The sequence below is a fragment of the Streptomyces sp. NPDC058469 genome (genome assembly GCF_042721125.1).
Taxonomy (GTDB): Bacteria; Actinomycetota; Actinomycetes; order Streptomycetales; family Streptomycetaceae; genus Streptomyces.
The window spans coordinates 1-56,931 of the sequence record NZ_JBHXME010000058.1 but is presented as its reverse complement, the minus strand read 5'-3'; the positions used below and the strand labels follow the sequence as shown (position 1 = coordinate 56,931).

At 69.8% G+C, this 56,931-nt stretch carries 49 protein-coding genes and 1 pseudogene; 28 read left to right on the top strand and 22 right to left on the bottom strand.

All coding sequences use genetic code 11. The features are described 5' to 3' along the window. Positions 1–140: 140 nt before the first annotated feature. The 6 genes from ACFWP5_RS24470 to ACFWP5_RS24445 form a co-directional block, all read right to left on the bottom strand. Positions 141–959 (bottom strand): M20/M25/M40 family metallo-hydrolase, encoded by an 819-nt coding sequence (locus ACFWP5_RS24470; RefSeq protein WP_384160299.1) that lies wholly within the window; start codon positions 957–959, stop codon positions 141–143. 1 nt (position 960) lies between these two features. Further along, positions 961–1,254: a hypothetical protein gene (locus ACFWP5_RS24465; RefSeq protein ID WP_384160296.1), complete on the bottom strand. Its 294-nt coding sequence runs from the start codon at positions 1,252–1,254 to the stop codon at positions 961–963. A 221-nt stretch (positions 1,255–1,475) separates the two neighbouring features. Further along, positions 1,476–2,870 carry a hypothetical protein gene (locus ACFWP5_RS24460; RefSeq protein WP_384160293.1) on the bottom strand — a complete coding sequence of 465 codons (1,395 nt, stop codon included), beginning with the start codon at positions 2,868–2,870 and terminating at the stop codon, positions 1,476–1,478. Between the two features lie 223 nt (positions 2,871–3,093). Further along, complete coding sequence (locus tag ACFWP5_RS24455; protein WP_384160290.1) at positions 3,094–3,549, bottom strand: RpiB/LacA/LacB family sugar-phosphate isomerase; 456 nt, start codon at positions 3,547–3,549, stop codon at positions 3,094–3,096. A gap of 124 nt (positions 3,550–3,673) precedes the next feature. Next, complete coding sequence (locus tag ACFWP5_RS24450) at positions 3,674–6,409, bottom strand: ricin-type beta-trefoil lectin domain protein (protein WP_384160287.1); 2,736 nt, start codon at positions 6,407–6,409, stop codon at positions 3,674–3,676. 299 nt (positions 6,410–6,708) lie between these two features. Next, complete coding sequence (locus tag ACFWP5_RS24445) at positions 6,709–7,281, bottom strand: dihydrofolate reductase family protein (protein ID WP_384160284.1); 573 nt, start codon at positions 7,279–7,281, stop codon at positions 6,709–6,711. A gap of 179 nt (positions 7,282–7,460) precedes the next feature. Here ACFWP5_RS24445 and ACFWP5_RS24440 point away from each other — a divergent pair, with 179 nt between their 5' ends. The 4 genes from ACFWP5_RS24440 to ACFWP5_RS24425 all read left to right on the top strand — a co-directional run bounded on the left by ACFWP5_RS24440 (position 7,461) and on the right by ACFWP5_RS24425 (position 11,295). Continuing rightward, positions 7,461–8,192 (top strand): MgtC/SapB family protein, encoded by a 732-nt coding sequence (locus tag ACFWP5_RS24440; protein ID WP_384160281.1) that lies wholly within the window; start codon positions 7,461–7,463, stop codon positions 8,190–8,192. A gap of 314 nt (positions 8,193–8,506) precedes the next feature. Then, entirely contained in the window at positions 8,507–9,229 is a 723-nt protein-coding gene (locus ACFWP5_RS24435) for a dienelactone hydrolase family protein (protein ID WP_384160278.1), read from the top strand. A 125-nt stretch (positions 9,230–9,354) separates the two neighbouring features. Next, complete coding sequence (locus ACFWP5_RS24430) at positions 9,355–9,618, top strand: hypothetical protein (RefSeq protein ID WP_384160275.1); 264 nt, start codon at positions 9,355–9,357, stop codon at positions 9,616–9,618. A gap of 120 nt (positions 9,619–9,738) precedes the next feature. After that, positions 9,739–11,295 carry an oxidoreductase gene (locus ACFWP5_RS24425; RefSeq protein WP_384160272.1) on the top strand — a complete coding sequence of 519 codons (1,557 nt, stop codon included), beginning with the start codon at positions 9,739–9,741 and terminating at the stop codon, positions 11,293–11,295. Positions 11,296–11,469: 174 nt separating this feature from the next. On the opposite strand, the gene ACFWP5_RS24420 is transcribed toward ACFWP5_RS24425, so the two are convergent. Next, complete coding sequence (locus ACFWP5_RS24420) at positions 11,470–12,129, bottom strand: MSMEG_1061 family FMN-dependent PPOX-type flavoprotein (RefSeq protein ID WP_384160269.1); 660 nt, start codon at positions 12,127–12,129, stop codon at positions 11,470–11,472. 332 nt (positions 12,130–12,461) lie between these two features. Beyond that, the gene (locus ACFWP5_RS24415) at positions 12,462–13,313 is read right to left on the bottom strand and encodes an alpha/beta hydrolase (RefSeq protein WP_384160266.1); all 852 of its coding nucleotides are present in this window, start codon (positions 13,311–13,313) and stop codon (positions 12,462–12,464) included. A 764-nt stretch (positions 13,314–14,077) separates the two neighbouring features. Between ACFWP5_RS24415 and ACFWP5_RS24410 the strand changes: the two genes are divergently transcribed. After that, entirely contained in the window at positions 14,078–14,530 is a 453-nt protein-coding gene (locus ACFWP5_RS24410; RefSeq protein ID WP_384160263.1) for a hypothetical protein, read from the top strand. A 92-nt stretch (positions 14,531–14,622) separates the two neighbouring features. On the opposite strand, the gene ACFWP5_RS24405 is transcribed toward ACFWP5_RS24410, so the two are convergent. The 4 genes from ACFWP5_RS24405 to ACFWP5_RS24390 form a co-directional block, all read right to left on the bottom strand. Beyond that, complete coding sequence (locus ACFWP5_RS24405; protein ID WP_384160261.1) at positions 14,623–14,757, bottom strand: hypothetical protein; 135 nt, start codon at positions 14,755–14,757, stop codon at positions 14,623–14,625. 202 nt (positions 14,758–14,959) lie between these two features. Continuing rightward, a complete protein-coding gene (locus ACFWP5_RS24400; RefSeq protein WP_384160258.1) occupies positions 14,960–15,529 on the bottom strand; it encodes a hypothetical protein in 570 nt (189 codons plus the stop codon). Beyond that, positions 15,526–17,055, bottom strand: a complete 1,530-nt coding sequence (locus ACFWP5_RS24395; protein ID WP_384160255.1) for an ATP-binding protein — start codon at positions 17,053–17,055, stop codon at positions 15,526–15,528. The genes ACFWP5_RS24400 and ACFWP5_RS24395 overlap by 4 nt, the downstream gene beginning before the upstream one ends. A gap of 5 nt (positions 17,056–17,060) precedes the next feature. Beyond that, on the bottom strand, positions 17,061–17,741 hold the full coding sequence (locus tag ACFWP5_RS24390; protein WP_384160252.1) for a response regulator transcription factor: 681 nt from the start codon (positions 17,739–17,741) through the stop codon (positions 17,061–17,063). Positions 17,742–17,881: 140 nt separating this feature from the next. Between ACFWP5_RS24390 and ACFWP5_RS24385 the strand changes: the two genes are divergently transcribed. Further along, entirely contained in the window at positions 17,882–18,772 is an 891-nt protein-coding gene (locus ACFWP5_RS24385) for a DUF3152 domain-containing protein (RefSeq protein WP_384160249.1), read from the top strand. On the opposite strand, the gene ACFWP5_RS24380 is transcribed toward ACFWP5_RS24385, so the two are convergent. Together ACFWP5_RS24380 and ppk2 are read right to left on the bottom strand one after the other, a co-directional pair. After that, on the bottom strand, positions 18,745–20,493 hold the full coding sequence (locus ACFWP5_RS24380) for a SulP family inorganic anion transporter (protein ID WP_384160246.1): 1,749 nt from the start codon (positions 20,491–20,493) through the stop codon (positions 18,745–18,747). The genes ACFWP5_RS24385 and ACFWP5_RS24380 overlap by 28 nt on opposite strands. A 22-nt stretch (positions 20,494–20,515) precedes the next feature. Beyond that, positions 20,516–21,319 carry a polyphosphate kinase 2 gene (ppk2, locus tag ACFWP5_RS24375; RefSeq protein WP_384160243.1) on the bottom strand — a complete coding sequence of 268 codons (804 nt, stop codon included), beginning with the start codon at positions 21,317–21,319 and terminating at the stop codon, positions 20,516–20,518. A 155-nt stretch (positions 21,320–21,474) separates the two neighbouring features. Between ppk2 and ACFWP5_RS24370 the strand changes: the two genes are divergently transcribed. Next, positions 21,475–21,840 carry a ferredoxin gene (locus ACFWP5_RS24370; protein ID WP_384160308.1) on the top strand — a complete coding sequence of 122 codons (366 nt, stop codon included), beginning with the start codon at positions 21,475–21,477 and terminating at the stop codon, positions 21,838–21,840. A 130-nt stretch (positions 21,841–21,970) separates the two neighbouring features. Then, positions 21,971–23,149, top strand: a complete 1,179-nt coding sequence (locus tag ACFWP5_RS24365; RefSeq protein ID WP_384160240.1) for an acyl-CoA dehydrogenase family protein — start codon at positions 21,971–21,973, stop codon at positions 23,147–23,149. Between the two features lie 579 nt (positions 23,150–23,728). Here ACFWP5_RS24365 and ACFWP5_RS24360 read toward each other — a convergent pair. Continuing rightward, positions 23,729–24,598 carry a bacteriocin fulvocin C-related protein gene (locus tag ACFWP5_RS24360; protein ID WP_384160237.1) on the bottom strand — a complete coding sequence of 290 codons (870 nt, stop codon included), beginning with the start codon at positions 24,596–24,598 and terminating at the stop codon, positions 23,729–23,731. 321 nt (positions 24,599–24,919) lie between these two features. Next, positions 24,920–25,057, bottom strand: a pseudogene (locus tag ACFWP5_RS24355) (IS1380 family transposase); the annotation flags it as partial. A 440-nt stretch (positions 25,058–25,497) separates the two neighbouring features. Here ACFWP5_RS24355 and ACFWP5_RS24350 point away from each other — a divergent pair. The 6 genes from ACFWP5_RS24350 to ACFWP5_RS24325 all read left to right on the top strand — a co-directional run bounded on the left by ACFWP5_RS24350 (position 25,498) and on the right by ACFWP5_RS24325 (position 34,916). Then, entirely contained in the window at positions 25,498–27,759 is a 2,262-nt protein-coding gene (locus tag ACFWP5_RS24350; RefSeq protein WP_384160234.1) for a tetratricopeptide repeat protein, read from the top strand. A gap of 169 nt (positions 27,760–27,928) precedes the next feature. Next, positions 27,929–29,503, top strand: coding sequence for a phytoene desaturase family protein (locus ACFWP5_RS24345; RefSeq protein ID WP_384160232.1), 1,575 nt, complete (start codon positions 27,929–27,931; stop codon positions 29,501–29,503). Positions 29,504–29,599: 96 nt separating this feature from the next. Beyond that, positions 29,600–30,376 carry a class I SAM-dependent methyltransferase gene (locus ACFWP5_RS24340; protein WP_384160230.1) on the top strand — a complete coding sequence of 259 codons (777 nt, stop codon included), beginning with the start codon at positions 29,600–29,602 and terminating at the stop codon, positions 30,374–30,376. Positions 30,377–30,454: 78 nt separating this feature from the next. Next, positions 30,455–31,567, top strand: a complete 1,113-nt coding sequence (locus ACFWP5_RS24335) for a nitronate monooxygenase (protein WP_384160227.1) — start codon at positions 30,455–30,457, stop codon at positions 31,565–31,567. 101 nt (positions 31,568–31,668) lie between these two features. Then, entirely contained in the window at positions 31,669–33,219 is a 1,551-nt protein-coding gene (locus ACFWP5_RS24330) for an acyl-CoA synthetase (RefSeq protein WP_384160225.1), read from the top strand. Positions 33,220–33,419: 200 nt separating this feature from the next. Next, positions 33,420–34,916: an acyl-CoA synthetase gene (locus ACFWP5_RS24325; protein WP_384160222.1), complete on the top strand. Its 1,497-nt coding sequence runs from the start codon at positions 33,420–33,422 to the stop codon at positions 34,914–34,916. A gap of 28 nt (positions 34,917–34,944) precedes the next feature. Here ACFWP5_RS24325 and ACFWP5_RS24320 read toward each other — a convergent pair whose 3' ends face one another. Next, positions 34,945–35,325, bottom strand: coding sequence for a MerR family transcriptional regulator (locus ACFWP5_RS24320; protein ID WP_384160219.1), 381 nt, complete (start codon positions 35,323–35,325; stop codon positions 34,945–34,947). 100 nt (positions 35,326–35,425) lie between these two features. Here ACFWP5_RS24320 and ACFWP5_RS24315 point away from each other — a divergent pair, with 100 nt between their 5' ends. Then, the gene (locus ACFWP5_RS24315; RefSeq protein WP_384160218.1) at positions 35,426–36,211 is read left to right on the top strand and encodes an amidohydrolase family protein; all 786 of its coding nucleotides are present in this window, start codon (positions 35,426–35,428) and stop codon (positions 36,209–36,211) included. 40 nt (positions 36,212–36,251) lie between these two features. Here the strand turns inward: ACFWP5_RS24315 and paaK are convergent, their stop codons facing one another. Continuing rightward, positions 36,252–37,550, bottom strand: a complete 1,299-nt coding sequence (gene paaK, locus ACFWP5_RS24310; RefSeq protein ID WP_384160215.1) for a phenylacetate--CoA ligase PaaK — start codon at positions 37,548–37,550, stop codon at positions 36,252–36,254. A 388-nt stretch (positions 37,551–37,938) separates the two neighbouring features. Here paaK and ACFWP5_RS24305 point away from each other — a divergent pair, with 388 nt between their 5' ends. From ACFWP5_RS24305 to ACFWP5_RS24290, 4 genes are all read left to right on the top strand, one after another. Further along, entirely contained in the window at positions 37,939–38,184 is a 246-nt protein-coding gene (locus tag ACFWP5_RS24305) for a hypothetical protein (RefSeq protein ID WP_384160212.1), read from the top strand. A 42-nt stretch (positions 38,185–38,226) separates the two neighbouring features. Then, entirely contained in the window at positions 38,227–39,114 is an 888-nt protein-coding gene (locus ACFWP5_RS24300) for an alpha/beta hydrolase (RefSeq protein ID WP_384160209.1), read from the top strand. Between the two features lie 145 nt (positions 39,115–39,259). Continuing rightward, positions 39,260–40,123 carry an alpha/beta fold hydrolase gene (locus ACFWP5_RS24295; RefSeq protein WP_384160206.1) on the top strand — a complete coding sequence of 288 codons (864 nt, stop codon included), beginning with the start codon at positions 39,260–39,262 and terminating at the stop codon, positions 40,121–40,123. A gap of 37 nt (positions 40,124–40,160) precedes the next feature. Continuing rightward, the gene (locus tag ACFWP5_RS24290; protein WP_384160202.1) at positions 40,161–40,913 is read left to right on the top strand and encodes an alpha/beta fold hydrolase; all 753 of its coding nucleotides are present in this window, start codon (positions 40,161–40,163) and stop codon (positions 40,911–40,913) included. On the opposite strand, the gene ACFWP5_RS24285 is transcribed toward ACFWP5_RS24290, so the two are convergent. Beyond that, the gene (locus tag ACFWP5_RS24285) at positions 40,891–42,012 is read right to left on the bottom strand and encodes a sulfatase (protein WP_384160199.1); all 1,122 of its coding nucleotides are present in this window, start codon (positions 42,010–42,012) and stop codon (positions 40,891–40,893) included. The genes ACFWP5_RS24290 and ACFWP5_RS24285 overlap by 23 nt on opposite strands. Between ACFWP5_RS24285 and ACFWP5_RS24280 the strand changes: the two genes are divergently transcribed. Next, a complete protein-coding gene (locus ACFWP5_RS24280; RefSeq protein ID WP_384160196.1) occupies positions 42,011–42,256 on the top strand; it encodes a hypothetical protein in 246 nt (81 codons plus the stop codon). The genes ACFWP5_RS24285 and ACFWP5_RS24280 overlap by 2 nt on opposite strands. 683 nt (positions 42,257–42,939) lie before the next feature. Here ACFWP5_RS24280 and ACFWP5_RS24275 read toward each other — a convergent pair. After that, complete coding sequence (locus tag ACFWP5_RS24275; RefSeq protein WP_384160193.1) at positions 42,940–44,559, bottom strand: acyl-CoA synthetase; 1,620 nt, start codon at positions 44,557–44,559, stop codon at positions 42,940–42,942. Positions 44,560–44,726: 167 nt separating this feature from the next. Between ACFWP5_RS24275 and ACFWP5_RS24270 the strand changes: the two genes are divergently transcribed. From ACFWP5_RS24270 to ACFWP5_RS24245, 6 genes are all read left to right on the top strand, one after another. Further along, positions 44,727–45,527 carry a crotonase/enoyl-CoA hydratase family protein gene (locus ACFWP5_RS24270; RefSeq protein WP_384160190.1) on the top strand — a complete coding sequence of 267 codons (801 nt, stop codon included), beginning with the start codon at positions 44,727–44,729 and terminating at the stop codon, positions 45,525–45,527. A gap of 116 nt (positions 45,528–45,643) precedes the next feature. Continuing rightward, complete coding sequence (locus tag ACFWP5_RS24265) at positions 45,644–46,600, top strand: Zn-ribbon domain-containing OB-fold protein (RefSeq protein ID WP_384160187.1); 957 nt, start codon at positions 45,644–45,646, stop codon at positions 46,598–46,600. Further along, positions 46,597–47,646 (top strand): thiolase domain-containing protein, encoded by a 1,050-nt coding sequence (locus ACFWP5_RS24260; protein ID WP_384160184.1) that lies wholly within the window; start codon positions 46,597–46,599, stop codon positions 47,644–47,646. The genes ACFWP5_RS24265 and ACFWP5_RS24260 overlap by 4 nt, the downstream gene beginning before the upstream one ends. Next, positions 47,643–48,809 (top strand): thiolase domain-containing protein, encoded by a 1,167-nt coding sequence (locus ACFWP5_RS24255; protein WP_384160181.1) that lies wholly within the window; start codon positions 47,643–47,645, stop codon positions 48,807–48,809. Before ACFWP5_RS24260 ends, ACFWP5_RS24255 begins: the two co-directional genes overlap by 4 nt. An 82-nt stretch (positions 48,810–48,891) precedes the next feature. Beyond that, the gene (locus tag ACFWP5_RS24250; RefSeq protein WP_329243513.1) at positions 48,892–49,134 is read left to right on the top strand and encodes a DUF397 domain-containing protein; all 243 of its coding nucleotides are present in this window, start codon (positions 48,892–48,894) and stop codon (positions 49,132–49,134) included. A gap of 138 nt (positions 49,135–49,272) precedes the next feature. Further along, on the top strand, positions 49,273–50,184 hold the full coding sequence (locus ACFWP5_RS24245; protein WP_384160178.1) for a universal stress protein: 912 nt from the start codon (positions 49,273–49,275) through the stop codon (positions 50,182–50,184). 67 nt (positions 50,185–50,251) lie between these two features. Here the strand turns inward: ACFWP5_RS24245 and ACFWP5_RS24240 are convergent, their stop codons facing one another. Next, complete coding sequence (locus ACFWP5_RS24240) at positions 50,252–50,905, bottom strand: pyridoxal 5'-phosphate synthase (RefSeq protein WP_384160175.1); 654 nt, start codon at positions 50,903–50,905, stop codon at positions 50,252–50,254. Between the two features lie 167 nt (positions 50,906–51,072). Here ACFWP5_RS24240 and ACFWP5_RS24235 point away from each other — a divergent pair, with 167 nt between their 5' ends. Both ACFWP5_RS24235 and ACFWP5_RS24230 read left to right on the top strand, forming a co-directional pair. Next, a complete protein-coding gene (locus ACFWP5_RS24235; protein ID WP_384160172.1) occupies positions 51,073–53,985 on the top strand; it encodes an ATP-binding protein in 2,913 nt (970 codons plus the stop codon). Positions 53,986–54,094: 109 nt separating this feature from the next. Next, positions 54,095–54,592, top strand: coding sequence for a hypothetical protein (locus ACFWP5_RS24230; protein WP_384160169.1), 498 nt, complete (start codon positions 54,095–54,097; stop codon positions 54,590–54,592). Positions 54,593–54,599: 7 nt separating this feature from the next. Here the strand turns inward: ACFWP5_RS24230 and ACFWP5_RS24225 are convergent, their stop codons facing one another. Then, positions 54,600–56,570, bottom strand: a complete 1,971-nt coding sequence (locus ACFWP5_RS24225) for an N-acetylmuramoyl-L-alanine amidase (protein WP_384160167.1) — start codon at positions 56,568–56,570, stop codon at positions 54,600–54,602. Positions 56,571–56,931 lie beyond the last annotated feature (361 nt).

Here is a 56,931-nt window from a genome sequence, read left to right as displayed (position 1 = left end):
TTATCAACCTCCAGGCATCCGAGTGCCCTGCCGGAAATGAATCATGCGCCGGGAGGAAACAAAATAATGCGGCCGGGATGAAAAGGGCTGATGAGAAGGGCTGGTGGCACCCTTCTGCGGCCGCGGAACGCGCGCCGCCCTCATGGTCGGTTCAGGGCGCCCCAAGCCCGAACCCCGTAGCGGAGGGGTCGCCAGGAACAGAAGTCCGTGATGGTGCCGGTGAGTACGTCCGTCAGCCGGTGCAGCGAGGCGATGTCGGCCCACTCGGCGGCGGCGTGTGCCCCACCGCCGTCAACTCCGAAGAGGAGACAGGGGATTCCGGCCCGGTGCAGGAGGGCGCAGTCGGTCCAGTACGGCTCGGCGCGCACGGCGGGCGCGTGTCCGAGGACGGACCGCGCGTGGTGGAGCAGGGTGCGTACGACGGGCTGGTCCGGGTCGGCCTCGAACGGCTCGCGGTGCAGGCCGCGTTGGAGGCCGTAGGAGAAGTCGGGGACCGTGGCGGCGAGTTGGTCGAGGACGTCGGTCAACTCGGCCTGGACGGTGTCGGCATCCTCGCCGGGTACGGTGCGCCGTTCGAGGACGATCCGGCACTGTGCGGGGTAGGTCGAGGGCTCCTCGCCGCTGTGGATGACGGAGGCGTGGACGGTGCCGGTGCCCAGCAGCGGGTGGGGTTCGGACTCGGCGAGGCGGCAGCCCAACTCCTTGACGGCGACGAGGAAATGACCTGCCATGGCGATGGCGTCGACCCCCAGGTCGGGCCGCGAACCGTGCGCGGCACGCCCCTGCACGATCACGTCGAACCACACGATCACGTCGAACCACACGAAACCCTTGTGCGCGAGGGTCAGTTCGAGATGGCTCGGCTCGGTGACGATCGCCGCGTCGGCGGTGAACGACTCCAGCACCTCCTCGGTACCGGAACTCGCGTTCTCCTCGTCGGCGACACAGGCGAGCAGCACGTCACCGCGCAGCGGTCCCCGTGCGGTGGCACGGGCGTGGATCGCCCTCGTACCCGCCCAGTCCCACGGTGTCGAGATGCCCGTTGAGCAGCAGGGAACGACCACCACCGGTACGGTGCGCGACCGCGACGAGAGACGGCCGTCCCGGGGTCCGCTCCAGACGGTGGACGTCGAATCCGCTCGCGGAGAGCCAGTCCCCCTCGCCCGAGGCCGCGAGTCCGGGGTTGACGGAGTCCGTCGCGATCAGCCGCTCCAGGAGACGTACCGGGTCGAGTTCCTCGGGACCGAGGGGCATCGCGACTCCCCGTCCGAGTGGGGTGTGGCGCTGCGACAGCTCCCTGACGGCCATCGGGCGCGCTCACTGTTCACGGTCGTACGGAGCGGACTCGGCCACCATCCTGCGATCCCGGCGGCCGAGGTCACTCCGAGGTCATTCACGGAAGCGGCGGACCAGCGCTTCGCCTGAGCCCACCGGGGGATGGCCGCGGTGGGCTCGGGCGCGACCGGGACGCGGTTTCAGTTCACGGTGAAGGAGTAGTAGTAGGGCGCCAGTTGGATGCCGGAGCGGGTCGTCGCGTAGACCGTGAGGTCGTAGTCTCCGCCCGCGGCCGGGGTCCAGTCGACGATCGCGGTGTGGTGTGCGCCCGCGGCGATCGTGGCCTCCGGGTCCCCGTTGACGGAGTACGTGTAGCTCGCGACGTTCTTTACCTTCGGCGCGAACGTGAAGGCGCCGGGGACGCCGGCACCGCCGCCGGAAGCGTTCTCGGGGTAGACATCCGAAGCGACGGTGGGCGTGGTGTCGTAAGTGATGCCCCAGAAAGCCGCGTCACTGACCCAGCCGTTCGCGCTCCTGCTGCTCACCCGGAGGGACTCGCCGTCGATTCCGTCCAGCGTGAGCTTGACACTCGCCGTGCCGTCCGGTCCCGCCGTGACGTCGATGGTCTTGTCGCCGCCCTGACCGCCGACCATCTCCACGGAATAACCGACAACCGAACTCGTCGACTGGAGGTCTGCGTTGGGCCGGAGTGTGAACGTGGTCGGCCGGTCGAACTCGGGCGACGCGACGGCCGGGGTGGCGGTGGGTGCCGTGGAGTTGAGGAGGAACGAGTAGCTGGTGACAGCCGACCCGTTGTAGGCCCGGTCGAGGCTCCGCACCCACAGAGTCATCAAGCCGGAGGAGCCGTTCGGTGGGAACAGGCTGATCGTGGCCGAACCGCCCGGGGCGTCGGCGCGAGTGAAGTATCTCGGGTCGGCGTACGGGTCGACGAACTGCGGAACGCCGTGCTCGCCGATGTTCGCGTAACCGGCGATCGGGAGGACCTGCTGCCAGGAGTACTCGAACCCGGTGACATCGTCGTCGCCGTTGGCGTTCAGTGTGAACTCGACCGGGCTTCCGCCCTGGTTCCGCGCGCCCTGCGGGTAGTTCGACGAGGCGACGCCGGGAGCGTTCACCGGAGGGGTGTTGTCGATCGCGACGTAACAGGGAGCGGACCAGTCCGATGCCGCGCCCTCGGCCACGGTCTGTACCCGCCACGCGTAGGTCTGCCCGTCGGGGAGTGCGTCGGCGGGAAGGTTGGCGGCGGCCTCGAATCCGGAGAGGGCGTTGGCGCGGATGACCGTCGTGGTGTGCGTCGGGTCGGTGACCGGCCAGACCTGGTACTGCACGCTCACCGTGGAGTTGCTGGTCGTGTCGGTGGTCCCTGGAATGCCCTCGACGGTAAGGCCGTTGCCGGCCCAGACGTAGGTGGGGCGGTCCGAGTCGGTCGAGCAGCTCTGGTCACCGTTGAACAACTGGGTCGGTGTGATGGGTGTTGCGTCGGCCGCGCTCGCGGGCGACACGGTGGCGGCCAGTGCCAGGCCGAGGGTTCCGAGAGAAGCGAGGACAGCACGCGAGCGCGCGCTGAAGGACATGGTCAAGTGATCCCCTCCCGTTTGGATACCCGCACCACGGCGCCTGGATACGCACTCGTGTACGGGCGGCGAGGGGATCGTATGGGGTGACGCAGGTCAGCGCATGAGAGATTTGCGTGACGAGAGGTGAACCTGCCATCTCTGTACGGGAGTTGCCGATACAGCCGCCGAACAGCGCACGGTTGTGAGGCTGTCCACGCGTACATGGTGGACTCGAACTCGCCTACGGAGCAGTCCTGTTCAGGTCGAGCTGCCCGATGCGGGACACGTTCTCCCGGTCGTCGGCGTCCTCACTGGCCTCGGCGGTGAACCAGGCGTCGAGAATCTCCTTGAGCAGTGGCTCGGACGTCAGTCGCAGGCTGAGGGCCAGTACGTTGGCGTCGTTCCAGCGGCGGGCGCCGTCCGCCGTGTACGCGTCCGTGCACAGGGCCGCCCGTACGCCCGGCACCTTGTTCGCGGCGATCGACGCGCCCGTACCGGTCCAGCAGCACACCACCGCCTGGTCCGACGTCCCGGTGGCGACCTCGCGGGCCGCCGCCTCCGAGCACACCGCCCACTGCGGGTCGTCCCCGGGACGCAACGCCCCGTACGTCACCACCTCGTGGCCCCGGCCGCGCAACTCCGCGACGAGGGAACGCGCCACCGGTTCGTCCATGTCCGAGGAAACAGAGATCCGCATGCTCGGAGGCTACTCAGCGGATCGGTTCGGTGCCAGCTCGGAGTGTGCCTGCGGAGTGGCTCCCGCCGGGGCGCGGGCAGGTGGGGTCGTACCCGTCTACGACCCGGCGGGAGCCGGTGACTGGCTAGGACTGGCGCCAGATCTGGTTGGCGGCGACCGTGCACGTCCAGATCTCCAGTGCCGTGCTGTTGGCCGTGCCGTGGCCGACCGCGTCCAGGCACTTGCCGGAGCCGACGTTGACGACACTGCCGTCGGAACGCATCCGCCACTGCTGGGCCGCGGAGCTGTTGCAGTCCCAGATCTCCACCGGGCTGCCGTCGGTGGTGGCGCCGCCCGTGACCTCAAGGCACTTGGAGTCGTAGACGGTCAGTTGATTGGTGGTCGTGGACGTCCAGGTCTGGTTCGTGCCGCCGTTGCAGTCCCAGAGGGCGGGCTGGGTGCCGTTGGTCTGGTTCGCGCCCGGGACGTCGACGCAGCGGCCGGACTCCTGGCCCTTGAGGGGTGCCGCGACCGCGCCGCGCAGCCAGCTCTGGTTGGCGCCGCCGGTGCAGGTCCAGAGCTCCAGCAGGGTGCCCGGGGTGGTGGCTCCGGCCGTGGCGTCCAGGCACTTGCCCGAGTTGGGGTTGACCACCGTGCCGTCGCTGTTCACGGTCCACTTCTGGGCCGCGGAACTGTTGCAGTCGTAGATCTGCACCGGGGTGCCGTCTGTCGTGCCGCTGCCCTTGGCGTCCAGGCACTTCGCGCCGCCGTAGACGGTGAGTTGGCCGGCGGGTGTCAGGGTCCAGGACTGGTTGGCGGCGCCGTTGCAGTCCCAGAGGGCGAGTTGGGTGCCGTTGGTCTGGCTCGCCCCGGGCACGTCCGCGCACAGGCCGGACTGGCGGCCCTTGAGGATGCCGCCGTGGTTGCCCGGCGGATCGGCGGTGACGGACAGGTTGTCGAACTGGTCGGTCTGGTAGCCGACCACGCCGATGCCGATCTGGCCCGCGGAGTACGAACTGTCGTTGGCGGTACCGAGGTTGACCCCGTCGGCCGTGGCGGTGATCCGGTCCCCGGAGAAGCCGAGGGCGAGCGTGTGCCACGCGTGCGTGCCGAGCGCCGCCCGGGTTCCGGAGGCCAGCGTGGTCAGGGTGCCCGCCGCCGAGCTCTTGACGATGGACCAGTTACCCGTGTCGCTCACCCTCAGCAGATACGCGGCCTGGTGACTCTGCGGACGGTTCTGGGTGTTGGCCCGGCCCAACAGCTCGACCGTACCGGCCTGTTGGAGGTTCACGTCGGCCTTGACGGTGTAGTCGGTCCACGTCGGATCGCCGAGCAGCGAGAAGGCGTCGGAGTCGTCCTGCCACTCGATCGGTTTGACCGGCGTCACCTGCTGCACACACTGTCCGCTACGGCCGTCCGCGCACGGACGGGCCTCGAACGAGCCCTGCATGTCGGACAGATACGTGGCCTCGGTGCCCGAGACATCGTTGTCGAACGTGTCGCCGTACGGCAGCGCGAGGGCATGGGCGGCCGGCGCGGTGGCGGTGCCCTTGCCCTGGCCGGTGGTTGTGGTGACCGTGTAGATCCAACCCGGCTGAAGCGTCAGCGAGTACGAGCCGGCGGTCGGCGTGATGTCCTGTGTGTGCGTGAAGTCGGTCGACGGACTTGGGCTGTTGACCCGGGTCGCCCACACGTGCACCGCGCCGGTCGAAAGTCCGCCCTGCACCTGGACGTTGACCGTCTGCGCCGCCGTGGCGGTGGTGGTCTCCAGGACCGTGGAGTAGTCGGAGCCGTTCGGCGACTTCAGTGTCGCGTACGTGCCATTGGACTCCGTTCCGCCGAGGTAGCCCGACGCGGAGTCGATGAACTTCCAGCCCGGCTGGGCGAATTGGGTGACCTGCGCGGTGGCCCAGGTGTTCTCGCCGATCGAGTAGTTCCCGGACCACGGCGAGTTCGCGGTGGCCAGGCCGACCGTGCCGTAGGGCAGGTTGGGGTAAATGGCCGCGACCAGCGGCCAGTTGAGGTACGCGGTCATGCGCGCGTCGACGTAGCCGCGCACGATCGAGCGGATCAGTGCGGGTGCTCCGGCGTCCATGTCCAGGGAGCCGTTCTCCGACGCCCACAGCGGTTTGCCGTTGTTCTTCGCCGTGGTGCTGCTGGAGCAGGTGTCCGCGCTGCCGCCGTCACCGCCCGCACAGGGGTAGTGGGCGCCGATGACCGACACGGCGTCGTTGAACGAGGCGTTGCTCGCCATGTCGTCCGCGACGCTCCAGCCCGAGTCGTCGCCGACGATCTGCACGCCGCCGTATCCGGCGCTGTTCAGCGCGGACCGCAACTCGATGTACCAGTTGACGTCGTGGCCCCGCTCGTTCCAGCCTCCGAGGTAACTGATCGTCAGTCCGTGCTGCTTGGCACAACCCAGCCAGGAGATCAGGTAGTTGATGGTGTCGGTGGACCAGAACCCGCCGCTGATCCAGCCGGGGGCGGCCCAGGCCAGACCGTACAACTTGATGTTCGGGTTACGGGCCTTGGCCTGCTCGGCGAGCCAGAACTCGTAGCCGGCATCGCAGTTGATCTGTCCCCTGCTGTGTTCGATGGACGGCTCGGAGCCGTCGGTGGAGTTGGCGTCTCCGCCGATCTCCAGTTTCAGCAACTGGAGGTTCGCGCCGTAGCCCGGCTTGAACAGGTAGTCCAGGATCTGTGCCTGCTGGGCGGCCGGATAGTCGCGCAGCAGGCGGGAGTTGCCCCCGCCGCCGCTGATCGCGCCGATCCCGTCGAACGTCCGGCCGCTCTGGCCGCCGTCCACGGTGATCGAGGTGGCCGCTGCTGCCGCATGGGCCGGTTGCACACCGGCCGAGCAGAGGGCGGCGACCAGAGCCATGACCCATAAGGGCAGGAGGTGTCGCAGGATTCTTCGCACAGTGTCGTCCTTCTCCAGCGGGGGGTGAGGACAGTTCGGAGAGCGCTCTCAGAAGCGGGCGCCGCCTGACTGTCTGTGGAGGTTTGCGCGACAGTGTGGAGTCGTGTTGACTAATCGTCAAGGTCTAGACCTGACCTGCCTCAAGGTCTCTACCGGCTTTTGTATCTGCGCGTTGATCGCTTTCGGTTCTGTTCGTTCATGTCGATGCCTGGCGTCTCGCCCGTTGGCCGGGACAACTCCCGGAGTGTGATCCGGCCCGGTCAGCGGACGACGTCGAGGACGTTCATCTGCAGGCCGTTGGCGTACACGGCGTGCTCGACCAGCTTCAGCTTCTGGGTGTCCTTGTCGGTGGCGGGGAACAGGCGCTTTCCGGCGCCGAGCAGCAGCGGGAAGACGAGCAGGTGGTAGCGGTCGACCAGGCCGGCGTCCGCGAGGCCGTGGTTGAGGGCGGCGCTGCCGTGCACGATGATCGGACCGCCCTCGGTCTCCTTGAGGGTGGCGACCTCGTCGAGGGAGCGCAGGATCGTGGTCTCGCCCCAGTTCGACACGAGCTCGTCGTCGGTGAGGGTGGTGGAGACGACGTACTTCGGCAGGCTCTTGTAGTGCGCGAACTCGTCCATGTCCGGCCACACCGGACTGAACGCCTCGTAGCTGGCCCGGCCCATCAGCATCGCGGCGGACTCCTGCTGCTCCCGCCCCTTGATGTCGAACGCCTCGGGCAGGAACTCGACCTCCTTGAAGGTCCAACCGGAGTTGCGGTAGCCGGGTTCGCCGCCCGGCGCCTCCATCACGCCGTCGAGGGAGATGAAGGCGGTGCTGATCAGGGTGCGCATCGTGGTTCCTCGGGTGGTCGGTGTGTGTGCGGGCCGCTCCAGGATCCAACCGACAAAAAAAATTGTCAAGGAGGGGGAAGTTGTCGGAGGAGTTGCCAGGTGGGAAGTTGTCCGATGGGCATGGTTCCGGCCGGCCGGGTAGGGGCACTGTCGGACAAGGAGCCGGAGGGAGGTGCCGTATGGCCGGACTGGCGGTCCCGTTGTGGGACGTGAGCAATGGGCAAGGGCTGCGCCAACTCGCCGAACTGGGGCTGGCGTTGCTGCTGTCGACCCTGATCGGCTGGGAACGGGCGGCACAGCAGAAGAGCGCCGGGCTGCGCACGCACACGCTGGTCGGGATCGCCAGCGCGCTGATGATGGAGGTCTCCCAGCACGGCTTCACGAATGTCCTCGGCCTGGAAAACGTCTCCTTCGACCCGTCGCGCGTGGCGGCCCAGATCGTCTCCGGCATCGGGTTCATCGGCGGCGGCCTGATCTTCGTACGCCGGGACGCGGTACGCGGGCTGACGACCGCCGCCACCATCTGGCTCACCTGCGCGGTCGGCATGGCCTGCGGCGGCGGCCTGCCGATCCTCGCGCTGGCCACCACCGCCGTGCACTTCCTCGTCGTACGCGGGTACCCGCTGCTCTTCGCGCACATGATGCCCGGCGCCGATCCGGCGACGTTCGAGGTACGGCTGACCTATCGCACCGGCACGGCGCTGCTGCCGCAGTTGATGGAGGCGTGCACGCGGAGGGGTTTTCGCATTCAGGAGGTCAAGGTCGACCGGTTGCCCGAGCGGGCGGATCCGGCCGCTCGGGTGCTGTTGCGGTTGGAAGGTGCTGCCGACGCGGGGCAGTTGACGTCGGAGCTGTTCCAGAACGACGGCGTGACCGAGGTCGAGCTGACGGCCGCCGGCGACGAGGAGTGAGACCGGGTCCGGGGCCTGTGACGAGGAGTGGGACCGGGTTCTATGAGGAGAAGGACCGGGTCCTGTGTGGTGAGGCGGCGTCCGGTGTGGTGAGGCTGCGTCCTGCGTAGTGAGGCTGCGTCCGGCCACGGAGCCTCCGCTAAAACCCGTGGCGGACCACGGCGACCACTGCTACTTTCGCGGAGGCCGTGCGAGAGAACGAGGAGGTGGTACCCGTGGACGCAGTATCGACATGGGTGCTCTCCTCCGGGGTCACGGTCGGGCGGTAGGTCGTCCGGGAGCGCCGTAGAACAGCCCTCCCGAAAGGCACGACCATGCACTTCATTTCTGAGCGGCGCCTCGACGACGGCGTCCTCGAACGCGAATTCACCCTCGGCGAGATCCCCGGCACCCTGTGGACTCCTGAATCCGTCGCACCGGCCCCGCTGATCCTGATGGCCCACAACAACGGCCTGCCCAAGGCAGAACCCCGACTGGTGGCCCGGGCCCGGCTGTCCGCGGCGTCCGGCTACGCGGTGGCCACCATCGACGCCGCCGGGTGCGGTGACCGTCCCCGTTCCGTCGCCGACGAGCAGGCCCGGGCCGACCTCCGCCGGGCGATGCGGGCCGGTGAGCCGGTCGACGAGATCTTCGAGTCCTTCATCGGTCCGCTGGTCGAAAAGGCGGTCCCGGAATGGCGGACCACCCTGGACGCCCTCCTCGCGCTGCCCGAGATCGGCGGCCCGGTCGGGTACGCGGGGTGGACCGCCCTCGGCATTCGGCTGGTGGTGGCCGAGCCGCGCGTCACGGCCGCCGGCTTCTTCGCCGGCGGTTACGTGCCCCGAGCCCAGCGCGAGGAGGCCCGACAGGCCACCGTTCCGCTGCTGTTCCTGCTGCAGTGGGACGACGAGGGGAACCCCCGGCAGCGGGCCCTGGACCTGTTCGACGCCTTCGGCACCAAGGAGAAGACGCTGCACGCCAATCTGGGCGGGCACACCGGCACGCCGTGGTTCGAGAGGGAGGACGGGGACCGGTTCTTCGGGCGGCATCTGAAGTGAGGGCGGGGGCAGGGCGCCGGGCCGGCAGCGGCTGGTAGGCGGTGTCGGCCTGGGTGCCGTTCTTCGAGGGCAGGTACCGGCCGTTCTTGATGGCGGTGGCCGATGGATGTACAACCGCTCCGAGCGTGGCGGTACCGGCCCTCGGCATCGGCGGTACCGGCCGGTCAGGGCGGTGCTCGGTCAGCAGCGCCGTCATCGGCTGGGCCTACGCCGTGAGGTGCTCGGCTCGTACCTTGCGGATCGCTGGGCAGGCGGCCGAGTCGATCACCAACCCCGGCCGGGCCGGGGTTGGTGGCCAGCAGCAGCCGCGGCAGCAGGTGCGCGTCTCGGCGTTGAGCATCTCGCGGGGGACGTCGCTGGGCGCGGTGGCATCGCGGTGCTCCGGCTGACCTCGGTGGCGGCCCGGTACGCGGTGAGGGAGACGTCGTCCTTGGTCGTTAGACCGTGCCCTATGTGGCGAGACGAGATGTGGCGAGACGAGCGCGGAGGAAGATCACTACTCTGAACGGGTGCTCTCATACGACGAGTTGACCTCACCGGAGCGTGAACTGTGGGACGCGTTCCCGGAGGGACACCGTGTGGACCTGCGCACGGGTGTGCCCGAGGACGACCGCGTCGCCGAGGGTGGGCAGTGGGGTCCCGGGCGGACGGTGCGGGCCACCGTGATCGTGGCGCTCCTGCTGGGTGCGAATCTCGTGCAATCGGGCGCCGTGGCGTGCCTGAGGCTCGCCGGGGCGCGGATATCCGGACACCTCAACCTGGCCGGCGCGCATATCGCTCACGCCCTCTGGCTCGAGGGCTGCTGGTTCGAGGAGTCGGCGAACTTTCTCGGAGCGTCGTTGCAGACGCTCGTGATCACCCGCAGCCGGGTGCCCGGCATCGAAGCCGATTCGGCCCGCATCGAGGGAAATCTAGACCTGCGGGGCTCCGTTGTGGAAAGCCTCGCTTCCTCGCCCTTCAACCACGTGAGCACCGCCCTGTCGCTGAGCGACGCCCGGGTGACCGGCGGCATGCTCCTGAACGGGGCCCACATCAGTGCGCCGGGAGGATGGGCAGTGGCCGCCGGTGGACTGCTCATGGAAGGAGGCGTCTTCTGCGGGGGCGGTTTCGTCGCGCGAGGACAAGTCCGGCTGATGGGGGCACAGCTGCCGCGCGGGCTGTTCATGCAGGGCGCACAGCTGGAAGACCCCGGCCCAGGCGGAGTGGCGCTCGCCATGAACAACGCCGTGGCCTCAAGGCTCGACTTCTCCGACGGATTCACCGCGAACGGGACCGTGCAACTGCGCCGTACCCAGATCTCGGACAGTCTGAGCTTCGAAGGAGCCGTCCTGAACGGGCCACCCGGCGGTGACGGCCCGGCCCTGACCTGCAGGCTCATGCAGGCCGTCGACGTCGACCTCACTCTGGCCCGGCTGCCGTCCGGCACGGTGGATCTGCGCGGTGCGCAGGTGACTCACCTCTACGACAGTGAGCAGAGCTGGCCGGACGTGGTGGAGTTGGAAGGCTTCGTCTACGGTTCCATCAAGGCGGACGGGCCGGGGGAGCGGCGGGAGGCAGTGGGTCGGCGGAACTCTGTGGCCTCCCGCGTGGCATGGATACGACGCTGCCCCGGCTACAACCCCCAGCCCTACGAACAGTTGGCCAGCTGGTACCGGAAGGCCGGTCACGACGACGAGGCCCGCCGCGTACTCCTGGCCAGACAGCGTCATCGGCGCCAGACTCTGCCCCGGGCTGCGCGTGTGTGGGGGCACCTGCTCGACGTGACCGTCGGCTACGGCTACCGCCCCTGGCTGGCCGGCGTCTGGCTCCTCGCGCTGACCCTGCTGGGCACGCTGTCCTTCAGCACGCATGCCCCCACTCCGGTCCAACGAGGCGAAGGCGCCCCGTTCCAGCCCCTCGTCTACACACTCGACCTCTTGATCCCCATCGGCGGCCTTGGCCAGCGCACGGCGTGGTACTGGTCGAACGGCAGTCTCCAGTGGCTGGCCTACTTGCTGATCGCCTTCGGCTGGGTGCTGACCACCGCGGTCATCGCGGGTGTCACCCGCGCCCTGCAGAAAAACTAGGGTCTGTCCGGGGTCGTGATCACCGCGGTCTTGTTCGGACTTGAGGACCACGCCGAGCTGGTAGAACGCCGAGGTGACGCTACGCGGACTGACCGGCCGCCCGGCGATTGATCTTGGCGAGTGCCGGCCGGGGTGTTCGGCGGGCCGGTGGTTCAGCAAGCGCAGGTCTGCCCGCTACTCGTACCGGTACTTCAGCGAGTCCGCCTCCGTCTGCTCGATGTCGGCGATCGTCAGCTCCGGTATCCGCAGCTGGGCCAGCGTCACCTCGGCGGAGGTCGGCTGGGCGTCGGCCGGCAGCCACTGCTCCGGCTTCCAGGCCGCGCTGCGCAGGAGAGCCTTGGGGCAGTGCGGGTAGACCTCCTCGATCCCCAGCACCAGCGCGCTGGCAGGCGGCTTGCCCACGGCGGTCAGCTGCGACAGCAGCTCCGGGTGGGTGGAGACGCAGGCCCGTCCGTTCACCCTGAGGGTCGTGGTGCGCCCCGGGATGACGAACAGCAGTCCGGCCCGGCCGGTGGCCACGACGTTCTGAAGGGTGTCCAGACGCTTGTTGCCGGTGGCGTCCGGTATCGCCACCGTCCGTGCGTCCAGGACGGCGACGAAACCGGCGGGGCCGCCGCGCGGGGAAACGTCACAGTTGCCCTCGGCGTCCGCGCTGGCGACCAGGACCAGTGATGAGCAGGCGATCAACTGCCGGGTCTGCTCGGTGAGTTCGGTCATCTGCTTGCGTACGGCCGTGTCACGCGGGAGTCCGTAGGTCTGGCGCAGCGCCTCCTGGTCGCGCACGGCGTCGAGGCGGAGCGAGTCGAATGCACTGCCGACAAGTTGTGACGTCATGCCTCCAATCCTAACGAGCCGACCTCCGACTGACCTTGGTCGGCGAGCGCGGGGACACAGAGACGCCGCGCGAGTTTGGCTGGTGCATGAAGATCAAACAGGTCCGCGCGGCCATGTCCCGTGCTGCCCTCTGCGGGCTGTCGCACCAGCATCTGGGCGAGTTGGTCGCGGAACTCACCCCGCGCTGAGTGGCGCGCGGTTGAGTCCGGGTGCCATGAGCGAGGTGAGGGCGGACGTCAGCGCGCATCGTGATCTCGTCACATCAGTCAGTTCGGCTCGATGGGCAGAGCGCCCCGGTCCGTGGTGATGGACCGGGGCGCTTGTCGCGAGTGTCAGCTGACCGCCTTGGCGGCATCCGTGATGAGGTCGGCGACGATCTTGGGGTGACTGATCATCGCGACGTGGGACGAGCGCGGCACTTCGACGACCTTGCGCGCGTTCGCACGGCTGTACATCCAGCGCTCGCAGGCCGGCGGGATCGCCTTGTCCTGGCCGGCGACCAGCCCCCACGACGGGATCGTCTTCCAGGCCGCGGCCGTGGTCGGGAAGATGAAGGAATCGGCGTCGAACGGCCGCTGCGTGGCCTGCAGGACCCGGAAGTCAGCGGTGGGTATGTCAGCGGCGAAGGCCGCCTGGCCGTCCTTGCTCAGGTACAGATCGGTTCCGGTCGTGCCGTCGGCCTTGGTGTACGGGACCGGCACGCTCACCGGCTCGACCTCGCTGCCGGGGAACTTGGTGATGAGCTCCCCCTGAGTCTCGCCCACGTCGGGCACGAACGCCGCGATGTAGACCAACGCCTTGACGTTGGTCTTCCCGGCGGCGGCATTCGTGATGACCGTGCCACCCATGGAGTGTGCGACCAGCACGACCGGTCCGCTGATGGAGTCCAGCAGACTCCCGATGTACGGGGCGTCGGTCGGAATACCCCGCAGCGGGTTCGACCCGCAGACCGTGGTGTAGCCCTTGTCCTGCAACTCCTGGATGGTGGCGTTCCAGCAGGACGAATCGGCGTAGCCGCCATGCACCAATACGATCGTGGGCCTCACCTTCGACTTCTCCTCACCGGTACCGGTCGGGGCCGTCGCCGCGCCGGCCGTTCCTTCTGAACCGGCGATCAGCGCCGCCGACCCGGCAAGCGCCGCTCCGGCGGCCAATACCCGACGGCGGGAAAGATCGGTACTCATGGGACTCCTCAGGCATTGGGGTTGAGGGAGAGGCTGGGGGAGGGGGGAATGGGGCTGGCGGAGAGCTCCCCGTTGAGCTGCTACGCGAGGGCGGCGGGCGCCAACTGGGCAGGTGGCCGTCAGGAGTTCGGCTCGGTCGGCGTGCTCAGTCGCGCACAGGCGGCTTCATCGGTGTGGCATGTCATGGACCCTATGAGCAGTGCTTTCGCGGTGGCATCGGCTATGTGACCTAGATGCCGGGGTCGGCGGTCCGGCGGTCGCCTTCAGCGCTTGACTTGAAGTCGCTGCCGGAGCCGAGGTTTGTGTGGCTTCCTCAAGCCCGACGCCAAGGCTGGCGGCTTCGGCACATGCCGACAACGGCCAGGGGTTGACTTCTGTCAGGAGTCCCAAGACGACGTGTCATTTGGTGTGACGCGTGATGTGTGACGGACTGGCCGGCCGCCAGTGGCGTGGGAGACCTGCGCTTCAGTTCGGCAGGCAGGAGCGAGATCGGCGGAGCAGTTCAAGGGCGGCAGGGCACTCCGCGTCGAAGGTGGCCTTCTTGTTCGGCAGGAAGGTCCGACGCCAGGTGCGGGCACAGTGACAGCGGAAGCGGCATGCCCTCCGAGGCTCTCCGATCGCGACATCGCTGACCAATGACGGCCCGAAGGCAAGGCAAGACTTTCGGAACCTCATCCGCCACCGCCGGCTCGCTGGATGAGGTGGCCTGTGATTCGGCAGAGGGGGGTGGGCACATCCGGCGCGTGACGTCGGGCGGGCCTGGCATGCTGACCCGAGTCGACACCTTCTTCACTCCAGGCGCGGGTATTCGTGGCGCTAGTTCTGGCCTGCTTGGTGGCACTGACCTGGTACTTTTCGCACAACAGGTGCTCCACTACACCACCGGACAAGAGGCCCGCACTGTCAGGGTGACTGGCCGGGAGAACGGCGAAAGCCAGGCCGTCTGGATCCTCCGGGGCGGCCATCGAGGCAGTGGGAAGGTCCCGGCGGACTACTGCAACGACGAATACACAGAGGAGGAGCTCGCGATATTCGCCGGAGAGGACTGGGGGGTGCGGGAGCGCAACGACCTGCTGTGGTCCGCCGCTCAACAACTCACGCTCATTGCGCCTGGCGTCCTGATGATGTGGCTGCTGGGGCGCGCACGGGAGCGCAGGCGTCTCGCGACCCGTGTGAAGTCGCGACGAGTGCTTCAAACGGCTCAGCACCATCGCTGAATGATCGACCGCCTGGCCCGCCGGACGCCGACAATACGAGCGCACGCACCTCGTAGGCATCGCCTGCACCCTCACCTGCCTGCGGTCAGCGGTCAGCGGCGCGTCGAGCCGGTACTGCGCCCCAGCCCGAACCTCGCAGCGAGGAGCACCGCGACGCCGTAGCCGAGGACGGTCTCTCTTGCCGTGAGGGGGGTGGCGTCCCACCACGGTGCGAAACCGTCGCCCATTCTCCGTCCCAGCCCTTGCCCGACCTATCGCGTGAGAAGCGGAGACACGGACTCGCTCCGCCGGGTCATGGCTCGCGGTGCACACACGGCTGGGACACACACATGCGGCGCCCACATAGGCCGAGCACACACATGCGGCGCCCACATGCATAGTCAGCCTCCGCCTCGCCGCGGATACCGGATTCGCTACGGACCGGATTCCCTACGACCGCGCGGGACACCCCGTCCCGGTCGCCACGATCCGCTGCCCGTCGACGCCGGTGACGATCACCGGCAATGGTGTGGCGCCGGGGTGGCCGACACTCTGCGCGTCCAGGGCCGTGCAGATGAGCTGGGCCGCCGCGAGACCGGCCAGTCTCCGTACGGGGACCATCAGTTGGATCGACACGCGGTCGTCGTGGGATGTGACCCGCACGGGGTATGACATGCTGGCCGACCCCTGCGGGACCGGGACGGCGGTAGCCGCCGGGGACGCGGCGAGTGTCGGCTCCGGTGTCGGCAACTGCAGCATGGTGATCAGACGCTTGCCCTGCTCGGCCGAGGTCGGCCCCTGCAGCAGCACCCGCACCGCCGACTCGACGTCGACCGGTGCGGCCGTCCTGCGGAGGACGCCGACCAGAGCCCCGTCCGCCACGAAATACACGCGCACCCGCGGCACGACCCCGCCGGCGGGCCCGCCCGCCTCCACCGCACCGGTCGTCGGAATCCCGCAGGACGCGAGCGCGAACAGCGCCGGCAGGACCAGCGACACGGACCTGCGCACGGCCCTCATGAACGGCCCCCTGGCGATACGGCTCCTGACGCGCTTCCTCGCGTCAACTCATGAGCCCGCGACGGGAGTTCTCCCGTGAACAGCGGGAGTTCCACGGTGAACACGGCACCGCCCTCCGCCCGGTTCGCGGCGCGGACGGTGCCGCCGTGCACCCGGACGTTCTCCCTGGTGATCGCCAGCCCCAGCCCGCTGCCTTCGGTCCGCACCCGCGCGGCGTCCGACTTGTAGAACCGCTCGAAGACATGGGGCAGCGCGCTGTCGGTGATGCCCGGGCCGCTGTCCAGCACCTCGATCACGGCCACCCGCTCCGCTTCTCCGGGCCGCTCGCTCCCATACAGGCACAGCCGGACCGGACGGGCGCCGTGCCGGAGCGCGTTGCCGACGAGGTTCGCGACCACGATGTCCAGGCGGCGCGGGTCGACGCGCCCGCGCAGGGCGTCCGGCGGGGGCAGTTCGGTGTCCACCAGGTCGGTCCAGGCGCGTGCGGCGAGGGTGCGCCGCAGCGACTCGGCGAGGTCGATCTCGTCCAGGTGCAGCACCGCGGCGCCCGCGTCGAATCGGGAGATCTCCATCAAGTCGTCCACCAGACGGGCCAGTTTGACGGTTTCCTCGCTGATCAGCCGCACCGCGGTGGCCGTGTCCGGCTCCAGGTGAGCGGCGTCCTCGTCGAGGACACCGGTGACCGCCGACATGGCGGCCAGCGGAGTACGCAACTCGTGCGAGACGTCCGAGGCGAAACGGCGGGCCTGAGCCTCCATCCCGCGCAACTCCGCCACCGACGCCTCCAGGGCCGCCGCCGTTTCGTTGAACGTGTGGGAGAGATCGGCGAGTTCGTCGGAACCGTTGACCGCAAGCCGGGTGTCCAACCGTCCCTCGGCGATGCTGCGGGTGGCGTTGCGCAGTGCCCGTACCGGTCTCAACACCCCGCGTGCGGCGAGCAGCGCCAGCAGTACTGCCAGCGCCAACGCGGGTACCGTGGCGCGTTCGACGGCGGAGACGAGGGCGTCGACGTAGGCCTGTTCCGTGGCTTGAGGGACCGTCAGGAAGACCTGGACGCCGGAGAGTTCGAATCCCGTCTCGCCGCTGCCGAAGACGACCGACATGCCGACGACTAGCGAGGTTCGGGAGCCGTTCTTCACCCGTTGGAAGACGGTGGCCGAGTGGGAGTCCACGGCCTCGCGCAGCGTGGACGTCAACTCCTTGAACGGGTCGTCGGGGACGGAGGTCGCGCGCAGTTCGCCGTAGGTGACCAGGACGCGCCAGGCGCCGGACGGCTGGACCGCCGCCAGGTCCACCGCGAACCGCCGTAGATCGGCCTGGCCCGGTGGGAAACCCAGTCCGGGGGCGAGGCGGTTGGTCTGGGTGCGCATCAGCGTGATCACCGCGTCCTGGCTCTGCTGGAGCACCCCGGTGCGGGCCTCGCGGAAGGTCAGCGCGCCGGTCGTCATGGCGGTGAGCGCGGCGACGAGCGCGAACGCCACGACCAGCCGGGTGCGCAGGCCGCGCAGGTATGGGGCTCTGGGCAATGACTTCACCGGGCGGCGAACCGGTAGCCGAAGCCGCGCATGGTCTGGATGTAGTGGGCCTCGCCCAGCTTGGCGCGCAGCCGTTTGACGCAGGCGTCCACCAGGCGCGCATCCCCGTGGTAGCTGTGTTCCCATACGGCTTCCAGGAGTTGCTGCCGGCTGAATACCTGGCCGGGCGCGGCGGACAGGGTGAGCAGGAGCCGCAGTTCGGAGGGGGCGAGCGCGACGGGCGTGCCGTGCAGGGTCACCGAGAGGCCGGACCGGTCGACGGTCAGGTCCCCGTAGGTGTCGATCTTCGGTATGCCGGCGCCGGTGGGCGCTCCGGCCGAGCGGCGCAGGACGGCCCGGATGCGTGCCTCAAGTACCCGCGCCTGCACGGGTTTCACCACGTAGTCGTCGGCCCCGGCCTCCAGTCCTACGACGATGTCCTCGTCGTCGCCCCGAGCGGTCGCCATGATGATCGGCAGGGTCTGGTCGAGGGCGCGTATCCCCCGGCACACGTCGAGGCCGGGAATGCCGGGCAGCATCAGGTCCAGTACCACGACGTCCGGCCGGAAGGTCCGCAGCCTTTCCAGCCCGTCCTCCCCGGTCTCGGCGGCGGCGACGTCGTGGCGCTCACGGCGCAGGGCCAGGGCGACACCCTCCCGCACGGCTCGGTCGTCTTCTATCAGCAGAACGCGTGGCATGGGCTCAGTATCCGTAAGCGGTCCACCGGATCGGCGACCTGTTACCGGATGATCACATAAACCCGAGTCGGGCGTGCTGTTATTGATTCGTTATCGTTCGGGCCAGGTTCGATCACATTGCGATCACAACCTGAACAACCATGACCGCGCACAAAGCAACTTCCCTACGCAACCGCCGCCGACGCGCTCCCGCACACGCGCCCCTGCGTGGGCGGAGTGGACGGAAGCGGCGGCTGTGGGGAGGTCTGGCCGCGCTGACCGTACTCGGTGCCACGGGGTTCGCGGCCGTGGGCTGGATGTCTCCCGACGGCGGCCGCACCCACGCCGACGCCCGGCCCGCACCCACCGAGCACGCGACATCCGGCACCAAGCGCATCACCAAGCCCGCCACCCGGCCGCCTGCCGGCGCCAAGGCTTCGCCCAGTCCGTCCACCAGCTCCTCCGCGGCGTCCCAGAAGCCCGGCATCCCGGCCACGGGGCCGGGCACCTTCACCACCGCGCCCGGCGGCAGCGCCAAGGTCGGGAAGGGCACGGTCCTGCGCTACCGGGTCGACGTCGAGACCGGCCTCGACCTGTCCGCCGCCGATGTCGCCGCACAGGTGGAGCGCGTCCTCGCGGACCGGCGCGGCTGGACGGCCGACGGGCACTCGGCGTTCCAGCGGGTGTCGAGCGGCAGCACCGACTTCGTCGTCAAGGTGGCGACCCCCGGGACCGTGGACACGATCTGCGGACAGTACGGGCTGGACACCGGCGGCGAGGTCAACTGCAGCGTCGACAGGAACGTGATGGTCAACCTCCGCCGCTGGCTGCTCGCAACTCCCGTCTACGCCAAGGATGTTGTCGCCTATCGCGCGCTGATCATCAACCACGAGGTCGGCCACTTCCTCGGCCACGGCCACGTCGACTGCCCTGGCCCGGGGCGCCCCGCCCCCGCGATGATGCAACAGATCAAGGGCATGCACGGCTGCGTGCCCAACGTATGGCCCTACGACGAGAACGGGCACTACGTCACCGGCCCCGCCGTTCCCTGATCCTGATCGAGCGTGCCGCTCCACTCCCGGTACGCGGCCACGGCCGTCGGCAGGGTCGGGAAGATGTGGTCCGTGCCGACGGAGTCCACCAGCCCGTACGCCTCCAGGTCGTCCAGGAGGTCCTGTTTGACGCGGGCGAGGGCGAACACGACGCCCCGGTGGGCGAGTTCGCGGCGGAGTTCGTCGACCGCGTCCAGGGCGGTGATGTCCACCTCCACATTGGCCTCGGCATTGAGGACGAACCAGCGGACGGGGACGGCCTGTTGAGCCACGGAGGCCAGGGCGCGGCGGCGGAAGTTCTCCGCGTTGGCGAAGAAGAGCGGCGAGTCGTAGCGGTAGACGAGCAGGCCGGGGATGGTGCGGGCCTGCGGGTAGTCGTCCACGTCGTGCATGCCGGCCACACCGGGGACCAGGCCCTCGACGGCGTCGTGCGGACGGGCCACCCGCGTGAGGAGTTCGGCCACCGACAGGCCCACGGCGACGATCACGCCGTAGAGGATGTCCAGGGCCAGTACTCCGGTCAAACAGCCGAGGGCCAGGAGGAGTTCGCGGCGGCGGAAGGTGGCGAGGCGGTGGAAGCCGGTGAGGTCGATCATGCGGACGGCCGCGTAGACGACGAGGGCGCCGAGGACCGCCGAGGGGGTGCGGGTGAGCAGGGGGCTCAGGAAGAGCAGGACGGCCAGGACTCCCGCTCCGGCGATCAGTGAGTACGCCTGGCTGCGGGCGCCCGCCGAGGAGGCCAGCGCGGTGCGGCTGGCGCTGCTGCTCACCGGGAAGCCGTGCAGTACGCCGGCGCCGAGATTGGCCGCGCCCAGCGCCAGGAACTCCTGGTCGGCGTCGAGACCGGGGCCGTCGTCCTCGTCGCCGCCGGTGAAGGCGCGGGCGGTGAGGATGAAGTCGGTGTAGGCGACGAGCAGGACACCCAGCGCGGGCAGCACCAGGTGGGGGAGTTCGGTGAGGTCGGGCAGGCCGATCGTGGGAAGTCCCGCCGGGACGTGGCCGATCACCCTGATGCCGTACCGGTCGTCGAGGTTGAAGACGGCCACGGCCGCCGTGCCCAGCACCACGGCGAGCAGCGGGCCGGGCACCATCCGGGACATGCGCGCGACCGTGAACAGGAACGCGAGCGTGACGGTGGCGAACAGCAGTGTGGGGGTGTGGAGTTGACCCAAGTGTCGTAGGAACGACCAGAGTTGGGGGAAGAACGCCGAGCCTGTCGTCGACACCCCGGTGAGCTTGGGGAGTTGGTCCACGATCATGATCAGGGCCACGCCCGCCAAGTACCCGATCAGGACGGGGCGGGAGAGGAGGTCGGCGACGAAGCCGAGCCGTACCGCCCAGGCGACGAGGCAGAGCAGGCCGACCGTGATCGCGAGGGCCGCCGCCAGCGTGGCGTAGTGGCTCGGGTCGCCGGCCGCGAGCGGGCCCACCACCGTCGCCGTCATCAGCGCGGTCGTCGACTCTGGGCCGACCGACAGGAGCCGGGACGAGCCCAGTACGGCGTAGAGCGCGAGCGCGGGGAGGATCGCCCACAGGCCGGCGACCGGCGGGAGGCCGGCGACTCCGGCGTACGCCATCACCTGCGGGACGAGGTACGCGGCGACCGTGACGCCGGCCAGCAGATCGCCGCGCAGCCAGGCGCGCCGGTATCCGGCCAGCGCGGCGATTCCGGGTGCCAGGCGTCGCCACTCCAGGACGCGCCCGCCCGGGCTGTGGGGCATGGTGCTCCTCGACCCGACCGGCTCAGAGGCTCGCCGCGTGGTCCGGGACGAAGGTCTGCAGGTCGCGCGGCGGGCGTTCGTAGCCGGTGGACGGCGGGCGGGGCGGGAGTTCGAGGACCGGGGGCGACACCTCGCGGTACGGGAGTGAGCCGAGCAGGTGGGCGATCATGTTCAGTCGGGCCCGGCGCTTGTCGTCGCTCTCGACGACGTACCAGGGGGCCTCGGAGATGTCCGTGTGCACCAGCATCTCGTCCTTGGCCCGCGAATAGGCCTCCCAGTGGGTGATGGACTCCAGGTCCATCGGCGACAGCTTCCAGCGGCGCAGCGGATCCTCCAGCCGGCGCCGGAAACGGTCCTGCTGCACGGAGTCGCTCACGGAGAACCAGTACTTGCGCAGCACGATCCCGTCCTCCACGAGCATCCGCTCGAAGATGGGGCACTGGCGCAGGAACAGCTGGTACTCCTCCTGGGTGCAGAAGCCCATCACGCGCTCGACCCCGGCCCGGTTGTACCAGCTGCGGTCGAAGAGGACGATCTCACCGGCGGCCGGCAGATGCTCGACGTACCGCTGGAAGTACCACTGGGTGCGCTGGCGGTCGGTCGGCTTCGGCAGCGCGGCGATACGGGCGACACGGGGGTTGAGGTGCTCCGACACGCGCTTGATGGTGCCGCCCTTGCCCGCCGCGTCCCGGCCCTCGAAGACGATCACCAGCCGGGTGCCCTCGGCCCGCACCCACTCCTGGAGTTTCACCAACTCCGTCTGCAGGCGCAGCAGTTCGGTCTCGTACTTCGTGCGCGGCAGCTTCGTCGCCTTTTTGCCGGCCATGCCGCCTCAACCCCTCGATGACGTGCGCGGTTCCTCGTGTCCAAGGTCGACACCTGGACAGCACCGTACTGACCGGCGGGGGAGCGCGCACCCCGGATGCGTGCTCTGCCGGGTTTGCGGTGGACGGCAGCGGCAACCCGGACTGTGTGACCGCGATGACCACCCAGCAGGAACTCGTCCGCTTCCTGGAGGACCGCTTCGCCTGTGCACAGGCCTGCACCGAGTGTGCGCGGGCCTGTGTGCTGCGCGTCAGCCGCTCGGATCCGGACGCCACCGACCACGAGGCACTCGTACGACGCAAGGCACTGCTGTGCGCGGAGGTGTGCGACGCGACCTGCCGGACGCTGGCCGAGCAGAACCTCCAGGACGAGTCCGCCCTGCGCCTGCAGGCCAAGTGGTGCCTGCTCGTCTGCCTGGAGTGCGCGCAGGTCTTCGACGCGCTGCCGGGCGCCGAGGCGGACGCGGAGGCGTGCCGGGACTGCGCGCGGGCGTGCACGGAGTTCATGGCCACGCTGAACTGACGTGCCCCTGCGCCCTCTTGGCGGCCCCTGCGCCCTCTTCAGGGGCATTGCCGCCTCGCCATTCCCAATTTCTGTAACACGTTCTACGGTGTGCGCCGTCAGGACCGGCCTTGGGGAGCCTGGAGGCGCCGTGCATCTCGAATACACGCCCGAGCAGCAGCGGCTGCGCACCGAACTGCGCGCCTACTTCGCCGAGTTGGTGCCCGACCACGCCTACTCGCGCTACGACGACCCCGCCGCCCAGAAGCGCTTCTACCGCGAGACCATCCGCCGGCTCGGTACGGACGGCTGGCTCGGGGTCGGCTGGCCCGAGGAGTACGGCGGGCGCGGGCTTACGCCGATGGAGCAGTTCATCTTCTTCGACGAGGCGGCGCAGGCGGGCGTACCGCTGCCGTTGATGGCGCTGAACACGGTCGGCCCGACGATCATGCACTTCGGCACCGACGAACAGAAGGCGTACTTCCTGCCGAAGATCCTGGCCGGCGAGATCGACTTCGCGATCGGCTACAGCGAGCCCGAGGCCGGCACGGACCTGGCCGCGCTGAAGACGCGGGCCGTACGGGACGGCGACGAGTACGTCGTCAACGGCCAGAAGATCTGGACGACGAACGGCGACACCGCCGACTGGGTCTGGCTCGCCGTCCGCACCGACCCGGACGCCCCGCCGCACAAGGGCATCACCATGCTCCTGGTACCGACGGCCGACCCCGGCTACTCCTGCACGGTGATCAACACCCTCGCCTCGCACGACACCACGGCGAGCTACTACGAGAACATCCGCGTCCCGGTCTCCCGCCGTGTCGGCAAGGAGAACCAGGGCTGGCGCCTGATCACCAACCAGCTCAACCACGAACGCGTCACCCTCGCCGCTCACGGCACCATGGCGATCCGCGCCCTGCACGACGTCCAGCACTGGGCCATGGAGACCAAACTCACCGACGGCCGCCGCGTCGTCGACCTCCCCTGGGTCCGCCGCCTCCTCGCCCGCACCCACGCGCGGCTCGACGCGATGAAACTCCTCAACTGGCAGATGGTGAACGCCGTCCAGGAAGGCACCCTCACCCCCCAGGACGCCTCCGCCGTCAAGGTCTACGGCTCGGAGGCCCGCCGCGACGCCTACGCCTCGCTCATGGAGATCGTCGCAGCGGCCGGCGCCCTGAAGGAGGGCTCCGCAGGCGTCGTCCTGCACGGCGAGTTGGAACGCGGCTACCGCTCCGCCGTCATCTTCACCTTCGGCGGCGGCAACAACGAGATCCAGCGGGAGATCATCTCGTGGATCGGGCTGGGGATGCCGAGGGTGCGGCGTTAGGGCCTGTCCGGCGGATCAGGTCGCAGGAGATCGGCGGGGCCTGATCAGCGCCGGTGAGCGGGGCCTGGTGCGTGCAGTCGCAAGGCGGAGGAGGGCGTCGACGCGGAGCGTCGACAACCGACGACAACGCCGCTGGGGGTCCCCCACGCCCTTTAGGCAGTGGGGGAATGCGTGTCAGGCCCCGCGTCTGCGACAGGATCCGCCGGACAGGCCCTGGCCCGGGTCGTGCACCGCCCGCGCGGGCCAACCTCGTGCTCGGCCCGCCGGCGCATCGCCTCTCCTCCGCACACCGCGCTGAGCGCGAGTTCGCTCCAGGTCAGGCGGGCGGGCGCGGTAGTGGGCGTCGGGCCGTTCCGGCCAGCCGCAGTAGCAGTCGACGCTGACGCGGACCAGGTCACGGGTGATCGAGGCGGTGCCGGTGTCGCGGAGCGGGCGGCGCATGGTCAGCCGGTAGGCGCCGCCCGCGCGACCCGGCGGTCCAGTCCTCCTCGTATCGACTGCCGCCTGGACCGCCTTCGCCACCGATCCCAAGCGCCCCAGCCGCTCACAGGAAGGCACGAGCGCCGAGCAGGGGCGGCTTCAGGGGATGCAAAACCCGCTGCACGGTCCCAGCCACAGTGGACCGCAGCCGTGATTGGTCCAGTTGCAATAAAACGGTGAGGCGTAGCACACCGTGTCGCAGCTTCCGCTCCCCGCGCACTGGGAATTGCAGTCGAGGACCTGGGTGCTCTGATCGCTCCGAGGCGCCACGTGCTGTGTGTCGGCGGGGCCAAGCGTCCTGAGAATCGCCCGCGCCCCGCTCTCGCCGAACGCCGCCACAGCCGCCGTCTCCAGCCCTTCGGCGGCTGCTCTCTGCCGGCGCCCCGCGATGATCTGCGGTGCCAGCCGCGTCGCGTCGTCCAGGACGGCGGACTGCTCTGCCGACAGACCGGGGTGTGTCTTCCGGTAGTTCGCGAAGTGCGCCACCCACAGATCACTCCGAGCCGAGGCGGACAGCGCGCCGTAAATGGCACGCCGATAGTCCGCGGGGTAGGAGGCGAACTCGGAGTAGCCGGAGGGCAGCCGGTCACGGTTGGCCTTCACCCATCGCGACGCCTTACTGCCCTTGGCGCGGGTCACGGCCTGCGCGGGTGAGGCCGCCAGGCCGCCGGTGACCAGAAACGTTCCCAGAGCCAGCCCCGGCACGGCCTTGAGGATTCCTCGACGGCTCGGGGGCCGCAGCACGTCGAGGTCGCGGAGCGCACGCTCCACCCGCAGTGAGTCCGAGGGTCCCAACAGCCGCGCCAGGCGCAGGGACAGCCCGGTTCCGGTCCAGGCCCGCACCTGGTCGCCGTCGACCGCCAACAGGGTCGGGGCCCACTCGGCCCCTTCCCCCAGGGCACGCGTGCGCAGGTCGCGAATACGGGGTTCCGTGAGGCCCGCGGTCGTCAACGTACCGTCGACGGACACACGAACCCGATCCACCACTTCTTCGCAGAATCGGCAGTCGGCGTCGAATGCCAATATCCACTCGGTCACAAGCTTCTCCCCACGTCTATGTGACAACCCGTCCCTTGGTGCCCGTCCGGTGTGAGTTTTCACGCCGATCCGTAGCGCGCCGTTCAGCACTCTTGCGCGCTTCGGGTCTACCTGAAGAGAAACCATTTGCCGGGGCGCATGGAAGCGTCAATCAATTCGACGAGGATCGAATCGCTTTACATGCACAGGCCGTGCTTACGGCGGGAGAACACCCGTTGCCAATGCACCTGTCCAACCTCGACAGGAGTGTGAGCCGTCCGCATGCGTGATCCTCAACTCGGCTCCGGGACGGGGGCGTTCTCTGCGGACGAGCAACCGAATGCCCAGCGGCCGCCGGGAGATCAGGTCTCCTGGGAGTTCGGCGACCCGGGCCCCGTCACGAACCAGGCCACGAACTGGGTGCCGCCCGCAGCATCACAGCGGATCAGCGTCCGCTGAATCGACTCCCATCTGCGGGTGGTGCCTCGCTCCGCCCCCGCTGCCTCCCTCCTCGTCCCAGCGCGCGAGGCGCAACGACGGCGCTTGACGCACTTGCCGTAAGCCTCCCTGCCGTCGTACGCCCATCAGCTGTACGGCGAACCGGCCCCCGGGCCCCGACAGACCGACCCCCGCGCCCACCCCCGTCACCCGAGCAACTGCGCGCCGCAGCCACCCTGTTGCGCTGCGTTCCCGCACATATACGCCCGCACCTCCCGCCCAGGCGCGCCTGTGTGCCGTGTCGCGCCTCCGCCCCGACTCGCGCCCGCCCCCGTACAAAGTCGGGCGATCGCTCGCCATACTGGACGAGCCAGGGGAGGGCGGGACGAACATTGACGGGGGCGATCGCGGAGATGGGGGACAGCAGACTGATCCAGGGTCGCTACCGCCTGCTCGATCTGATCGGGCGCGGCGGCATGGGTGAGGTGTGGCGTGCGCGGGACGAGTCGCTGGGGCGGCATGTCGCCGTGAAGTGCCTCAAGCCGTTGAACCCGCACCACGACCAGTCGTTCACCCGCGTCCTGCGCGAGCGGTTCCGGCGTGAGGCCCGGGTGGCCGCCGCGCTGCAGCACCGCGGGGTGACCGTCGTCCACGACTTCGGCGAGGACGACGGCGTCCTCTACCTCGTGATGGAGCTTCTCGACGGCCGCAATCTCTGCCAGCTCCTGGAGGACAACGAGCAGCGGCCACTGCCCGTCGGTGACGTCGTCGACATCGCCGAGCAGGTCGCCTCCGCCCTCGCCTACACCCATCAACAGGGCATCGTGCACCGGGACTTGAAGCCCGCGAACATCATGCGGCTGACCGACGGCACGGTGAAGATCTGCGACTTCGGCATCGCCCGCCTCGGCGCCGACATCGGCTTCACCTCCCGGCTGACCGGCACCGGCATCGCGATGGGCACCCCGCACTACATGTCGCCGGAACAGATCAGCGGCACCGAGGTCGACCAGCGCAGCGACCTCTACTCCTTCGGCTGCGTGCTGTACGAACTCGCCACCGGGGCACCGCCGTTCGACCTCGGCGACGCCTGGGCGATCCTCATCGGCCACCGCGACACCCCGCCCCAACCGCTGCGCGACCAGCGCGCCGAAGTGCCCGAGTACCTGGAGAAGGTCATCCTCGACCTGCTGGCCAAGCTCCCGGAGCAACGTCCGCACGACGCACGCGAGTTGGGGCGCCGGATCACCATGGGCCGTACGACACCCTTGTACGTACCGACCGTAGTGACCCCGCAGCCCCAACTGCGCCCGTCCGAACCGGTGTCCGAGCCCGTATCCGAGCCGGTCTCCCGCGAAGCGATCCTGCCGTCCTGGACGCGCGGGATGACCACCGGGCACAAGGCGACCGGCGCCGGCCTGCGCACCACCCCGCCGGACGCCGGAGCCGGACTCACCGGTGAGTGGATCGCCCGCCCGACCACCGGCCACGCCGAGGAACCCGCGCCGGAGTCGCCGTCCGCACCGGCCCCGGAGACCCTCAACGCCCTGGCCGGACGCCACAACGCGGGCCTGAGCCTGGGAAGGCTGGGCCGCTGGGCGGAGGCCGGCGAGGTGCACCGCGCGGTCGCCGCCGAACGCCGGCACCTGCTGGGTCCGGACCACCCTGACACCCTCGCCAGCCGCTACGAACTCGGCTTCACCCTCAGCCGAACCGGCCGCGCCGCCGACGCCCTGCACGAGTACACCCACGTCGCCCGCGCCAGGGAACGGGCGTTGGGCGCCGACCACGCCGACACACTCGCCGCCCGGCAGGAAATGGCGTACGTCCTGGGCCAGTTGGGCCGCCACTTCGACGCACACCAGGTGTACACGTCCGTACTCGCCGCCCGGGAACGCGCGATGGGCCCCGACCACCCGGACACCCTGCGCTGCCGCCACAACCTCGCCTTCAACCTCAGCCGGCTCGGCCGCCTGGAGGACTCGTACCGCATGGCCTGCGAGGTCGCCGCCGCCCGCGCCCGAGTGCTGGGCCCCGGCCATCCCGACACCCTGGTCACCCGTTACGAAGTCGCCTACGCCCTCGGCCAGTTGGGCCGCTGGACCGAGGCCCTGCAGACCTACGGCGAGGTCGCCGAGGCGCGCGCCCAGGCCCTCGGCCCCGACCACGCCGACACGCTCGCCGCCCGCTACGAGGTCGGCATCAGCCTCGGCCGGCTCGGCCGCAGCGCCGACGCCCTCAAGCTCTACCGCGACCTGATCGACGACCGCACCCGCGTCCACGGCCCCGCCCACCCCGAGACCCTCCGCGCCCGCCACGGCCTCGGCGTCAACCTCGGCCGCCTCGGCCGCTGGGAGGAGGCCCTCGCCGAGTCCCGCGACGTGTGCGCCATCCGCGAGCGCGTCCTCGGCGCCGACCACACCGACACCCTGGTCAGCCGCCGCGAGGTCGCCGTAGGCCTGGGTTGGCTGAGCCGCTGGGCCGACGCCCTCACCGAGTACCGCCGGGTGGCCGTCGCCCGCGAGCGCGTCCTGGGCCCGGATCACCCCGACACCCTCGCCAGCCGCAACGACGAGGCCCACTGCCTGGAACAACTCGGCCGCAACGCCGAGGCGGTCGAGCTGTACCGCCGGGTGGCGGCGCTACGGCAGGGGCGGGCGCCTGGGGGGAACTGAGGGCCGCGCCGCCAACTCCGGCCATGGGCGCGGACGGCCGCGTGCCCATGACTACCCGCAGATCCGGAAGGCCGCGCCTGTCTTCAGCCCCGCCCGCATCCGCCCACGGTTGCTCAGCACCACGCGCCCACCTCTGGCCGACCTAGATCACCTCGTGTTACGAAGAACCATGCCTGCACACGAGGGACACGGACACCGGACGTACGACGCCGTCATCGTCGGCGGTGGCCACAACGGCCTGGTCGCCGCCGCCTACCTGGCCCGGGCCGGGCGCTCCGTGCTCGTCCTGGAACGCCTCGACGGCACCGGCGGCGCCGCCGTGTCGACGCGCCCGTTCGCCGGGGTCGACGCACGGCTGTCGCGGTACTCGTACCTGGTCAGCCTGCTGCCCAAGAAGATCGTGCGGGACCTCGGCCTCGACTTCCGCGTCCGTGGGCGCACCATCTCGTCGTACACCCCCGTCGAACGCGACGGACTCCCCACCGGACTCCTCGTCGGCGGCGGCGAGCGCCGCACCCGGGACGCCTTCGCCCGGCTGACCGGCGGCGACCGCGAGTACGCGGCCTGGCAGCGGCTCTACGGCATGACCGGCCGCCTCGCGCAGCGGGTCTTCCCCACGCTCACCGAACCGCTGCCCACCCGCGACGAGCTGCGCCGGCGCGTGGACGACGAGGACGCCTGGCGGATGCTCTTCGAGGAGCCGATCGGTGTCGCGATCGAGGAGAACTTCACCGACGACCTGGTCCGGGGCGTCGTCCTCACCGACGCCCTCATCGGCACCTTCGCCGACGCCCACGACCCCACGCTCGCCCAGAACCGCTGCTTCCTCTACCACGTCATCGGCGGCGGCACCGGCGCGTGGGACGTCCCCGTCGGCGGGATGGGCGCCCTGACCGACGCCCTCGCCACCACCGCGCGCGAGGCCGGCGCCGTACTCGCCACCGGGCACGAGGCCCTCCGTATCGACACGGACGGACGCGTCGCCGAGATCACCTACCGCACGGCCGACGGCGAAGGCGTCGTGGCCGCCCGGCACGTCCTGGTCGGCGCCTCGCCGCAGCAACTGGCGGCCCTCACCGGCGACGAGCCGCCCGCCCCCGCCGAGGGCGCCCAGCTCAAGGTGAACATGCTGCTCAAACGACTGCCCCGGCTCCGCGACAGCTCGGTCGACCCGCGCGAGGCGTTCGCCGGCACCTTCCACATCGCCGAGGGCTACGACCAACTGGCCGCCGCACACGCCCAGGCCGCGTCGGGTTCGCTGCCCGCCGCCCCGCCCTCCGAGATCTACTGCCACTCGCTCACCGACCCGAGCATCCTCGGGCGGGACCTCGTCGAGGACGGCTACCAGACCCTCACGCTCTTCGGTCTGCACACACCGGCACGACTGTTCGAGCGAGACAACGACGCCGTACGCGACGAGCTGTTGAAGGCGACGCTCGCCCAGTTGGACAACCACCTTGCCGAACCGCTCGCCGACTGCCTGGCCACCGACGCGGACGGCCGCCCCTGCATCGAGGCGAAGACCCCGCTCGACCTGGAACGCGACCTCAGGCTCCCCGGCGGCAACATCTTCCACCGCGAACTGACCTGGCCGTACGCCCAGGACGACACCGGCCGCTGGGGCGTCGAGACCCGACACGCGAACGTCCTGCTGTGTGGAGCCGGCGCGGTGCGGGGCGGCGGGGTGAGCGGGGTGCCGGGACACAACGCGGCGATGGCGGTGCTGGAGGCGGGGGAGCGCTGAGGGGCGCCGGGCGCGGTCATGCTTTGCCCGAGGTGATGCTTTGCCTGAGGCGACGTTTTGCCTGAGGCGATGCTTTTGCCTGAGAGGACGAGGTAGGTGGTCGTGTCATCGGTCGGGGATTTCTACGACGCACTCGCCGCCGACTACCACCTGATCTTCCCGGACTGGGACGCGAGCATGGCCCGCCAGGCAGCCGCGCTGGACGGGCTGGTCCGGGCTCGGCTGGGTGCGGGGCCACACCGGGTGCTGGACTGTTCATGTGGGATCGGCACACAGGCGCTCGGGCTGGCGGGGGTCGGACACCGGGTGGTCGGCGGCGATCTCAGCCCGGCCGCCGTCGCGCGGGCCACTGCGGAGGCCGCGAGCCGGGGCGTCGAACTTCCGGTGGCCGTGGCGGACATGCGGGCGCTGCCGTACCGGGCCACCGCCTTCGACGTCGTCGTCTGCGCCGACAACTCGCTGCCGCATCTGCTCACCGCCGACGATGTGCGCACCGCCCTGGTCGGCATGCGCCGGGTCCTTCGCGACGACGGGCTCCTTGTGCTGAGCGTCCGGGACTACGACGAGATCCGCGCCGCCCGCCCCACCTCCACGTCCCCGCAGGTGTCGACGACCGCCCAAGGCCGGGTGATCACCTTTCAGTTGTGGCACTGGCACGACGACGGCGAGCGCTACGACCTGGAGCACTTCCAGGTGATTCCGGCGGAGGGCGGCGGTTGGGAGGTACGGGTCCGGCGCACCGCGTACTGGGCCTTGACGCGTGGTGAGTTGAGCGCCGCGGTGGCCGACGCGGGCTTCGCGGAGGTCAGTTGGCACGACCCGGCGGACAGCGGCTTCTACCAGCCGGTGCTCACGGCCCGGCGGGTTCCGTAGGCTCGCGACTCCAGGAAAATCTGACGGAGCATCAGAAAAGGCCTTCCGTCGTCCGGAGGACTGCGGCATTCTGCGCCCATGCAGACGGAGTTGAGCAAGAAACTGGGAGTCGAGCACGCCATTTTCGGCTTCACGCCGTTCCCCGCCGTCGCCGCGGCCATCAGCCGGGCCGGCGGTTTCGGAGTGCTCGGCGCGGTCCGCTACACCGCCCCCGACGACCTCAAGCGCGACCTCGACTGGCTGGAGGCGCACGTCGACGGGATGCCGTACGGCCTGGACGTCGTCATGCCCGCGAAGAAGGTGGAGGGCGTCACCGAGGCCGAGGTCGAGGCGATGATCCCGGAAGGGCACCGGCAGTTCGTCACCCAGACACTGGCCAAGTACGGCGTGCCCGAACTCGCCGAGGGCGAGGCGTCCGGCTGGCGCATCACCGGGTGGATGGAACAGGTCGCCCGCAACCAGCTCGACGTCGCCTTCGACTACCCGATCAAGCTGCTCGCCAACGCCCTCGGCTCCCCGCCCGCCGACGTCGTCGCCCGCGCCCATGACCGGAACGTGCTCGTCGCCGCCCTCGCGGGCAGCGCCCGGCACGCCCGCAAGCACGCGGAGGGCGGCATCGACATCGTCGTGGCCCAGGGCTACGAGGCGGGCGGCCACACCGGCGAGATCGCCTCCATGGTGCTCACGCCCGAGGTCGTCGACGCCGTCGACCCGCTGCCGGTCCTCGCCGCGGGCGGCATCGGCAGCGGACAGCAAGTGGCCGCCGCGCTCAGCCTCGGCGCCCAAGGTGTGTGGCTGGGCTCCATATGGCTGACCACCACAGAAGCCGATATGCACTCGCCCGCCCTGACCCGCAAACTGCTCGCCGCCGGGTCCGGCGACACCGTCCGCTCCCGAGCGCTGACCGGGAAACCGGCCCGCCAACTGCGCACCGAGTGGACCGACGCCTGGGACGACACGGACGGCCCGGGCACCCTGCCCATGCCCCTCCAGGGACTGCTGGTCGCCGAGGCCGTCTCACGCATCCAGAAGTACGAGATCGACCCACTGCTCGGCACCCCCGTCGGCCAGATCGTCGGCCGCATGAACAGCGAGCGCAGTGTCCAGACCGTCTTCGACGACCTCACCCGCGGCTTCGAGCACGCCGTCGACCGCATCAACCGCATCGCTGGAAGGAGCGGCCAGTCGTGAGCACAGAGGGCGCAGACACACAGGGTGCGACCACAGGTGGTGCGGCCACACAGGGCAAGACCACACGTGGGGCGACCACACAGAGCGCAACCACACAGGGCGTGAGCACACCTCCCGCTGGTTTCTGGGCCCAGGCGGCTCAGGACCCCGACCGCATAGTCCTCGTCGCGCCCGACGGCGAGGAGTGGACGGCCGGCCGACTGCACGCCGCCGCCAACCAACTCGTCCACGGTCTGCGCGCCGCCGGACTCGAACACGGCGACGCCTTCGCGGTCGTTCTGCCCAACGGCGTCGAGTTCTTCACGGCCCATCTGGCCGCCACCCAGGCCGGGTTCTACCTCGTCCCCGTCAACCACCACTTCGTCGCACCGGAGATCGCCTGGATCGTCGCCGACTCCGGCGCCAAGGTGCTCATCGCGCACGAGCGGTTCGCCGAGCCCGCCCGCCAGGCCGCCGACGAGGCAGGCCTGCCCGCCACCCACCGGTACGCGGTCGGCACGGTCGAGGGCTTCCGGCCGTACGCCGAACTCCTCGACGGACAACCGGAGTCGGCGCCCACGGGCCGGACCCTCGGCTGGGTCATGAACTACACCTCGGGCACCACCGGCCGCCCCCGCGGCATCCGCCGCCCCCTGCCGGGCAGACCGCCCGAGTCGGCGTACCTCGGCGGATTCCTCGCCATCTTCGGCATCAAGCCGTTCGACGACAACGTGCATCTGGTCTGCTCGCCGCTCTACCACACGGCCGTCCTCCAGTTCGCGGGCGCGAGCCTGCACATAGGGCACCGCCTGGTCCTGATGGACAAGTGGACCCCGGAGGAGATGCTCCGCCTCATCGACCGTGAGAAGTGCACCCACACCCATATGGTCCCGACCCAGTTCCACCGCCTCCTCTCCCTCCCGGAGGACGTACGGGCGCGCTACGACGTCACGTCCATGCGGCACGCCATCCACGGCGCCGCCCCGTGCCCCGACCATGTGAAGCGGGCGATGATCGACTGGTGGGGCCACTGTGTGGAGGAGTACTACGCGGCCAGCGAGGGCGGCGGTGCCTTCGCGACCGCCGAGGACTGGCTGAAGAAGCCCGGCACGGTCGGCAAGGCTTGGCCCATCAGCGAACTCGCGGTCTTCGACGACGACGGCAACCGGCTCCCGCCCGGTGAACTCGGCACGGTCTACATGAAGATGAGCACCGGCGGCTTCGCCTACCACAAGGACGAGGCCAAGACGCAGAAGAACCGCATCGGCGACTTCTTCACTGTCGGCGACCTCGGCTACCTCGACGAGGACGGCTACCTCTTCCTCCGCGACCGCAAGATCGACATGGTCATCTCGGGCGGCGTCAACATCTACCCGGCCGAGATCGAGTCCGTGCTCCTCGCCCATCCCGCCGTCGCCGACGCCGCGGCCTTCGGCATCCCGCACGACGAATGGGGCGAGGAGGTGAAGGCCGTCGTCGAACCGGCTCCCGGCCACGAGCCCGGCCCGGCCCTCGCCACCGCCCTCCTCGACCACTGCGCCGAGCAACTCGCCGGCTACAAACGGCCCAAGAGCGTCGACTTCATCGCCGAGATGCCCCGCGACCCCAACGGCAAGCTGTACAAGCGGCGGCTGCGGGATCCGTACTGGGAGGGGCGTACGCGGCCTGTGTGAGTGCGGCACATGTGGGTGCGGCCTGTGTTTGCGTGCCGTCGGTGCTCGGTGCTCGGTGCTCGGGGCGGGGAGGAGTGGCCCGAACCCATGTGGTCCCCACCTACGTGGTCTCGGCCCATGTGGTCTCGGCCCATGTGGGGCGGGACCACCCCGACCAGCCCGCTTGACCTGCCCGGGTGTCGGCCCGAGGATCATGTGTCATGACGCCCGGACACGGCAGCACGGTTGACGGGGTACTGCGACGCAGTGCCCGGCGCACTCCCGCACGCGTGGCGGTGGACTACGGCGAGCGGTCCTGGACGTACGAGGAACTCGACGACGCCGTCTCGCGCGCGGCGAGCGTCCTGCTCGACCAGGGCCTCGCGCCGGGCGACCGGGTCGGTTCCTACGGCCACAACTCGGACGCCTATCTGATCGGCTTCCTCGCCTGCGCCCGCGCGGGCCTCGTGCACGTACCGGTCAACCAGAACCTCACCGGCGACGACCTCGCGTACATCGTCGGCCAGTCCGGCAGCACGCTGGTGCTCACCGACCCCGACCTCGCCGGTCAACTCCCCGACGATGTGCGGACGTTGCCGCTGCGGGACGCGGACGGCTCGCTGTTGGACCGGCTCGCGTCGGCGTCGCCCTACGACGGTCCCGAGCCGCGCACCGACGACCTGGTGCAGTTGCTCTACACCTCGGGCACGACCGCGCTGCCCAAGGGCGCGATGATGACCCACCGGGCCCTGGTGCACGAGTACTTGAGCGCGATGACCGCCCTGGACCTGAGCGCCGGGGACCGGCCGGTGCACTCGCTGCCGCTCTATCACTCGGCGCAGATGCACGTGTTCCTGCTGCCGTACCTGGCGGTCGGAGCGACCAACACCATCCTCGACGCGCCCGACGGCGACCGGCTCTTCGACCTGATCGAGGCCGGGCGCGCGGACAGCCTGTTCGCCCCGCCCACGGTGTGGATCGGCCTCGCCAACCGCCCGGACTTCGCGACCCGAGACCTGAGCGGGCTGCGCAAGGCGTACTACGGCGCGTCGATCATGCCGGTGCCCGTCCTGGAGCGGCTGCGCGAGCGGCTCCCCAAGCTGGCGTTCTACAACTGCTTCGGGCAGAGCGAGATCGGCCCGCTGGCCACGGTCCTGGGCCCCGATGAGCACAAGGGCCGGATGGATTCCTGCGGCCGTCCCGTCCTGTTCGTGGACGCGAGGGTGGTCGACGAGGAGGGCAAGGACGTTCCCGACGGCGCGCCCGGCGAAGTCGTCTACCGCTCACCGCAGTTGTGCGAGGGCTACTGGGACAAGCCCGAGGAGACCGCCGCCGCCTTCCGTGACGGCTGGTTCCACTCCGGCGACTTGGCGGTACGCGACGTCCACGGCTTCTTCACCGTCGTCGACCGGGTGAAGGACGTCATCAACTCCGGTGGCGTACTGGTCGCTTCACGCCAGGTAGAGGACGTTCTCTACACCCACGAGGGCGTCGCCGAGGTCGCCGTGATCGGCCTCCCCGACGATCGCTGGATCGAGGCCGTCACCGCGGTCGTCGTCCCGCGCGGCGAGGTCACCGAGGCCCAACTCATCGGCCACGCACGGGAGAAGCTCCCCCACTTCAAGGCGCCGAAGCGGGTCGTGTTCGTGGACGAGCTGCCGCGCAATGCCAGCGGGAAGATCCTCAAGCGGGAGTTGCGGGAGCGGTTGGGCGACTGAGCGTTCTCACCCGGGAGCCTGAGCGTTCTCACCCGGGAGTCGGAGCCGGAGCCGTGCGGGCCTCCGCTCCCGCGATGGTGTCCCGCAACACCTCACGGGCTGCTGCGAGTTCGGCGGAACGGCGGTCGAGGGCGCTCAACTGGGCACGCAGCGCGTCGAGTACACCTGGGCAGGGTTGTACGGCGGCCTCGTCCGTGGTGCAGGGCAGTACCTGGCGGATGACCCGGGTGGGCAGCCCGGCGGCGAGGAGCGCGCGGATGCGGAGCACGGCGGCGGTGTCCGAATCGGCGTACTCCCTATAGCCGTTGGGCAAGCGCTCGGGTCGTAGCAGCCCGGCCCGTTCGTAGTAGCGCAGCAGGCGCTCGCTGGTTCCCGTCCGCTCGGCCAGTTCCCCGATCAGCACGGGCACACACCCCTCTCCGACTTGACCTTCCAACGGTGTCAGGGATCAACACTGGCTCCCGCCGCCCGCATTCCGCCGGGTGGCCGGCCCGCTCAGGGAGACGCACATGATTCTCGACGCCCACAGCCATGTCCACGACCCGCTCGACGCCCACCTGTTGGCGCTCGACGACGCGGGTGTGGATCGCACGGTGCTGTTCCCCACCCGCGCACACCCGGAACGGGCCACCGACCTGGACTCCCTCCAGCACGAAATGGGCGTACTGGAACGGGCGTTGGCCGGCGGTTCCGGCGACGACGGATTCGCCCTGGCGCTGCGGGAGTTGGACGAGGCCCTCGCTGCACACCCTGACCGTTTCCTCGGTTTCGGCTCCGTTCCCCTCGGCCGTCCCGACGCCGAAATCGCGGCCCGTGTGGAGCGCGACGTGACCGGCCGCGGGCTGTACGGCATCGGGGAACTCACCCCGCTCCCGAACCGGGCGGCCCTCGTCGAACCGGTGCTCCGCGCGGCCCACGACCACACCGGACTCCCGGTGGTCGTCCACGGCGCCGCGCCCACGACCGCAGCGGACCTGCGCACACTCGCCGAACTGGCCGCCCGCTACCCGAAGGTGCCGCTGGTGATCAGCCAACTGGCCGGAGCCCACTGGATGTTGGCGATCGAAATCGCCCGCGCCACCCCCAACCTCCACCTCGAACTCTCCACCGCGAACATCGTCTTCGCCGTCCGCCTCGCCATCCACGAACTCCCCACCCGCACCTTCTTCGGCTCGGACGCGCCCTACGGAGACCCCGTCGTCGCGCGCACGACGGTGGAACGGGTGACGGCTCCGGGCGAAGTGCGTGACCGGGTGCTGGGCGGGAATCTGGCGGAGCTGCTGGGCCTGGGGTAACTGCGCGTATCGGGTGGGTCCTTCGGCTGGGGGAGTCGCCTCAGGGCGTCCTCAGGTCCACGATGCGGCGGATCTTGCCCACGCTGCGCTCCAGTGACTCGGGTTCCACGATCTCGACCGCGACGGAGACGCCGATGCCGTCCTTCACGGCCGTGGTGATGGCGCGGGCCGCCGCCTCCCGGGTCTCGGGGGTGGCGTCGGGGCGGGCCTCGGCCCGTACCGTGAGGGCGTCGAGGCGGCCCTCGCGGGTGAGTTGGAGCTGGAAGTGGGGTGCGACGCCCGGGGTGCGCAGGACGATCTCCTCGATCTGGGTGGGGAACAGGTTCACCCCGCGCAGGATCACCATGTCGTCACTGCGGCCGGTGACCTTCTCCATGCGCCGGAAGGCGGGTCGGGCGGTGCCGGGCAGCAGCCGTGTCAGGTCCCGGGTGCGGTAACGGATCACCGGCATGGCCTCCTTGGTGAGGGAGGTGAACACCAACTCCCCTTTCTCGCCCTCCGGTAGCACCTCACCCGTGATCGGGTCGACGACCTCCGGGAAGAAGTGGTCCTCCCAGATGTGCAGCCCGTCCTTCGTCTCCACGCACTCCTGCGCGACACCCGGACCGATCACCTCCGACAGCCCGTAGATGTCGACCGCGTCGATCGCGAACCGTTCCTCGATCTCCAGCCGCATCTGCTCGGTCCAGGGCTCCGCCCCGAAGATGCCGACCCGCAGGGAGGTGCCGCGCGGATCGACCCCTTGCCGCTCGAACTCGTCGAGGAGCGTGAGCATGTAGGACGGGGTGACCATGATGATCTCGGGCTTGAAGTCCTGGATGATCTGTACCTGGCGGGCCGTCATACCGCCGGACGCGGGGATGACCGTACAACCCAGCCGTTCGGCACCATAGTGAGCGCCCAGACCACCGGTGAACAGCCCATAGCCGTATGCCACATGCACCTTGTCACCGGGCCGTCCGCCCGCGGCGCGGATGGAACGGGCCACCATGTCCGCCCACATGGAAAGGTCGTTCTCTGTGTAGCCGACCACTGTGGGGCGTCCGGTGGTGCCGCTCGACGCGTGGATGCGGCGGATACGGTCCTCGGGGACGGCGAACATGCCGTAGGGGTAGTTCTCGCGCAGGTCCACCTTGGTGGTGAACGGGAAACGGGCGAGGTCGGAGAGAGCGCGGCAGTCGTCCGGGTGCACTCCGGCCGAGTCGAATGACTGACGGTAGAAGGGCACGTTCGCGTAGGCGTGCCGGAGCGAGGCCCGTAGCCGCTCCAACTGCAGCGTCCTGAGTGCGTCCTGGTCGAGCCGTTCCCCCGAGTCGAGCAGCTCCGCCGCGTCCGCCATCGGAGCACCCTTTCGTCAATCGTGCCATTTCGGGCGACCGATCATTCGGTCGACGTGTGTGGGATCAGTAATCCAGTCGGCCGCCCACCGGGGCAAGAGGTCTGCCCCCACTTTCTCGACACGTCGCCCGGCAGAATGGCCGCGTGGATCTCCGTCCGGAACTGCTGCCACCGTCCGTGCCCATGGCACGAGTGGAGCAACTCAGCCGCGAGATAGAGCGGATCGAGACCCTCTTGTACGGCGCCGACCGCTCGGCCGCGGCGGAAGCCGTGGCTGCGTTCGCCGAGGCGACGGGCACGACTGCTCGGCGGCCGACTTCCTGGGCTACGCAGGGTCGCGGACGCTGGAGGAGTTCGCGCTGGAGGCCGCCCGGCCGGCGTATCCGCGCGTGCCGGACGTCACCCGCGACGAACTCGTCGAAGTCGTCCGCAGAATCCTGGACGACGACCCGGACGCCGAGGACTACCTCCGCCTCTTCACGACGAACGTGGCGCATCCAGCGGCCTCGGACCTGATCATTCATCCGCCGTCCGATCTCGCGGACGCCTCCGCCGAGCAGATCGTCGACGCGGCGCTGGCCCACCGCCCCATCGCTTCCCAATGGAGAAGTCAAGCCGTGCGGGGGTGGTCATAAACCCCGTTGAGACCGTTCGTGATCTCTCCTAGGTTGGCCCGCGTGACGATCGAGGTGCCCTACCTGCCGCTTCCGATTCACCAGTCAGATGTGCGCTACGCCCATGGTCCCGACTCAGTCGTGCAGCCCGGCGTGCCCGTCGGCGAGACGATCGAGTTCGACTGGAGCGAGAGCGCCATCTACCCAGGAACGTCACGGAAGTTCTGGGTGCATGTACCCGCGCGGTACGCCGCCTCGGAGCCCGCGTCGCTGATGGTGTTCCAGGACGGATGGTGGTACCTGGACCCTGAAGGGGAGGTCCGTGGCGGGATCGTTCTGGACAATCTCGTCCATCGCGGTGACATCCCGGTCACCATCGGCGTGTTCGTCGACCCGGGTGTCCTCCCCGATGCCGAGGATCCGAAGAACCGCAATATCGAGTACGACGCCTACGACGATCGGTACGTCAGTTTTCTCCTGACCGAGATCATCCCTGAGGTCACGAAGCGCTACTCGATCGCCGAGGACCCCGACCGGTGGGGCATCTGTGGTGGCAGCAGCGGCGGGAACTGCGCGTTTACCGCGGCGTGGCTGCGTCCGGACAAATTCCGCCGGGTGATCGGGTATCTGTCCAGCTTCGCGCAGATGCCAGGCGGCAACCCGTACCCCGAAATCATTCCCCGTGTCCCCCGTAAGCCGCTGCGCATCTTCATGCAAGCGGGCCATCGCGACCTGGGCTGGAACGCGCGCGAGGCGAACTGGCTCGCCGACAACCTGCGCGTGGCGGCCGCGCTCGCAGAGGGCGGCTACGACTTCCGCCTTGTCCTGGGCGACGGCGGCCACAGCCCCAACCATGGTGGTGTCCTGCTTCCCGATTCCCTGCGCTGGTTGTGGCGGTCGGACGGTCGGGAGTTGGGGTCGGAGCGCACGCTCATCAGGGCAGACGTGTAGAAGACACGCTGGAGACCCGGTGGTAGTGCGCGGCCGGTGCAGGTTTCCGTTCCGCTTCTCGGAATAGCCAAGGCCCTCTGAGGAAACGAGGAGACCTGAGGAACTGCCTTGCGGTGGGGTGTGGTTGGCGGTGAGGATCGGCCGCATGCCGACCTTCACCGCCACCGACGGCACCGAACTCGCCTACCACGTCCGGGGCGAGGGCGAGCCGCTGGTCGTCCTGCCTGGAGGGCCCATGCGGGCCTCCACCTATCTTGGCGACCTGGGCGGACTGGGCGCACACCGTCGCCTGATCCTGCTCGATCTCCGGGGCACCGGCGACTCCGCGGTGCCGGCCGACCGGACGTCGTACCGTTGCGACCGGCTGGTCGATGACGTGGAAGTGTTGCGCGCCCACATGGGGTTGGAGCACATGGACGTGCTCGCGCACTCGGCGGGCGGCAGCCTCGCGATGCTGTACGCGGCCCGGTTTCCCGAGCGAGTCGCACGGCTGACACTCATCACCGCCACCCCTTGGGCACTGGGCATGCCGGCCACGGCCGAGCACCGACTCGCCGCCGCACGGCTACGGAAGGGCGAGCCGTGGTTCGAGGGCGCGTACCCGGCGTTCGAGGCATGGCTGGCGGGCGAAGGAGACTTCGACCCGGTCTTCGAGCCCTTCTTCTACGGCCGGTGGGATGGCGTCGCCGAGGAACACTCCGCGCTCGCCGACGAGCAGTGCAACGACGAGGCCGCCGACCTGTACTTCTCCGAGGGCGCCTTCGACCCGCCCGCCACCCGGGCCGCCCTCGCGGACTTGCCCGCACCCGTCCTGGTCCTCGCGGGTGAGCTGGACGGTGGTCCTCGGCCTCACCTCGCCCGTCGCGCCGCCGATGTCTTCCGCAACGCCGAGTTGGGGGTGCAGCCGGGCGCCGGCCACTATCCGTGGCTCGACGATCCGGAGTGGTTCGTGCGCCGCGTCACCGCGTTCCTCGATGGGAGCAGCGGGTCTCTGCCCTCGGCAGAGTAGGCGAATGACTTGGCGGCCCACCGATTACGTTCCCGGCATGGATATCGAGCTCCGCGCCGTCAAGGCGAACGGCATCACCCTCGCCTGCCGCGTCTGGGGCCCCGAGGAGGCGCCGCCCGTTCTCTTGCTCCACAGCCGGGGCGCCGACGGCGCCGACTGGACGCCGATCGCCGAGCGGCTCGCCACCGGACCCGTTCCGTACCGCGTGTACGCCCCCGACCTACGTGGCCACGGAACCAGCGACTGGCCCGGCACCGAGCCGGGTGCCACGGCGGAGGCGTACGCCTACGAGGCGATGCGGGACGACATGCTCGCCCTCCTCACCGTCCTCGGCATCGAACACGCCGATGTCGTCGGACACTCCCTCGGCGGCATCGTCGCGTATCTGCTCGCGCAGGAGGCGCCCGACGTCGTACGGCGGCTGGTTCTGGAGGATGTGCCGGCGCCGATCGCCTTCGACCCGCCACGGCCGCGCAGCGAACGACCGGCGGGGGAGCTGCCGTTCGACTGGGCCATGATCGAGGCCACCGACGCCACAGCGAACGACCCAGACCCCATGTGGTGGGACCACATGGGGCGGATCACCGTGCCCACGCTGCTGATCGCGGGTGGCCCCACCAGCGGGGTTCCTCAGGACAGGGTCGCCGTGCTCGTCGAGCGGATCCCCGACGCACGCCTGGTGACCGTCGACGCCGGACATCTCGTGCACGAGAACCGGCCGGAGGAGTTCCTTGCCGTCGTAGAAGCGTTCCTCGTGGGAGAGGAGGTCACTTCGCGTAGGCCGTCATGAAGCGGTCCCGGAACTTGTCCATGCCCAACACCGGTGCGTTGTCAGCCGGCTTGAGGCCGTCCGTCCAGCCCCAGCTGGAGATCTTGTCCAGCACCTTCGGGTCGTGGGCGACGATGGTGATCGGCACGTCCTTGTCGGTGGTGCCGCCGGTGACCGTCGGGACGGGCTGGTGGTCGCCGAGGAAGACGAGGACGGTGTTCTTGTTGCCGTAGCGCTGGACCCACTGGGTCAGGCTGTCCACGGAGTACTGGATGGCCTTGCGGTACTCGGTCCGCACGCGCTTCGCGCTCTTCCAGACCTCCGTCGGGTTCGTGCCCTCCTTCTTGATCTGGTTGAAGATCGTGCCGTCCCCGAGCTGGTTCCAGGGGATCGTGTGGGCGATGGGGGACCAGGGGTTGTGACTGGAGGCCAGGATGATCTCCGCCATGATCGGGTCGCGGTTCTTCTTGCCGTACTCCAGCTTCTCGAAGGACTCCAGGCTGAACTGGTCCGGCACCGGCGTCCAGCTGAAGTACGGGCCCTGGTAGCCGAGATGGGTGGAGTCGTAGATGTTGTCGAGGCCGAAGTACTTGCCCTCGGGCCAGGACTTGCGCACGCCGGGGACGATGCCGACGGTGCGCCAGGCGCCGGTCTTCTGGAAGTAGCTGGTGAGGGTCGCGCGGGTGCTGGTCGTCACGGTCCGGTACCGCTGCTGGTTCTTGATCCACAGGCCGGACAGGAACGTCGAGTGGGCGAGCCAGCTGCCGGCGCCCGTCACGGGCGACCTGAGCCACGCGCTGCGCGACGAGAAGCCGGCGGACTTGAGCCTGGCGTCGCCCGCCGTGAGCGTCTTGTCCATCTCCGGCGCCATCGTCGGGTCGTCGAGCGCGACCCGGCCGTAGCTCTCGATGAAGGTGAACAGCACGTCCTTGCCGTGCAGTCCGGTCAGGAGCTGGTTGGGCGGGGTCTTCGCGAAGGCGTCGACGGTGAGCTGCTTCTTGAAGACGTCGGCGTCTCCCAGACCGTCGCGGACGTACTGCACACGGTTGCTGAGGAACTGGCTGTAGCCCTTGGTGGCGAGCGTGACACCACCGACCTGCACGCTCAGGGTGAAGCACATGATCCACACAACACCGAGGACAAGTGTGGTGCGTACGGCCATGGGGCGGTGCGTGGCCAGTACGTCCGCCAGCCGCACCATCGCGAGTGCGCTCGCGATGAGCACGCCGACCAGCAGGACGATCACGCCGATGATCGCGAGCACCTCGCCCGAGCGACCGAACGAGTCCTTCATCCAGTCCGCCGCGTCGCTCAACAGGACCCAGTCGAAGACCAGGTCGAACGGCCGCGCCAGGGTCTCGTAGAAGCCCATGTCGAGGCACTTCAGGACGGTGGACAGCCCGACGAACGCACCCAGGATCACGGCAGTGATCCGCCGGGCCCTCGACGGCAGCGCGAGCAGCACGACCGCGAGGACGATCAGTTCCACGGGGAGGCGGAGGAACGACTGGAACGTCATCCGGTCGAGGCGGTCGGGCACGACGAGCGCGACGAGCAGCAGCGCACCGGCCAGCACACTCATGCCCACCCCAACGGCACGTGAGGTGCGCGGGTAACGACGGCGCCAGCCGAACAAACCCGGGCGGGGCGGGAGTTGGGATGACTGTTCGGCAGAGTCAGCGGGCTCGGCAGACTCAGCCAACTCGGCTGACTCAGTCGATTCGGGCGACTCGGCAGATTCAGATGCGTCGGCAGAGGCTGGCGAGTCGGGTGCGTCGCTCAAGTCGGCTGGCTCGGCTGATGCGTTCGCCTCGGGTGGCTCCTGTGGTTCGGGCGATTCGGCGGCGGCCTCCGTCGCCGCTGTCGGGTCGGTCTCCCCAGAGGCCTTCTGATCCGGCAATGGGTGAGAGCGAGTGAAGAGCGGCACCCGAACGTCCTTCCGTGCTGAGCCCGGTGACGGCATGGCGGACCTGGCCCGGGCCACCAAATCCGTCACCACCAGTACGGCCGCACGCTACCGCCAGTTCAATCCGGCGTCCGCACTGACTCACCGATCTGCCGAGACCGCCACCTCCCGCGCCCACCGGTAGTCCGCCTTGCCGCTGGGCGACCGCTGGATGGACTCCGCGATCACCAACTGGCGCGGGATCTTGTACCCGGCGAGGTGGGTGCGGCAGTGCGTCTGAATGTCGTCCAGGGATGGCTGTTCCGCACCCACGCGCAGTTGTACGACGGCGGCCACATGGTTGCCCCACCGCACGTCCGGCACCCCGGCCACCAGCGCGTCGTAGACATCCGGATGCGACTTGAGCGCCTGCTCGACCTCCTCCGGATACACCTTCTCCCCACCGGTGTTGATGCACTGGGAGCCACGGCCGAGGACCGTGACGACGCCCTCCTCGTCCACGGTCGCCATGTCGCCCAGCAGGACCCACCGCTCGCCGTCCTTCTCGAAGAAGGTCTCGGCGGTTTTCCTCGGGTCGTTGTAGTAGCCGAGCGGTACGTGACCGCACTGGGCGACCCGGCCGATCTCACCGACGGCGACCGGCTCGTGCGTGGCCGGATCGACAACCTGCGTACGTGAGTTGACGCGGACGCGGAAGCCGCGTGCGGGGCCCGAGTCGGCCGTGGCCGTCCCGTTGAAGCCGGATTCGGACGAGCCGAAGTTGTTGAGGAGCATCGTGTTCGGGACGAGTGCCTGGAACTGTGCGCGCACCGTCTCCGACATGATCGCGCCCGACGACGAGACGCTGAACATCGACGAGCAATCGGTGCCCTTCATGGGGCCGTTGAGGGCGTCGATCAGCGGGCGAAGCATCGCGTCGCCGACCAGGGACATGCTGGTGACCTTCTCCCTCTCGACGGTCCGCAGCACCTCCTCGGGCACGAACTTGCGGTGGATCACGATGCGTTGGCCGAAGTTGAAGCCGATGAACGCGGTGAGCGTGGAGGTGCCGTGCATCAGCGGGGGAGTGGGGAAGAAGGTGATCCCCGCCCCGCCGGCCGCGACCCGCTCGGCCAACTCCTCGGGCTTCTTCACCGGTTCACCGGTCGGCGCGCCGCCGCCGAGCCCGGAGAAGAACAGGTCCTCCTGGCGCCACATCACGCCCTTGGGCATCCCGGTCGTGCCGCCGGTGTAGATGATGAACTGGTCGTCCGCCGACCGCGCCGGGAACCCGCGCTCGGGAGACCCGGTGGCTTCCGCGTCCGTGAAGGCCACGGCGGGTACGTCCGGCCCGTCCGCCGGCGCCGCTCCCACCCGTACCAGGTGCCGCAGTTGCTCCACACGCGGCAGCGAGGCCGCCACCCGCTCGGTGAACTCCGTGTCGAAGACGAGCGCCACGAGATCGGCGTCGCGGTAGAGGTACACCAACTCCTCTTCGACGTAGCGGTAGTTGACGTTGACGGGTACGACCCGCGCCTTGAGGCAGCCCAGCACCGTCTGCAAGTACTCGACGCTGTTGTAGAGATGGAGCCCGAGGTGCTCACCCGGGCGTATCCCGGTGTCGATCAGATGATGGGCGATGCGGTTCGCGGCCGCGTCCAACTCCGTGTAGGTCAGGCGGCGTTCCGCGCCCGTGCCCGGGTGGTCGATGTACACGAGCGCCTCGCGGTCCGGGACCACGTCGACGACCGACTCGAACAGGTCGGCAATGTTGTACTCCACCACTCCTCCTGACGTCGGTTCGCCGGTCATCAGAGCAAAGGGCGCGGCAACTGTGAAGGGTCCGCGCAGAAGAAATCTGACTGAGTGTCAGAAACCCCTTGTACTGGCAGGGCACCTCCTGCAACCTGTTCTCGTTCCGGAGGCGATACGGCGACGGGAGGACGGCAATGGGCGGTACGGAACACCTGACCGTGCGGCGCGAAGGCGCCACACTGGTGCTCACGCTCAACAGGCCCGAGGCCAAGAACGCGCTCTCGTTGCCGATGCTGGTCGGGCTCTACGACGGCTGGGTCGAGGCCGACGCGGACGACGCGATCCGCTCGATCGTGCTGACCGGCGCCGGTGGCGCGTTCTGCGCGGGCATGGACCTCAAGGCCCTGGCCGGCAAGGGCATGGAGGGGCAGCAGTACCGCGAACGGCTTGCCGCCGACCCTGATCTGCACTGGAAGGCGATGCTGCGCCACCACCGGCCCCGCAAGCCGGTGATCGCCGCCGTCGAGGGGTACTGCGTGGCCGGCGGTACGGAGATCCTCCAGGGCACCGACATCCGGGTCGCGGGGGAGTCCGCGACGTTCGGCCTGTTCGAGGTCAAGCGCGGGCTGTTCCCGATCGGCGGCTCAACTGTTCGGCTCCAGCGGCAGATTCCGCGTACGCATGCCTTGGAGATGCTGCTCACCGGGCGGCCGTACAGCGCGCGGGAGGCGGCGGACGTCGGTCTCGTCGGACATGTCGTGCCGGACGGTACGGCGCTTGCCAAGGCGCTGGAGATCGCCGAACTCGTCAACGGGTGTGCGCCGTTGGCGGTCGAGGCGGTCAAGGCGTCGGTGTATGAGACGGCGGAGCTGACCGAGACGGAGGGGCTCGCCGCTGAGCTCAAGAGGGGCTGGCCGATCTTTGACACCGCCGATGCGAAGGAGGGGGCCCGTGCCTTTGCGGAGAAGCGGCCGGCTGCTTATAGGCGGGCGTAGGTGCTCCGCTGGTCGGCCGGATTTTGTCTGCGGGCTCGTTGTGGCTGGTCGCGCAGTTCCCCGCGCCCCTTTGGGGCGCGACCCACTGACCCTGCTCTGAAGGAGGCAAGCCCCCGATGCCCGAAGTCCTCAAAGCTCCCCTGGTTCTTGAATTCCCCTTCACTCGCTCCCTCGGCCCCGTTCAGAGTGCCTTTCTCACTGGTCTGCGTGAACGTGTCGTCCTCGGGGTGAAGACCGGTGACGGGCGCACCCTCGTGCCGCCTGTCGAGTACGACCCCGTTACCGCCGAGGAGATCCGCGATCTCGTCGAGGTCGCCGCCACCGGCACGGTCACCACCTGGGCCTGGAACCACGAACCCCGGCGCGGTCAGCCCCTCGGCACTCCCTTCGCCTGGGTCCTGGTCCGACTCGACGGTGCCGACACCGCCCTCCTGCACGCCCTTGACGCCCCCGGCCCCGACGCCGTGCACACCGGCATGCGCGTCCGTGTTCGGTGGGCCGAGGAACGCACCGGTGCCATCACAGACATCGCCTGCTTCGAGCCGTACGAGGACGGAGGCGAAGGCGACGGAGAACGTCAACCTGCCGCCCACACAGGCGAGTTCGAGGACATGGTCACCGGCATCGTGGCCCCCGCGCGTCTCGACTACGTCTACTCGCCCGGCCGCGCCCAGACCGACTACATCCACGCGCTCTCCGAACAACGCACCGTCGGCGAACGCTGCCCCTCCTGCCGCAAGGTGTACGTCCCGCCGAGGGGTGCGTGCCCCACATGCGGTGTCGCCACAGCGGAACATGTCGAAGTGGGTCCGTGCGGCACAGTGACCACGTTCTGCATCGTCAACATCAAGGCGAAGAACCTCGACATCGAGGTGCCGTACGTCTACGCGCACATCGCCCTCGACGGCGCCGACCTCGCGCTGCACGGACGGGTCGGCGGCATCCCCTACGACCAGGTGCGCATGGGACTGCGCGTCGAGGCGGTGTGGAGCGAGGGCAGCCGCTATCCGGACCACTACCGGCCGACCGGCGAGCCCGACGCGGACTACGACGTCTACAAGGAGCTGCTGTGATACGGGAGATCGCCGTCGTCGCCTTCGCGCAGACCGACCACCGGCGCACCACCGACGAGCTCTCCGAGGTGGAGATGCTCATGCCGGTCCTGCACGGCGTCCTCGAACAGACCGGCCTGAAGACCGCCGACATCGACTTCACCTGCTCCGGCTCCAGCGACTACCTCGCCGGCCGCGCCTTCTCCTTCACCCTCGCCCTCGACGGCGTCGGCGCCTGGCCGCCGATCTCCGAGTCGCACGTCGAGATGGACGGCGCCTGGGCGCTCTACGAGGCGTGGACCAAGCTCCTGACCGGCGACGCCGACACCGCGCTCGTGTACTCGTACGGCAAGTCGTCCCCCGGCTCCGTACGCGACGTCCTGACCCGCCAGCTCGACCCGTACTACGTCGCCCCCCTCTGGCCGGACTCCGTAGCCCTGGCCGCCCTCCAGGCCCAGGCCCTCATCGACGCGGGCGACACCGACGAACCCGCGCTCGCCGCAGTGGCGGCCCGCAGCCGGACGGACGCGAGCGCCAACTCCCATGCCCAAGTGAGGGGTTCGGTACCGCAGGGCGACTATGTCGTTCGGCCGCTGCGCACCGGCGACTGTCCGCCGGTCGGTGACGGCGCCGCCGCCGTGATCCTCGCGGCCGGAGACCGGGCCCGCGAACTGTGTGAACGGCCCGCCTGGATCAAGGGGATCGACCACCGCATCGAGGCGCACGGCCTGGGCGTACGGGAGTTGACCGACTCGCCGTCCACCCGGCTCGCCGCCGAGAAGGCCGGCGCCTTCGAACGGCCCGTCGACACCGCCGAGTTGCACGCGCCCTTCACCGCGCAGGAGGTCGTCCTGTGCAAGGCGCTGCGGCTCGGCGACGACGTGCGCGTCAACCCGTCCGGCGGAGCCCTCGCCGCGAACCCCGTCATGGCCGCCGGGCTCATCCGCGTCGGCGAGGCCGCCGCCCGCATCCACCGGGGCGAGTCCGATCGGGCGCTCGCCCACGCCACCTCCGGTCCCTGTCTGCAACAGAACCTGGTCGCCGTACTCGAAGGGGATCCGCGATGAGCAAGGAGCCCGTGGCCGTCGTAGGGATCGGCCAGACCAAGCACGTCGCCGCGCGGCGGGACGTGTCGATCGCGGGACTGGTGCGGGAGGCGGCTCAACGGGCGCTGGACGACGCCGAGTTGACGTGGGCCGACGTCGACGCCGTCGTCATCGGCAAGGCGCCCGACTTCTTCGAGGGCGTCATGATGCCCGAGCTGTATCTCGCCGACGCGCTGGGCGCCGTAGGGAAGCCCATGCTGCGGGTGCACACCGCCGGGTCAGTGGGTGGGTCGACCGCCTTGGTCGCGGCCAACCTCGTCGCCGCTCGCGTGCACGGCACGGTCCTCACCCTCGCCTTCGAGAAGCAGTCCGAGTCGAACGCCATGTGGGGGCTGTCCCTGCCAGTTCCCTTCCAGCAGCCGTTGCTGGCAGGTGCGGGCGGGTTCTTCGCGCCGCACGTGCGCGCCTACATGCGGCGCACCGGAGCACCCGACACAGTCGGCTCCCTGGTGGCGTACAAAGACCGGCGCAACGCGCTGAAGAACCCGTACGCGCATCTCCACGAGCACGACATCACCCTGGAGAAGGTCCAGGCCTCGCCGATGCTCTGGGACCCGATCCGCTACTCGGAGACCTGCCCCTCCTCGGACGGCGCCTGCGCGATGGTCCTGACCGACCGCGCGGGAGCGGCCCGCGCACCACGTCCGGCGGCCTGGATGCATGGCGGCGCCATGCGTAGCGAACCCACACTGTTCGCCGGAAAGGACTGTGTGTCGCCACAGGCCGGCAAGGACTGCGCGGCCGACGTGTACCGGCAGGCCGGGATCGCCGACCCGCGCCGGGACATCGACGCCGTGGAGATGTACGTGCCGTTCTCCTGGTACGAGCCCATGTGGCTGGAGAACCTCGGATTCGCCGAGGAGGGGGAGGGCTGGAAACTCACCGAATCGGGCGTGACCGAGCTGGACGGCGACCTTCCCGTGAACATGTCAGGGGGTGTTCTGTCGACCAATCCGATCGGCGCCTCCGGCATGATCCGCTTCGCGGAGGCCGCCCTCCAGGTTCGCGGCCAAGCCGGAGAACACCAGGTGGAAGGGGCCCGACGGGTTCTCGGGCACGCCTACGGCGGCGGATCCCAGTTCTTCTCGATGTGGCTCGTGGGCAGCGAACCCCCCGCCTCCTGAAAGGTCCCCCTCACGTGGCCTGTTGGCATCAGAAACCGATCGCTAGGCTGGCCGCGGACGACGAATCGGGAGGAGCACGGACGTGGCCGAGAGCACCATCCAGCAGCACCCGCTTGCCGGCTGGGACAAGCCGGAGCTGGACCTCAGTGACGCCGATTGGCACTCAGGCAGCCGTGGGCGGGGGGATGTCCAGATCGCTTTTGTCGAGGGATTCATCGCGATGCGCAACAGCGGCCGCCCGGAAAGCCCTTCCTTGATCTTCACGCCCGCGGAATGGGGCGCGTTCGTGTCGGGGGCGCGGGAGGGGGAGTTCGACCTGACCTGAAGGGTGTCCCACCCGCCCTGAAGGGTGTCCCACCTGATTTTCCGGACACGCGACCTTGAGAACCCTTCTGGAGCCGATGCCTGAGCGAGGCTGGCCCCAGAGGGGGAAGGTCCCCGTTACTCCGGAGGTGAGGAACCCATGAGCACCCTGCCGGTCATCGCGGCGGTCGACGGTTCGGACGACAGCCTGCGCGCCCTGGACTGGGCCCTCGACGCGGCCCGTGGACGCGGGGCGCCGTTGCGGGTCGTCCATGTGTGGCAGTACGCCGCCGCCTGGACACCGCCCGGCGTCCTGGTCGACGGACCGCCGGACCCGGACGAGGACGAGGTGCTCGACCAGGTCCGTACGTATCTCGAAGGACGTGCCGACCGGCCGGTCATGGAGTACCTCGGGCTGCAGGGCGCGCCGGGCGCCGTACTGCCCGAACTCGGTTCCACCGCACAGCTGTTGGTGCTCGGCTCCCGGGGCCGCGGCGGCTTCGCCAGCCTGCTGCTCGGCTCCAACGGCATGGCCGCCGCCCGCGACGCCGACTGCCCCGTCGTCGTGGTGCCCCGGCCCGGCCGCGAGGTCCACGGCGCGATTCCGGCTGAACCCGAACCCGGCCCCCGGGTGGTAGTCGGCCTGCACGTGGACAGCCCCGACGAGACCACCCTCGCCTTCGCCTTCGCCGAGGCCGCCCTGCGCGGAGCCCGCCTCCAGGTCGTCGCCGCCTACCCGTGGCCGCCGCAGTCCTGGGCGTCCCCCGGCGAACTCGTCCCGCCGGTCATCGACCAGGACGCCATCGAGAACGAGACCCGCACCCTCACCGAGGCCCTTCTCGCCCCGCACCGCGAACACCACCCGGACGTCCCCACCGAGCCGTACGTCGCCCCGGGCGACGCGGCCGGCCACCTCGTCGCGGCCTCCAAGGACGCCGACCTGGTCGTCGTGGGCCGCCATCGCCGCCGCCTGCTGTCCCCGGCCCGGCTGCTCGGCTCGGTCACCCAGGCGGTCCTGCTGCACGCGGCGAGTCCGGTCGCGGTGGTGCCGCCGACGGCGTTGGAGGAGTGAGATTCGTCCACGAGGGGTTGCCGCCGATGTCGGGGTGAAGTTGCTTGTCCTGTAAGTGAGTTACCGCTCACGGCCACAGCAACTGCTTGCGCCGGCCCTCGCCCTCACGGACGCACACGAGCCGCGTATGCCGTCGTTCCCTGTCGCCCTGCCAGAACTCCACCGACTCCGGCCGCACGGTGTGCGGGGTCCAGCCGGGGGCCGCGAGGTCCGGTTCGTCCTCAAGTCGCTCCGGTGACTCCTTGACGGCGGCGTCCCGTTCGGCGAGGTCCGCGAGGGGCTGCGACTGGCGGCCGAGGAGTGCCTCCGCGCGGGCGCCGGCGCCGCGCGCCAGGAAGTCCGCCGCGCTGTCCCCCTCGCCCGCCGCCACGACGGGACCGCGTACCCGGACCTGGCGGGCGAGCGGCGACCAGTAGAACGGCAGGGCGGCGAAAGGGCGTTGGACGAGATCGCGGGCCTTGGCGCTGCCGCCGTCCGACGCGAACCGCCGGCCGTCGGCCCCAACGCCCTTGAGGATCAAGGTCCGTGCCGTCGGGTTGCCATCGGCGCCGGCCGTCGAGACAGTCATCGCGCGCGGCTCGCGCATACCGGCCACCAGCGCCCCCAGCAGCCACTGCGTGAACAACCCGGCCGGGGTGTCCGGCGCCACCAAGGGGTCGAGGAACGGCAGTTGACCCGCGAAGACCCCCAGGTCAGGCAGCAGTTGCCGTAGATCGTCCATCGACGTTCTCCTCCAGAACTGATGGACGGTGGTCCGGAGAACCGGCCGGTACGCCTTCGTCGAGTACCGGGTCGCGCGACCCTCGGGAAGCGTACGCTGAGGTCCCTGTAGCTCACGGTGCGCGTTCGCTTCTTGCGCGGGCGCACGACCGTGGCAGGGGGTATGGCATGGGGCAGCGGAGTGCACGCAGCAGAAGGACACTCTTCGAACGGGAGAGTGAACTCGCCGCCGTGGACGAGGCGTTGGGCGAACTCACCGGTCTGCGCACGGACGGCGGCGAACCGGGCGACCGGCGGCGCGGTGCCCTGCTCGCCTTCGCGGGACGCGCCGGCATCGGCAAGACCACCCTCCTCACCGAAGCGCGCCGTCGCGCCGCCGCCCAGGGCTGCACCGTGCTGTCCGCGCGAGGCGGCGACCAGGAACAGCGCGTCGCCTTCCACGTCGCCCGACAACTGCTGCAGCCGCAGTTCGCCGGCTCGGCCGACGCAGATCTCCGTTCCTCACTGGGCAGTTGGTACGACATCGTCGGCCCCGCCCTCGGTCTGCGCGCGCCCACCGAAGGCTCCCCGCCCGACCAGCAGGGTCTGCGCGACGGGCTCGACTGGGTACTCACCCACCTCGCGGTGAAGCGTGCCCCGATGGTCCTCGTCCTCGACGACGCGCACTGGGCCGACCCAGAATCCCTGGGCTGGCTGGCCGCGTTCGCGCCCCGCGCCGAGCAACTCCCGCTGCTGGTCGTGGTCGCCTACCGGCCCGACGAACTCCCCGACCACGCCGAGTCGTTCAGGGGACTGCCCGGCAGGGCCGGCGGACGCCCCCTCGACCTCGAACCGCTCAGCGTCGCCGCCGTGGCCGACCTGGTGCGGGAGGCGCTGGGCGAGCACGCCGACGACGCGTTCTGCCACGAGTGCTGGGCCGTCACCGCCGGGAACCCCTTCGAGACCGTCGAGCTCACCGCCAAGATCCACGACCGGGGCCTGACCCCCACCGAGGCCGGGGCCGACCAACTGCGCGACCTCGCCGCCGCCGTCAAGGGCAGCGGCCTCACCACCCGCCTCGAACGCCTCGGCACCTCGACCGTCCGTTTCGCCTGGGCCTGCGCGGTCCTCGGCACCGAGACCCATCCGATGCTCGCCGCCGCCGTCGCCGGACTCGGCCACGAGGAGGCGGCCGACGCCCTCGACGCGCTGCGCGGCGCCCGCATCCTCACCGGCACGCTCACTGCCGCGGGCAGGCTCGAATTCGTGCACCCGCTCATCGCCACCGCCGTCTACCGGGCCATCCCCGCCGGCGTTCGCGTGGCCCTGCACGGCCAGGCCGCCTGGTGCGTCATCAACGAAGGTCAGGGACCCTCCGCCGCCGCCCGCCACCTCATGGAGACCCACCCCGACGGCGACAACTGGGTGGTCCAGCAACTGCGCGCGGCGGCCGGCGAGACCCTGCGCGCGGGCGCCCCCGACACGGCCCGCAGCTACCTCGCCCGCGCCCTGCGCGAACCCCCGCCCTTCGACGACCGGGCCGCCGTCCTGTACGAACTGGGCAGCGCCTCCCTGCTCACCGAACCGGCGACCACCGTCAACCATCTGAGGGCCGCCCTCGAAGAGCCGATCAGCGACGCGGGCCTGCGGCAGAACATCGTCTACCGCCTCTCCCAGGTCCTCGCCCACAGCGACCGCCTCGCCGAGGCCTCCGACACCCTCGCCCGCGAGATCCGCGTCACCGACGACGCCCGGGTCAAACTGCGCATGCTCTCCGAGCAGTTCATGTGGGACGCCTTCCGCGCCGACGAACCCGACCACCCCTCGCGCTCCCGCCGCCTCACCAAACTCGCCGACCGCCTCAAGGGCCGCGACCTCACCGAGCGGTACATCATCGGCCTGCGCACCTGGGACGCCGTACTCCGTGGTGAACCCGCACATGTGGCCCTGCACCATGCCGAGCGGGCACTGGACGGTGGCCTCGGCTGGGCGGAGGCCGACCGCGGCTTCGAGGTGCCGGTGCTGGTCGCCCTCACCTTCATGTACTGCGACCGACCGGGCCGCGCGGAGGAACTGTTCGCCACCGGCATCGCCGACTTCGAACAGCAGGGCTGGCGCGGCGCGCACCTGTCCTTCGGGTACACCTTCCTCGGCTACCTCCGTTACCGGCGCGGCCGGCTCGCCGAGGCCGAGGACTTCGCCCGCGCGGGACTGCGCCTCGCCGAACGAGTCGGGCCCGGCACCCCCGTCTACTGGTACGGCACCGGCATCCTCATCGAGGTCCTGCTGGCCCGCGGCCGGGTCGCGGAGGCCGTACACCTCGCCGAGGACCACGACTTCGCGGAGCCCTTCCCGGCCGCCGTCGTCTTCCCGGACGCCCAGACCGTGTACGGCGAACTGCTGCTGGCCCGCGGCCTCACCAAGGAGGCCGCCGCCGAACTGGCCTCCGCCGGCCGCCGTTTGGACCCGCGTGGCATCCGCAACCCCGCCTGGTGCCCCTGGCAGCTCCACCTCGCCCGCGCCGAACGCCACGACACCCCCGAGCGCGCCGTCGCCACCGCCCACGAAGCGGTCGCCCGCGCCCGGCAGTTCGGCACCCCGTCCGCCATCGGCCAGGCCCTGCGCATCGCCGCCGAGGTCTCCTCCGGCTCGGCCCGCGCCAAACTCCTGGAAGAGTCCGTCACCCACCTCGAACGCTCCCCGGCCGCCTACGAGTTGGCCTGCGCCCTCGTCGCCCTCGGCACCGAACTCCGCCGAGTCGGCAGGCCCAGGGAAGCCGGCGACCTCCTCTACCGAGGCCTCGACGCTGCCGTCCAGTGCGCCGCCGACGGCCTCGCGGACACGACCCGCGCCGAACTGGAGGCAGCGGGCCTACGTCCCCGCCGCCTCCACAGCACCGAAACAGACACCCTCACCTCCCAAGAACGCGCAGCCGCGACCCTGGCCGCCCACGGCAGCACGGACCACGAGATAGCCGTAGAACTCCACATGGACGAGCAGACGGCAGTACGCCTCCTCTCAGCGACCTACCGAAAACTGGGCACGGACCACACAGGCCTGGAAACGGCACTGATTCAACCTTCGGAAGGCCGAGTTCCCTAGGGGCGCGGGGAACTGCGCGCTCAGTCCCCATGCACCCGCACCCGACAACGCATCCGGAACCCACGTGACCTCGCGCACATCGCCGAACGGCACCGCGTACCATTGCGACATGTCGTTCCTCCGCCGCCGCAGCGCCACCCCCGCCGGCCCCGAATTCGATGTGCTGGCCATGGACCCGGGCGACTGGCCCGGCAACCTGGGCGCCGGTCTGCTGCCCGCTCCCGACGGCTCCTGCCAGGGTGTGTTCCTGCGGTACGACCTGTTCGGCGGCCGCGGCCCCGCGATGGTCATCGGCAATCTGCCGGAGGGCTCCCCGGCCCGTGACATCGCCGAGGACGAGATCCCCTTCGAGGTCGCCCAACTGCTCCTCGCGCTGGAGAACGACGAGGAGGTGACCGTCGTAGGCACCGAGGACATGCCGGTGATGCAGGGCGACAACCTGCTGATCGTGCGTCGCCTCAAGCTCTCCGAGAGCCGGATCTCCTGCGTCCAGTTCGACCGCAGCGACAACGTCCTGGTCACCATCGCCGCCTGGGACCGCCCCATCACGGACGACCTCTACGCCCTGCTGAAACCGCTCCCGGCGGAACTGTTCCAGCAGGGCTGAGGCACGGCTACCGGCCTGACCGCTCCACCGTCACGTCGGCGGCCCGCACGAACTCCACGCGGTGGCCGTACTGGATCTCGTAGTAGAGATCCTTTCCTACGACGACCTTGTGCGAGTCGGTGGTGAAGGTGACCGCGTAGTAGTACTCGCCGGGCACCTGGTCACCGACCACGTACTTCTGGCCCGTGAGCAGCTTGTACGGCAGCGGGGACACCGTCTGGACGGGCACTCCCGTCGGATAGGCCGAGGCCTCCGGGTAGGCGCGGCCGTACACCGGGACGCTGTCCACACCCTCCTTCGGCGTCACCACCAGGCCCGCCGCCTTCACGGCGGTGGGGTGTTTCTTCGGGTTCTTGAACCAGGCCTCCTGACCCAGGTACCAGATCGCCGTCCAGTCCCCGGAACGGTCGGCCACCGCGTACTGCTGCCCGGTGGACACCCGTGAGGAGAGGTCGTTGACGCCGGTCGTCGGGGTCGTCCCGAGGCCGATGTCCTTGATCAGGGGGTAGGTCTCGCCGGGCCCGGAGTACAGCCGGACCTCGCTCGACCCGTGCACCGCGCACGGCTGTCCGGCGGTGACGCAGCCCGTGTACACCGGCTGGTTGCCGGCGTAGTCGGGGCGGATCGTCACCAGGCCGCCGCTCTTCCTCGCGGTCTGCTTGACGGGGTGGCCCAGCAGGTCGAAGTAGTGCGCCCAGTCCCAGTACGGGCCCGGGTCCGTGTGCATTCCGGGGACCGTGGACGTGGTCGGGCCCGGCACGTTGTCGTGGCCGAGGATGTGCTGCCGGTCCAGCGGGATGCCGTACTTCTTGGTCAGGTACGACACCAGCCGCGCCGACGAGCGGTACATCGCCTCCGTGTACCAGGCGTCCGGCGCGGCGAGGAAGCCCTCGTGCTCGATGCCGATCGACTTGGCGTTGATGTACCAGTTGCCCGCGTGCCAGGCCACGTCCTTGGCCTTCACATGCTGGGCGATCAACCCATCGGTGGAGCGGATCGTGTAGTTCCACGACACATAGGTGGGGTCCTGGACCAGGTTCAGGACACCGTCCCACTGGCCTTCCGTGTCATGGATGACGATGTACTTGATGCTCTGCGACGCGGGCCGGTCGCCCAGGTCGTGGTTGCCGTAGTCGTTGTCCCCGAACTCGGAGTACGGCGCCGGGATCCACTCGCAGGACACCTTCTTGGGGCACTCCGTGCCGTCGGCGGAGACCGTGCGCAACCCTGCCTGCTTCAGCTGCGCGGTGTCGGGCGCGAGGTCCGGTCGGGCGGCCAGGGTGACCTGCTGCCCGGCGTCCGTGGTGCGCGCCTCGCCGGTGTGGATCACGTCGTAGACATCGTTGGCATACGAGGCCGCCGTCGCCGTGTCGTCCGCGCCGGAGAAGCGCGCGATCGCGCCGTACCAGTCGGCCGGGTCCTGGCTCAGCGACTCACCGAGGTTCTTCTGGGCGTCGGCCAGCAGTGCGGCACCGCCGGCCACGTTGGCGGTCTCGTCGGTACGCAGGTCGGTCGCCGGAAGGCCGGTCAGCTCGGCCGCCTTCGCCAACGTCTTGAGGCGGGCCGGGAGTTGGGACTCCGCCGGGATCTGCGTGGTGGGGTGCAGGGCCGGGCGGGCGCTGTCGCCGCGGGCGTCCTCGGTGCCCTCGCTCAGGTGCTCCGTCGCGGCGAGGGCGGTGCGGGCGTCCGTGAGGTGCATCGGGCCGTAGCCGCCGGTCACGCTCGGCGCTCCGCCGTGCGTGTCCCAGCGGGACTGGAGGTAGGAGACGGCCAGCAGAACCGTCTGCGGCACGTGGTACTGAGCGGACGCCGACGCGAACGCCCGCTGGAGGGTGGTGTCGGAGGAGTCGGTGGAGCTCTCCGAGGGGGCCGCGCCCAGCAGGGGCAGCAGCAGGGCGGCGGTGGCGAGCGCGCCGGCGGACCGGCGCGTGCGTCTGTGTCCGGGAGAGCGGGTGGGGTCGGTCGAGGATCCTCGCAATGCAGCCTCCTGGGACGGTGGGATTGTCATGAACCGTGCGGGGCCGGGCGTGCGTCAGTGGTACCGGCTGGCCGACGATCCGTCAATCATGCCCAGAGGATGGGATTTCCCATGTCAACAGGGGATGCGAGGAGTTTCGTGGCGGTGGTGTCCGGGCCTGCGGGGCGTCAGTGGAGTACACCAATGGGGGGAGGGCGGAGGGGCCCGGACAGACATATATAGGCCGGACACATAGAGGTCGGCCATATGCGGACACATGGAGGTAGGCCATATGTCGGCCGGACACACGACGGTCCGCGGTGCGCCGCTGCGGGGCGCACCGCGGACCGTCGTCCCCCTCAGCGAGTGCCGCACGCCGCAC

What these genes read in the sequence shown, in the direction of transcription:
- ACFWP5_RS24465 (WP_384160296.1), bottom strand. Translation starts at nt 1,254, where the DNA reads ATGCCCCTCGGTCCCGAGGAACTCGACCCGGTACGTCTCCTGGAGCGG.
- ACFWP5_RS24460 (WP_384160293.1), bottom strand. Translation starts at nt 2,870, where the DNA reads ATGTCCTTCAGCGCGCGCTCGCGTGCTGTCCTCGCTTCTCTCGGAACC.
- ACFWP5_RS24455 (WP_384160290.1), bottom strand. Translation starts at nt 3,549, where the DNA reads ATGCGGATCTCTGTTTCCTCGGACATGGACGAACCGGTGGCGCGTTCC.
- ACFWP5_RS24450 (WP_384160287.1), bottom strand. Translation starts at nt 6,409, where the DNA reads ATGGCTCTGGTCGCCGCCCTCTGCTCGGCCGGTGTGCAACCGGCCCAT.
- ACFWP5_RS24445 (WP_384160284.1), bottom strand. Translation starts at nt 7,281, where the DNA reads ATGCGCACCCTGATCAGCACCGCCTTCATCTCCCTCGACGGCGTGATG.
- ACFWP5_RS24440 (WP_384160281.1), top strand. Translation starts at nt 7,461, where the DNA reads ATGGCCGGACTGGCGGTCCCGTTGTGGGACGTGAGCAATGGGCAAGGG.
- ACFWP5_RS24435 (WP_384160278.1), top strand. Translation starts at nt 8,507, where the DNA reads ATGCACTTCATTTCTGAGCGGCGCCTCGACGACGGCGTCCTCGAACGC.
- ACFWP5_RS24420 (WP_384160269.1), bottom strand. Translation starts at nt 12,129, where the DNA reads ATGACGTCACAACTTGTCGGCAGTGCATTCGACTCGCTCCGCCTCGAC.
- ACFWP5_RS24415 (WP_384160266.1), bottom strand. Translation starts at nt 13,313, where the DNA reads ATGAGTACCGATCTTTCCCGCCGTCGGGTATTGGCCGCCGGAGCGGCG.
- ACFWP5_RS24410 (WP_384160263.1), top strand. Translation starts at nt 14,078, where the DNA reads ATGCTGACCCGAGTCGACACCTTCTTCACTCCAGGCGCGGGTATTCGT.
- ACFWP5_RS24405 (WP_384160261.1), bottom strand. Translation starts at nt 14,757, where the DNA reads ATGGGCGACGGTTTCGCACCGTGGTGGGACGCCACCCCCCTCACGGCA.
- ACFWP5_RS24400 (WP_384160258.1), bottom strand. Translation starts at nt 15,529, where the DNA reads ATGAGGGCCGTGCGCAGGTCCGTGTCGCTGGTCCTGCCGGCGCTGTTC.
- ACFWP5_RS24390 (WP_384160252.1), bottom strand. Translation starts at nt 17,741, where the DNA reads ATGCCACGCGTTCTGCTGATAGAAGACGACCGAGCCGTGCGGGAGGGT.
- ACFWP5_RS24385 (WP_384160249.1), top strand. Translation starts at nt 17,882, where the DNA reads ATGACCGCGCACAAAGCAACTTCCCTACGCAACCGCCGCCGACGCGCT.
- ACFWP5_RS24380 (WP_384160246.1), bottom strand. Translation starts at nt 20,493, where the DNA reads ATGCCCCACAGCCCGGGCGGGCGCGTCCTGGAGTGGCGACGCCTGGCA.
- ppk2 (WP_384160243.1), bottom strand. Translation starts at nt 21,319, where the DNA reads ATGGCCGGCAAAAAGGCGACGAAGCTGCCGCGCACGAAGTACGAGACC.
- ACFWP5_RS24370 (WP_384160308.1), top strand. Translation starts at nt 21,475, where the DNA reads ATGACCACCCAGCAGGAACTCGTCCGCTTCCTGGAGGACCGCTTCGCC.
- ACFWP5_RS24350 (WP_384160234.1), top strand. Translation starts at nt 25,498, where the DNA reads ATGGGGGACAGCAGACTGATCCAGGGTCGCTACCGCCTGCTCGATCTG.
- ACFWP5_RS24345 (WP_384160232.1), top strand. Translation starts at nt 27,929, where the DNA reads ATGCCTGCACACGAGGGACACGGACACCGGACGTACGACGCCGTCATC.
- ACFWP5_RS24335 (WP_384160227.1), top strand. Translation starts at nt 30,455, where the DNA reads ATGCAGACGGAGTTGAGCAAGAAACTGGGAGTCGAGCACGCCATTTTC.
- ACFWP5_RS24325 (WP_384160222.1), top strand. Translation starts at nt 33,420, where the DNA reads ATGACGCCCGGACACGGCAGCACGGTTGACGGGGTACTGCGACGCAGT.
- ACFWP5_RS24315 (WP_384160218.1), top strand. Translation starts at nt 35,426, where the DNA reads ATGATTCTCGACGCCCACAGCCATGTCCACGACCCGCTCGACGCCCAC.
- paaK (WP_384160215.1), bottom strand. Translation starts at nt 37,550, where the DNA reads ATGGCGGACGCGGCGGAGCTGCTCGACTCGGGGGAACGGCTCGACCAG.
- ACFWP5_RS24295 (WP_384160206.1), top strand. Translation starts at nt 39,260, where the DNA reads ATGCCGACCTTCACCGCCACCGACGGCACCGAACTCGCCTACCACGTC.
- ACFWP5_RS24290 (WP_384160202.1), top strand. Translation starts at nt 40,161, where the DNA reads ATGGATATCGAGCTCCGCGCCGTCAAGGCGAACGGCATCACCCTCGCC.
- ACFWP5_RS24280 (WP_384160196.1), top strand. Translation starts at nt 42,011, where the DNA reads ATGATCCACACAACACCGAGGACAAGTGTGGTGCGTACGGCCATGGGG.
- ACFWP5_RS24285 (WP_384160199.1), bottom strand. Translation starts at nt 42,012, where the DNA reads ATGTGCTTCACCCTGAGCGTGCAGGTCGGTGGTGTCACGCTCGCCACC.
- ACFWP5_RS24270 (WP_384160190.1), top strand. Translation starts at nt 44,727, where the DNA reads ATGGGCGGTACGGAACACCTGACCGTGCGGCGCGAAGGCGCCACACTG.
- ACFWP5_RS24265 (WP_384160187.1), top strand. Translation starts at nt 45,644, where the DNA reads ATGCCCGAAGTCCTCAAAGCTCCCCTGGTTCTTGAATTCCCCTTCACT.
- ACFWP5_RS24255 (WP_384160181.1), top strand. Translation starts at nt 47,643, where the DNA reads ATGAGCAAGGAGCCCGTGGCCGTCGTAGGGATCGGCCAGACCAAGCAC.
- ACFWP5_RS24245 (WP_384160178.1), top strand. Translation starts at nt 49,273, where the DNA reads ATGAGCACCCTGCCGGTCATCGCGGCGGTCGACGGTTCGGACGACAGC.
- ACFWP5_RS24240 (WP_384160175.1), bottom strand. Translation starts at nt 50,905, where the DNA reads ATGGACGATCTACGGCAACTGCTGCCTGACCTGGGGGTCTTCGCGGGT.
- ACFWP5_RS24235 (WP_384160172.1), top strand. Translation starts at nt 51,073, where the DNA reads ATGGGGCAGCGGAGTGCACGCAGCAGAAGGACACTCTTCGAACGGGAG.
- ACFWP5_RS24230 (WP_384160169.1), top strand. Translation starts at nt 54,095, where the DNA reads ATGTCGTTCCTCCGCCGCCGCAGCGCCACCCCCGCCGGCCCCGAATTC.